Below are 40671 nucleotides of genomic sequence, written 5' to 3' on the forward strand. Positions count from 1 at the left end.
TAAAATTATGAATTTTTTTAAGAAAAATGAGACTAAATATGCTGCATGGGAATAATCAACTTTTAGACGCCAGGGTAATATGATAATCGCTATTTGACTAGAATTTTCAGAGGACTTTACTTCATAAATTAAACTGCCTCCGAATTGGACAAAACCTGAGAGCTTTAATTGAGCATTTTTTCCTTTTTCATCATCCTTATCGAGAAAAACTCTAAGGTCGATTGGAAATTCAGGACTACTGGATTGAAAATAAAGTGAAAATTGATTATTCGTGGTCAAATCACAAAATTTATTTAGCATACTCTTAATCTCATTAAAATCTTTTTGATCTTGAGCAGCAATGAAGTCCATGATAGAAAAATTATCACCAGAATTATTCCTCATATAGGTGATTACATCATCATTAGGCTCCTGATGGGAAGGCTCTTCAAGCATTTGCAAATCCTGAATGGGATAAAACGTTTGATTACCACGTTGGGCTTTAATGTAGTGACAACGGATGCCATGTAATCCACTTCTGATTATGACTGAATTGACTTCAGGAGAATGCATATCTTCTGCAGGAAATTGAAAATTAAATTCAGTCACGTTAAGAAATTCAGGATAAGCAACCTGGGTAATAATAAATGTAGACTGATCACCCTCTTTCACTTTTTCTTCAAATTGAATTAAGTTGTATTTATTTTGTAACAAGGTTAAACGTCTTCTTATTTCTGTTGCCTTAGGACCTAAGGTAGGTAAAGGCGACGTTCTTAAATCAGTAAACGCCCCATCTGCACTATCGCGACTAGTTGATTCGCCAACATTAAATCCACCCTCATTTAATTCCATAAGCTGATTGATTCGGTTTTTAACACCAGTAATTGTCGAAGTGCCTTCTTTATCAATCATGGAAATAAGTTCAAGAATTGATTTCATAAATTTTTACCTACCTTTTGTTTCGTTTTAAAAATTAAATTTGGCCGAATAATATCTAAACCATGTCAAAAATAAAGCCCTTGAACAAAATATACTCTTGCGCTCGTTCATATTACCTAATGAATAAGTAGAACATATAAGACTGGGTATCCTACTAAAAATCAGTTAATATGGAGCATTAAATAACAAATCCGTGTTCTCTGTATGGCTGATAAAGAAAAAACGACTCATTTTGGTTACTCCACTGTTTCCTGGGATGAAAAAGAGAAGAAAGTAGCTGAAGTTTTTCATTCAGTAGCCAAAAACTATGATGTGATGAATGACTTAATGTCTTTAGGTATTCATCACCTGTGGAAACGCTATACTGTAGCCTTAAGTCAAGTACATCCGGGGCAGTTTGTCTTGGACTTAGCTGGTGGAAGTGGTGATTTAACACGATTATTATGTAAAAAAGTTGGGGAAACAGGCCGAGTTGTTCTTGCTGATATTAATTCGGCCATGCTTCAGGTGGGACGAAATCGTTTATTGGACGAAGGGTTATACAAAAATATTGATTACGTGCAAGGTAATGCTCAATGCCTTCCTTTTGCTGATAATACGTTTCATTGCATTACTATGGGGTTTGGTTTAAGAAACGTCACGGATAAAGAAGAAGCACTTCGTTCAATGTATCGGGTATGCAAGCCCGGGGGAAAAGTGATGATTCTCGAATTTTCCACACCTACATTTCCTGGATTAAAACCTATTTATGACTGGTATTCGTTTAATATTTTACCTAAAATAGGAGGATTTATTGCGCAGGACAAATCCAGTTATCAATACCTTGCTGAATCCATACGTATGCATCCAAATCAAACCAAACTAAAAGAAATGATTGAGCATGCGGGATTTGAAGACTGCCACTATGACAATCTCAGCGGAGGCATAGTTGCCTTGCACATTGCCTATAAATATTGAGTGCATTATGTTAAAAAAATATTCCTTAAAAGCGCTTCAAATAGCCATTAATAAAGCCGCCAAACTGGATGAACAGACGCCAGTCAAGCTAAAAGCACTTGATGATAAAATCCTTGAGATGATAATAAGCCCTTTAAATGTTAATTTTTTCATTCTTTTTAAAGACGGCGAAATCATCCTGCTTGATCGCTGCGATAGAGATGCAGATACCGTAATTCATAGCAATCCTTTAGGTTTAATCCGTCTCAGTTTATTACCCGCATCAAAAGCTCGCTCATTGTTTAATGATAAAATCCGCATGACTGGAGACACGGAATTAGGGCAACACGTAAAAAAACTATTTGATGAGATGGATATTGATTGGGAAGGACATTTGGCCCACTTTACTGGTGATGTGGTCGCACATCAAATTGGTTCTTTTGTGCGAAAAGGAATGTCACTCAAGAAGAAACTTGATGAATCCATGCGCCAAAATGTGTCCGAATACCTCCAAGAAGAGTTACGCGTGATTCCCTCAAAATATGAATTGGAAGATTTTTTTGCCGAAGTCGATGAGTTATCCTTAAGTGTTGAGCGTCTACAGGCTCATGTAAATCAACTAATAAGCCGCCATGAAATCAATTAAGAAACTCATTCGCCTGATTCATATTAATTATATTCTGGCCAAAAACGGCCTGGATAATGTAGTCGTGTCATTAAGATTGTTTGCACCGTTGCGTTTCATTGTTTATTTAAATCCCTGGAATTGGTTTCGCAAGGAACGTTTAACACATGGCGAAGCGCTTCGTAAGTCGTTGGAAGAACTGGGGCCTATTTTCATCAAATTTGGGCAAGCACTCTCTACTCGTCCCGATATTTTGCCTCTGGATATCGCCCTTGAGCTCAGCAAATTGCAAGATAAAGTTCCTCCATTCGCCAGTGAACAAGCAATGGCGATTATTGAAAAAGCTTATGGCTTATCCCCCTATGAAGTCTTTGCGGAATTTGATCCCATACCTTTGGCATCAGCCTCTATGGCGCAAGTCCATGCAGCAACACTGAAAACGGGCGAAGACGTGATTGTTAAAGTGCTACGACCTAATATGCGACGCATTATTGAGCAAGATTTGAGTATTATGCATACTATTGCCAAATGGGCAGATCGCTATTGGCCAGAGATTAGACGCTTAAAACCTAAGGAAATTGTAACAGAATTTGAACACACCTTACTCGATGAGCTTGACTTATCAAGAGAAGCTGCAAATGCAGCTCAATTAAGACGAAACTTTGAGCACTCTCCCATTTTATACATCCCGGAAATATATTGGGATTATTCCCGCCCCAATGTGATGGTGCTGGAGCGTATCCATGGCATACCTGTATCAGACATCAAAAGCTTGCAGGCGCATGGAGTGGACATAAAAAAACTCGCCGAACGTGGTGTTGAAATTTTCTTTACCCAAGTATTTCGCGATTGTTTTTTTCATGCGGACATGCATCCAGGAAATATTTTTGTCTCTTACAAAAATCCCAAAGAGCCACAATACATCTGCATTGACTTTGGCATTATGGGTACTTTAAATGACAATGATAAGCGATATTTAGCTGAAAATCTCTTAGCCTTTTTCAATCGAGATTACCGACGTGTCGCCGAATTACATGTTGAATCAGGCTGGGTTGCCCGTAACACACGTGTTGAAGAATTTGAAAGCGGTATTCGTACTGTATGCGAGCCTATTTTTGAACGGCCTTTAAAGGATATTTCCTTTGCGCAAGTGGTGTTGCGTCTTTTTCAGGTTGCGAGACGCTTCCATATGGAAGTGCAACCACAGCTGGTTTTATTACAAAAAACCTTACTGGCCGTAGAAGGACTAGGGCGCCAACTTTATCCCGATCTGGATTTGTGGGCCACTGCGAAACCTTTTCTCGAAAAATGGGTAAAAGACCAAATAGGGCCTAAAGCGTTTTTCACCCAATTAAAACATAATCTTCCGTTTTTTGCAGAACAATTACCCCACATGCCAAAACTGCTCTTTGATTTTCTAGAGCTTAAAAAAGAAGAATTAATAATAAATAAAGAGCGTGCCAACGCGCAGCCAGAAAATGAAAAATCAGCAGTACAATGGAATAGCATTGCAATTGGCGCAGGGCTTTCTTTCCTTCTAGTTAGCCTCTTAGACTATTTGCATCTTATCCACCACAAGCAGCTCGCTCCTCTTGCTTTAACCGGAGCCATTTTGACCGGTCTGTTTGTGCTTATTAACCGTAACGCGAGGAACTAACATGGGACTAAGTGGCATCAGCCCTCTTTCTTTATTATTAATTCTAGTCATTATTATTGCTCTTTTTGGCACTTCCAAATTAAAAACCATAGGTACGGATCTTGGCGAAGCGATTCGAAATTTCCGCAAAGCATTGAATGAAGAACAAACCAGTGAGTCGCCAAAAGAGGATGATAAATCCTCATGAGCAGTGGCGAACTTCTTGTCATTTTTATTGTTGCCCTCATTGTCTTTGGACCCAAGAAACTTCCAATGCTGGCAACACACTTAGGATTATTAGTCAGAAAGTTTAATCAACTTAAAACGCAAGCTGCTGCACTCTGGCAACAACAACTTAATGCACTTCAATTGCAAGAAAATCAACGTAAAGCGAAAGAGGCGGATGAACAATATAAAAAGGAACAATCATCCTAGCTGCTTCAAACCCTAAATTTTAAGAAAAAACATCCCCTCTTATCAATTACAATAAGAGGGGATGCATTAGATATCCATAAAGAAAGACTAAAATTAACGTCTTTTCAAGCCAAAAAATCCAGTTCGGAGAATTCCAGTTTTACCTACTGCTGCAGCAGGAGCAGGAGCTTTAGTCAATGCAGCGGGAGCAGCAGTCTTACCTACAGTCACTTTACGCAGCACAGTAACTTTTCCACCAACAAAGTTATTTCCTCCGCCTCCAACAATACCTCGAAATCCCATCATATGATAGCGTTGCATTACGCCAACATTAGCAACACCTGTCGCCTTTGTAACCGCTGGAGCATTGACTACTTTATTAGCCGGAACCACAGTTGCAGGTGCCGTAACTCCTGTTGCAGAACTTACATTGGCTACTCCGCTCGTCGAACTTGTTGCAGAACCCACATTGGCTACTCCAGTCGCCGTTGCAGAACCTGTGTTAACTACTGGCCCAACTTGAGCTCCAACTGCTGTACCTGTTGTTGTTGCTGTCGGAATCGCTTTAGCTCCAACTGCTGTGCCTGTTGTTGTTGCTGTCGGAATCGCTTTAGCTCCAGCAGCTGTACCTGTTGTTGTTGCTGCCGGAATCGCTTTAGCTGCAGCAGCTGTACCTTTTGTTGCCGTCGGAGCTACTTTAGCAGCCGCAGTGGTTTTCGCTACGCTAGTAGCAGCATAACTTGGTAAAACAAATGCAAAAGAAAGAACACTTCCTAAGCATGCCCTGGATAATATTGAATACAACATGATGATTGATACCTCTGCAAAAAATGAAAACATCAGGTAATTAATTAATCACCTATAAAAAGTATAGTTATGCGAGGTTGCATTTCAATCTTATTGCATGAATTTTACACTATCTTTAGACTTAAACCCCTTGTCTGGTCTGGTATAGAGCTCTATCAGCCCCTTCCGAAAGGTTTTTCATTTAAATTGTGCTAACTAGAAAAATCCATTGCTTATCAGATAAAAAAATATTCCCTCTTATCGATGACACAATAAGAGGGAATATGATGAGGTATTCCAACTATATAAACTGGAACTAGCGTTTTCTAAAGTTTAACACCCCGCGTGTAACTGTTACCTTGCCTACAGCTGCAGCCTTAGGCGTTGCTTTACGAGGGATAAGAGCACCAAGACCCGTTGTTTTTCCCCCAACGATAGTTCTAAATCCTGCCATTTTATAGCGTGCCGCTACAGCAGCATTAACTTTTGTAGTTGATACTTTCGCCGGAGCTAAAGCTATTCCTTTTGTTTGAGCTGCTGATACTCCTGTAACTGCAAGAGCATAACTAGGTAAAACGAGCGCAAATGAAAGAGCCGTTCCTAGGCATACTTTGGATAATTTTGAAGACAACATAATGAACCTCTGCAACAAATGAAAACATCTTTAGTAAGTAACGAGTTACTTAATAAAAAGTATAGTTTTCAAAGCAACATTTTCAATCTTATTGTTCAAATTTTACGAAATTTTTATCATTTAAACCACGCGATAAAGCCCTACTACAAGACTATGTATTTAATACTTGTTAAGATGCTTATAACTCATCTTGCGCACCCAGCCGTCAATAGGCCATATGTCTCAGCTCCTGCATGGCAATTTGATTCGCTTTGACGATGAGTTTGTATTTGATAGCGAAGTGGTTCATTTTTGTTTTGAATTTTAATAGTTCAAGTTTGCAATAAGCGATGATAGCGGCAAACACATGATTGCATTGAGTTCGGGCGGTCTTTGTTGACGACTTTGCTAAGCTCGCGTTTTGCTTTACTGACTTGTGATACTCTTCAATTCGCCACCGTTTCTGGTAGACCTCATAAAGACGTTCGGCACTGCTGGTCATATCATTAGAAACGAGATAGAGAACACCTGTAGAACCATTTTCGTTTTTGAAAGTTTTCTTTAATAGCCTGACTGAGAATTCTAATCCTTTAAGCCAGACTGTATGAGCGATGTCCTCTTCTAAATCTAAGTCTTTGACTTTTGTATACCGACCGTTTTTGGCGTCATCTTTGGATAAAGCTAATGTGCGATTAGATTTAATCCCAATAATAAAAGACTTTTGGAGGTCATTATGGATGTAAGCCATATTGGCCTTCGAGCCAAACCAGTTATCTGCAAGCACAAACTCAAATAAAACTTTGTTGTTAACAGCAAGGTCTATTAGCCTACGAAACAATTCGTTTTTAGCTGTAGCTGATTTTCGGCGCTCTTTTTTGGTCTTAACATCACAAAAGACAATGTCTTTTTTTATGACCTCATAGCCAACGGGGACACTAAAGTCATCATAGCGAATCATACAGCTTAAAATATTAATGCCTTTTAAAACTTCGCCTTTAGCATGAGAGTAGTGCCAACAATTAACCTCATTCTCCTCTGTATATGGTTTTTCTTCTATAGAATCGTCTAGTAACAAGACACCACCAGTAGCAGTCTGGTACTCACGAACAATTGATTTGACATACTGCCATAGCTCTTTTGAACTCAATTCATTTTTACTGAGAAATCGGCTCACTTGATCATGGCTTATTGCTCCGTCTACCATATCAGACAATCCTGTTGCGGTTGCATATTTATTTTGGCTTATCAGGTAATCAGTATAAATATCAAGCATCTGCATAAGTTTCCTTCCTTAAAAATCAGATGCAGAGTGTACTTAATTTTTACTATCTAGCAAGGGTTGGTGCGTAAGGCGAGTTATTAATTTTACAGTATGTCCATAGCACTGAAATACACGAGCCCAGTAATTCGCTCCACGACAAGACTCCATTGCAATAGTACACAACGGTAAATTAGCGATATTGGCAGATAGTTTTTCACGCTCAATACGTTGCTTTAAAACCCGCTTGCCAGAACTATCAACACCGTGTAGTTGAAAAATATTCTTGGCTATGTCTACGCCTAATACGCTAATATTCATTGTTGAACCTCCCATTCAGTTTCAAATTATCCAATTCGAACTCTAAGCTGGTAACAAACGGTTGCCAACTCAGTGGGTGGGATGGTTAATTACATTAAAGCCTCCATAGCAACTCTCCTTTCTTTTATTATGAAATGGTTAAAACATTCTGGCGCTTATTGACGCCTATTTAAAGGGAGGGTTCATTCCATTGTTTACTTATCATAAAACTTTCCCAATGATTAAAAGTGTTTATTTTGCGCTTTATAGTCAAATTGATGTCAAGTTTTAGGATAGCCACTTAATCAAAAGTCCAATTTATCAAGACGTGGTTCAACCGATTTTAAGTTCTCGAGTGATTGCTTGAGCTCGTCAGTTCTAACTTTATCAAGATGGTCTATAGCCAACAAATCTAGCTTGATGTCATAGCGCCCCGCACCGGACTCATTTTTATACATTATTTGTGCTTTCTTGTTGTTTGTTTTATATATAGCAAAATCAACCCCGAGACCTTTCGAATCAGAAATAGCTAATGGAAACCAGGGCTCTTCTCTTTTGGGGTGAAAGACAATCTCATAAGTTAGCTCCCGTGGTAACGTATCTTCCTCAAACGTAGGCGTTGGATCAAACGAACGGTCATTCCGGCAATATTCATTAACCACATGGGCTGGAAGATCACGCTGTTCTTTACCAATGATTGTCCATGAGTCTTCCCCAGCCTTCCAAATATGCCGGGGAATACCTTGAATTTCACCATGTTTATTTATATCGTATGAATAATTATATACATCAATATAATTTTTTAATGCGGTTTTGAGTGGTGTAAAGTCAAAATGGTTTGAAATCTTAAACTTACCATGTTGCTTATAAGACAACCCAATCTTCTCGATATTCTCACAGCGCTTGAGCATCGCCGCTTTTGTCTCTGCGTTCATATATTTTTCTAGCATCCTGCACATGTGAGTATCCTTTGCCCAATAAGCGTATTCATATGCGCTGATGTTCTCGAAGGTTCTACCCGAATAATCAGTTACTGTGCCACGTGCTAGCAGCAACTCAGGGTGCATGCTCACTATCTTTTCGGCCATATCCTGTTTTCCTGTCGCTACATTCAGCAACAACTGAGCTGATAAATCGTCTAGCTTATCCGGTTTGAATAAGGTATGTGTACCTTTGTATATTCCCAAAAGGGCGCTCATATCCTTCTCTTTTTGGGGCTCCCCCTTCATAAAAGAGCGTATTTTATCAGAATAAGGCAGCAATAGAGGGAGTAGGTGAAGATGACCTTTTATCCATGCGACGTCAGCGGGATAAAGTTCAATTAATGGATCACTATTTTCATCATCTGTTTCTTGCCCGGTAATAAAATAATTTAGTCTATTGAATACCAACTCGTTGTTTGCAGTATTTTCTTTTTCACACAATAAACTAATCAGTATTTTTTTAGATGTTTTAAATGGTGGTATTGGTTTTTCTTGTTTTGTGAGCAAAAACTGCGCTATCTCTAAATTCCCCTCCATAGCAGCAAAAAATAGTGGTGTTGCGCCTGTTTCTAAAGGTGTGTTTAGATTGACGCCTAATTGGTCCAATGCTTTTAGTATTTTCAATTGTCCTTTACGAATCGCTTGAACGGAAAGGGGTAATCCCTCGCTTAAGGAGGTACCTAGATTAACTCCCAATTTACATAATACCTCAAGTCCTGCTATAAGACCCTTTTCCACGCAAAACCCAGCAGGTGTTAGGCCTTTTTCAGTAGGTGCATTCAGACAAGTAGAAATGTAGTTTTTTTTGTCTTCATCACGTTGCGTTTTCATGAGAAATTGAATTAATTTTTGATACTTAGGCGTAGTAATAATGTCGAAGAATACAAGACTTAATAATGAGGGGGTTTTGTTGTTTTCAATTCGACACATTGTCTTTAGTAGAGGTAGCGAAATAGAAGTATTGGTTTTTTCGAGGGAAGCGAGAAGATTGAGGAATATTGTTGTCAGGATACTCGGATTCCATTCTGCCAGCCATGCAAATAAATTTTCATTATTGCTATTAAATTGGTAACCACTAGAGTTGAATTCTTTTAGCGGAACCTCAAATAAATAATGTTCTACTTTTGGCGATTCTAATAGTTTTTTTAGAGCGCTAAAATCGCCACCAATATATAAATTAACTAACTTTTTAATATAATCAAACTCTTTGTCTTTTGTCGAGGAAGAAGCCGATGCTTTTTTCTTTGATGAGGCCTTGGGTTTCTTAGATTTTGTTGGGGGTTCGTTAGCGTTTTTTACACTGTCTTGAGGTTTCGTTTCAGGATTAGAAATAATGGGCGTTGTCATCTTAGGAGAATAAGGCTTAGCCAAATTGATTTGGTTTTCAATCTCCTGTGGATTTAGGCCAAGGTTAAATTCCATAATGCCTCGAGCTACCACTATATTTCCTTCTTGTAAATGGGGGGATACTTGGGCTTGCCATTTTGCTCGTTCTGCTTCAGGCGTTGCATGCACTCCAGGTTCTAAGGCATCGAATTGATTAAGCGGCAGTTCTCCCATTAGTTGGGTTGTGAGATTTTTCCAATGCTTTGGTTGTTCATCATAAAAAAAGACATGTTTTTGCGCACGAGTTATAGAAACATAGAGCGCATTTAACGCATTCCATTGATCCAGCGTCAGTTGGTCGGCTGGATTTTTTTTGGTAAGAGAGGATATTGCATTAACCTTAGAAACAGGATTCCAGAGTATTACCGTATCAAAATCAAGTCCAATGGCTTGTTCCGGACTTAAAATATTGTTGGTGCCTAGCTGTTCATTAATGAGCAAGCGTTCTTCTGAGGATACAGCGTGGAAAGCAATGACAGCGGTTCCTGCTAAAGCCCCAAGATATTTTATAGCGGGAAAACCCGCTGTGTTAAGCCAGCTTACGATTCCTTTTTCAAGACTTTTTGAGACAATGTCTTTGTAAACACGTCGTTGATTTCCGTTATCCATATCGTATTTCGTTTTCATTAAATGATTACCTACCTCGGTTACTTTACGAGGACAGCGCCAGGTATAAGTTAATAGTTGCTCGGTATAGTTTTTTCCATAATAGAGATATAACAACTCTTTGAGGCAATTATGAATGTAGGGTGATGAGAGTAGACATTGTTCGCTATCCAAAGAAGAAACAAAATGACGTTCCATTGCCAGAGGGATTAATGATTTTAATGCTATGGGTGGTAGATTTTGTGTTTCATCCAAGTAAATTGCAGTATAGGGCTGCGTGCGCTCTGGATTTAGAGGGGTAACAATGGGATCGAATAATTTGCTTTCCGCGAGATGAGCTTGCCATTGATCCAATAATTTAATTAATAATTCTTGTTTGGGTTTATTATCGAAATAATAGCATTGGCGTGCGCACAGTTTAAGGTATTTTTCTGCTCCTAAGGCAGCAATTAAACTGAGCTCGTAATGGATGATTTTGCTGGAGCCTTCAATCGGTTGTTTTTGTAGCCATTGGGCAAAGAAGGCCTCATGAACTGGAGTAGACTGTGGGTAGTGACTTTGTAGTAAATCGTGCCAGGTGCTGAAGGTGATTGTGTATTGGTTATTGGGTTTATCTGCTTGGTACAAGCCTTCGTGCAGGGTGACTAAATGTTTTGAGGAAGAGAGAAAAAGCACTGGCGCTGGGTTGACGCTGTTATCGTTTATATTGTTTACATAGCGCCACATGATGTTGTATAAAGTACTGGTTTTTCCTGCCCCAGGAGGACCTAACAGTACTAAAGGTGGTTTGTTTTGACGTGCTTTGTCTTGGCTTTCATCCAAAACAAGTGTTTTCCCTTTATAAGGTATGGTAGGTTTGAACGTAATTGGCTTCGATTCTATATTAACTGGCGATTCGTTGTCTTTTGGAGCAAGATCCATAGCAAGGTAACGCTTAGTAGTTTTAGAGGCCTCGAGCTGTTTTTTCAATTGAGCGTAATTGTGATCGTCCATCACCCCTAAAACAAGTAACGTGTTTTGTTCTTCATGAATCTGATAGGTAAAAATTAGACGAATTTTGTCGTTGATTTTTGCTCTATAAACCGCGTTTCCTTGATAGGCCATTCCCACCAGTTTTTTGATTTGTGGTGTATGTAATTTCCCAGATAAAATATCTTGAAGTAGTCGATTGTGGGTCTTAAGCTCTGATTCGCTAATGCGGTTATCATCAAAGAGAATTATGGGCATCACTAATTATCCTGGGCAGTCTTTTATGATTAAAAAACAATCACTTATGATTAAAAAAAACAATCATTGTATTGAAAATTCCGGCATCGTCAAGTTAACTTTTATGAATGTAGGGAAGAATGCTTGATAAATTTTAGGCGCAAAGAATCTGGGAAGCAGCTGATTGCCAAATGTCTTTAGCCCTGTGAAATTAGATTCGTTGATTTAGTGCGGAGTTGGTATAGCGCCCAACGGCGGCTGCGAAGATATTTCTGGTTTTTCCCATCAAAGCCAGGACGTTCTGAGCACCGGCTGGTGATTTAAAGCGGATGAGAGATTTTTCTTTTCTGCGTGTGGGCTGATGAGTATTTTCCACGCGATTATTTAATCCCTTATGCGACCGCTCGCCATAAGTAATAAATCTCTCCGTTGATGCGCGGCTGTTGCTCATCTAAATGCGATTTATCCGATAGCTTTGACTCTCGCTTCTTAATCACACTCTTAAAATGAGGGCCAAATTTGATGCACCATTGGCGTATCGTTTCATAGCTTACCTCAATCCCACGAGACAACAAACGCTCCGAAACATCTCGGTAGCTCTCATTAAACCAATGATAACTCCATACGCAAATACTGATTATCTCTACAGGATATCTATATCTTTTTGGGCTCTTTCGTAGCATCTGCGGCGACTCAATAAATAAATCTCAGTGTACCTCAAAAGTTAACTTGACGATGCCCTCGGCTATGTTAAAAAGGATAGTGTCTTTACCATAGACTTTTTTTACATAATTGATAAGCTTTTTAACGACACGTTTTTGGCTATATCAATACTTAATAAGCTAATATTCATTCATGAACCTCCCATCTAGTTTCAAAATTGTCAATTTGAATTCTAAGCTGGTAACAATTAATTGCCAACTCAGTGGATGGGGTGGTTCATTGCATTAAATGCCTTATCATCGCTTATTGCAAACTTGAACTATTAAAATTCAAAATAAAATTCAAAACAAAAATGAACCACTTCGCTATCAAATACAAACTCATCGTCAAAGCGAATCAAATTGCCATGCAGGAGCTGAGAAATATGGCCTATTGACAGCTGGGTGCGTAAGGTGAGTTATAATAGTTTTTACGGATTGTAATGTATCTTCAACCCGGGATAAAAAAAGATAAAATCTATAACCTTATAGAGATACACTCATGAACTTTCAAAAAGACTTATCTAAAGATGCTGCACTTAAATTCATTATCCTTACGGGTATTGTGAGTCTCTTTGCTGACATGACCTATGAAGGATCGCGCAGTATCACCGGGCCATATTTGGCATTATTAGGAGCCAATGCAGCTGTTGTTGGATTTGTATCAGGTTTTGGGGAACTGTTAGGTTATGTTCTACGTATGGTATCAGGTTATCTTGCTGATCGTACGCACAAGTATTGGACCATTACCATTTTTGGCTATACCTGTAACTTATTAGCAGTTCCTTTGTTAGCCATAGCCGGTCATTGGTGGATTGCCGCTGTTTTAATTATTACGGAACGTGTAGGTAAAGGGATTCGTACACCGGCTCGCGATGCCATGCTTGCCCATGCAGGACACCAAAAAGGACTGGGTTGGGCATTTGGCTTACATGAAGCATTGGATCAAACGGGTGCTATGTTAGGTCCCTTGATTATTGCTCTAGCACTTTATTTTAAAATGGGATATCAGTACTGTTTCGCCTTACTTCTAATCCCTGCATTATGTGCCTTAAGTACTTTATTGCTCGCACGATGGCTCTATCCGCGTCCTCAGGATCTGGAGGTACATCACGACACGCTTGAAGTGACTGGCATGAGTATGAACACCGCTTTTTGGCTGTACTTATCAGGGGCAGCACTTATAGCAGCAGGCTATGCCGATTTTCCCTTAATCGCATTTCACTTTCAAAAAACAGGTCTTTTATCCCCGCTGTGGATTCCAATTTCTTATGCCATAGCAAAAGGATTTAATATTATAAGTGCCCCATTACTTGGATCTCTTTATGATCGTCATGGTTTTATTATTTTAGTGATTGTTTCTTTTTTATCTTGTTTTTTTGCGCCTTTAGTCTTTTTTGGCAATTCCAGTGTAGCTTTAGCAGGAGTTATTTTATGGAGCATTGGTGTATGTGCTCATGAATCACTAATGCGTGCCATAGTTGGCGGTATGGTACCGAAAGAAAAACGAGGTTCAGCTTATGGAGTTTTCAATACCGGATTTGGTATTTTTTGGTTTTTAGGGAGTGTTGTAATGGGCGTACTTTACGACATTTCCATTTCAGCACTGGTTATCTTCTCCATTGCAACCCAACTACTGGCGTTTCCTTTCTTAGGTATGGTTATGAAAAAATTGAAAAAATGAATGCCTTTATTTTTGTGCAGCCAATTTTTTTAAATGTTCACCGGATAAACGAAACTGCAGTAAATCCGTTCGCGGAGTTGCTCCGATAAATTTGAAGAATTCGATGCCTTTTTTATTCCAGGTCACTGCATGTCCTTCCATGCGGCAACATTCTTTCTCAATTGCCAATTGAGCAAGATTCGACAACAATGCAGTTCCCAATCCATAGTTACGATAGAGTTCATCTACAAATAGCTCTTCGATATAAAGAATGGGCGACCCTTCTGAGGAAGAGTAGGAGAAAAAAAATAAGGCATAACCGGCCGGCTTTCTTTTATGTTCAGCCAGTAAGACATAAAAATACCTATTTCGCCCAAAACCGTGAGACTCAATTTTATCTAAAGTTAAATTGACCTCTTCCGGTTTTTTTCGTTCATGCTCAGCCAATTTTTTTACTAAAGAAAGGATTTCTTCTTTATCTTTTTTCTTAGCAATTCGAAAAGTAAATTCCATTTCGTACCTCCACAACCCAAAATCTTAATCAAACCGGTTTACAGGTTGATGACAATAAGGTGCTTTATGATGTTTGGCATAATAATCCTGATGGTATTCTTCTGCCGGCCAAAATGTTTGTACTGAAAAAAGACGCGTAGCAACTTGGTAGCCTCTTTTTTGCAGCATTTGAATTAAGGTTTCCGCTTCCTCTAATTGTTCTTGATTGTAATAAAATACAGCGCTTTGATATTGCTGGCCAATGTCAGGACCTTGCCCTGATTTTTGTGTGGGATCATGAATTTCAAAAAAACGTTTTAAAACCTGGTGGTAATCCGTTTTGGCTTTATCATAAATAACTCGCACTGCTTCATAATGTCCGGTATTGCCTTGGCACACTTGTTCATAGCTTGGTTCTGAGGTAACACCACCTGTATAGCCTGCCTCAACACGAAGAACTCCGGGGATTTGCTTTAAAAAATGATCAACCCCCCAGAAGCATCCACCAGCCATAATCGCTTCTTCAGTATCCAATACCAGGCTGTCTGCTACAAAATCAATGGAAGCTGAATTGACACAATGACGCAAATTCTTTTGCGTAAAATATTCTCCGGTAAAGACATGTCCTAAATGTGCGTCACAGCGTGAGCAGAGTATTTCCATACGTCTGCCATCGCGGTCAGGAATCTGTCTCACCGCATGGACAATATTATCATCAAAACTAGGCCAGCCGCACCCGGAACTGAATTGGCTTGACCCACGAAATAAGGCCAAACCACAGCGCCTGCACAAATAAGTACCGATTGTCATTACAAAATTGTAGGTGCCTGTATGAGGATATTCTGTGGCTTTATCACAGATTACCCTTTTTGCTAAAGGAGTTAAGCTGGCTGTTTTATCTAGATAATTGTCCATAACGCTACCTTTGTTGCCCTTGGCAAATTTTATCTGCTAGATACCCTACGGCTCCTGCATAATAGATGGAATTATTGTAATGCAAAATCATCTTATAATTAGGGAAGGTTAAGAATGTTGGGCCACCCAATGGTTGAACGATACTACCTTGCAGATTTTGATAAGGTAAAGGCTTGCCATCTTCTGTGCGCACCCCTAAAGAATTCCATTCACTCACCGGTTTCACAATGGTTTTACCCTCCATTGCCATATCAAATTTACGAGGCAATTTGACTTGGATTGCCCATGGCTCACCAGTTTGCCATCCGTTTTGCTTCATGTAGTTTGCAATTGAAGCGAATACGTCAGGTTTACTCCTCCAAATGTCTTTTCGACCATCACCATCGTAATCTACAGCGTATTTAACCCAGCTCGAAGGTAAAAATTGCGGTTGGCCTGAGGCTCCTGCCCACTCTCCCTTGAAATCAGCCAAGTCAACATGCCCTTCATTCAGAATCCGTAAGGCAATAAATAACTCTTTACGGAAAAAATCTTTTCGATTGGAGTCATAAGCAAGGGTCGCTAAGGCTTTCACTACGGGGAAATTCCCCATATATGTACCATAACTTGTTTCCATACCCCAAAATGAAACAATAAAGCAAGGATTGACCCCATATTGTTTGGCTACTGCTTCTAATACAGCCTGGTTCTTTTTATATTCCTTGCGTCCTATGGCAATTCTATAAGCATCGACGCGCGTGTTGCGGTATTTAATAAAAGTAAGCCGATGTTCTGGTTGCGAATGTAAAAGACCTTTAATTTGATGGCTTGGTTCATGGATCCCTGCAAAGGCTTCATCAAAAATGTCTGCTGAAATCCCTTTTTCTAACGCTTCCGCTCTGATACCTGCAACCCAATCATTCCAATTTTGTTGTGCAAAGGCAGCATGATGTATTAGAACACATGCGATAATCGCAAGTCCCCATTTTTTCATAGCCCTTCCCCCTGTTTTTTAAGTTATCTGATTGCCATCTTAATACTTAAGATAGACCATTTATCATAGCCTTGCTCCAATGTAGCCTGGGTGCAGCGCAGCGGAACCCGGGAAAACCTTTGATAGAAAACCCGGGTTCCGCTGCGCTGCACCCAGGCTACATAAAATCCAGGCCAGCAAAGTTAAGCGATTATACCGCGTGTATTACAATGCTTCCATAAATGCGGTTAAATCGGCCTTTTCATCTTGAGTTAACTGCAATTGCAAAACTATGTTAAAAAATTCAACTGTGTCTGCAAGAGTTAACAGACGACCATCATGTAAGTAAGGTGGCGAATCTTTGATTCCTCGTAAAGGGAATGTTTTTATCGGTCCATCGCCCACTGCTTTCACGCCATTAATCATCTGTGGTTGATAGAATCGTTCCGTCTGTAAATTATGCATAGTATTGTCTGTATAGTAAGGTGGTGTGTGACAGCTGGAGCATTTTGCCTTACCAAAGAATAATTCTTGTCCACGTAATTCTGCGGGACTTGCTTTGGCCTGGTCCAACTTACCTTCCCAAGTCAATTTAGGTGCCGGAGGAAAATCTAGAATTTCTTGGAATTCGGCCATGAAATGAACCTGGCTACCCCGTTCCAGAATATTGACGCCTTTTTTAGTCGCAATAACCGGATCACCATCAAAGTAGGCTGCTCGTTGTTCAAACTCAGTAAAGTCTTCAACTGTCTTTAATGCACGTTGAGAACCAAATAATCTTTGGATATTCACACCGCGTAAGGTTGGGGTATCGATACGATGGCGAAATTCTTGAGGTCTAACATCACCAGCCAAATGCGTTGCTTTGTTCGTATGCCCATTGGTATGACAATCAAAACACGCCACGCCACGACTTGGTTTTACTGTACGTCGATCTTCAGTTTGGTTGAATTGTTGTTGAGGAAATGGAGTAAGCAACAACCGCAATCCCTCGATTTGTTTCGGATTCAATATCCCATTAAATAATTCATAATAGTTTTCGAGCGTGACTACTTTACCTTGCGATACATCACCCAGATCAGGTCGGGTCGTCAGATAAATAGGAGAAGGATATGGAGGTAAAAAATGATCCGGAATATCAAAATCCAAATCAAAACGGGTCAAATCTCTATCTTCCTGTTTTTTAATTTCATCGATAACAAATTTGGGGAATAACATCCCTCCTTCGGGATGATTGGGATGAGGCAATGGTAAGAATCCCTGTGGGAATAGGCCTTTTTTCTTAATCTCCTCGGGACTCATTTTAGCCAGCTGCTCCCATGTAATCCCCTGAGGAAGCTTCACGCGCACACCCTCTTGGATGGGTTTTCCACCAGACATTTTCACCGTTTTCGAAGGATTATTGCTTAAGTCATAACGCTTTTTTAATAGTTCTTGCTGACGCTCATTAATCGCTTCTTTTGCACTACTCATGCGCTGCAAAATACTATTAAACGTCTCGTGAATCACCACAGGCAAATAACTTGAGGGAACTTGGTCATTATTTGAAGAGCTAGTTTGTTGCGAGGCAGAATCAGCAAAAGAAATAGAAAAAAGGCCCAATGTTAAGACCATCACGCCCCAAAATTTTTTTAACATGTGCAAGTCCATTTAATGATAAAAAGAGTTTTTCATCATAAGGTACTTATAAATTGCATGCAATAGAGCAATAAATTGGACATGTAACATGTGGCCTGGGTGCAGCGCAGCGGAACCCGGGAAATAAAATAGTACCGATCCCCGGGTTCCGCTGCGCTGCACCCAGGCTACAAACTAAGTGTAAACACATTTCATTAAATTTTAGTCTACTATTTGTATATAAGACAAACAAAACCCCTAGGTGTTATTATGTTTAAAGAAATGAGCAGTAGCACTACCATTTCATGGCCTGATAATCTTCATAAACTAGCTGAGCAATATAACTCGCTTGCAAGAAAATATGAAAATGCTCAAACGCCACAAAAAGCTGAAGCTTTTCTTGAGCAAATTAAAGAATTAGGACGTAACCTATTCAACAATATGCAAAAGTCAAAGGACGCTACAGAGTCTTATCGACTAAAACAAATAGTTGATGCAATAGGTACTGGACTTGACTCTATAAAAAAAGCACAGACAGAACCGGTCAAAGAAGAAGGGGGGGAAGATGAAGAATTATTTGATCAGGTAAGAGCTCGAAGCAGTGCAGTAGGTAGTGCATCAGATGTAGTTCATTCATTTAAGGATCGACTCGAACACAAATCTGATAACCCAAAAGATGATGAGGAGGAGCATCCTCATATGTAATCTCTTAAAAGTCCAACTGGTCTATTACTCGCTGCGTAGGGATACTACCGGCTCTAATTTTGCGGCGCGTCGTGCAGGATAAAAACCAAAGAAAATTCCAGTGGCCGCTGATACTAAAAATCCAGCTACTGGAGGAAGAAAATAGATTGAAAAATTCCAATCACTAAAATAGGCTAAAATGCGTGTAAAAATTAGCCCTAAAAGCACCCCAAGGATACCTCCCAATAAAGAAAGCATCACTGATTCGGCTAGGAATAGTGCCTGAATCTCACTATTTTTGGCACCAACGGCCTTACGAATACCAATTTCTTTTTTACGCTCACTAACTGAAACCAACATGACATTCATCACCCCAATGCCACCAACCAGAAGTGAAATGCCACCAATTACCGCAAGCAATAAAGTAAAAATATGTCCTTGATTTTCCATGCTGGCAATAATTTGTTTTGCACTACGTGGGAAAACACTCAATTTGGGAGCGATTGAACCAATAATTTGTTTTATTTCTTCAATCACCTCATCTATAGGACTATCAGGTTTCAACTCCATAACCACATTGTTCACCTTCGCATCCTTACTAACGAGACTAATTCCAGCCAATGGAATAATCGCCGCCTGATTGACATCTTCATTGAAAAAGCCATTTTCTTTCCAAGGCTCAGCCACACCAATAATCGTATACAAGGATTGTCCTATGCGTAATTGTTTGCCTATAGGATCATCAAAACTGATCTCTTGGATTTGTCGCGCTAAACCAGCTCCAATGACACAATAGTGTTCATAAGATTCAACAAAAGAAACAAAATGCCCGGCAGCTAATTTGATATGCACAATTTTTGCCAAATGCTCATTCGCACCGATGACAGCCCCTTGCATTTGTTTGCCTTGAAAACTCAAGGGTTGATATGCGGTACTATAGGGTGCCATATCAACTATATAGGGTATTCGCTCAGGCAATTGCTCCCATTGCGCGACAGAAATTGACTCCATACTTCCAGAAGATGATTTGTCCGTCGTTTTGGGATAAACCGCTACTGCCAATAAATCGGTACCTAATGCCTTGAATTGGGCTAATGCTTTTTCCGTAGCGAGTTGACCACTACTAATTAAAGCTACAACTGCAGCAGTACCCACTAAAATGCCTAAAACCGCTAAAAAAGAACGTAACTTAGCGGCGGTCAAATTCACTAGCGCTTGCTGACAATGTCTGGCAAAATTCATGATGCAGTCTCCGCCATCACAAAACCATCCACAAGCGTGATTTTTCGCTGGCACAATGCTGCAATCTGCTCATCATGGGTAATCATAATGATACTACGTCCCTGTGCATGCAAACTTAAAAATAAATTCATTACGTCATTGCCGGTACGTGAATCAAGAGCACCCGTAGGTTCGTCTGCCAAAATCACTTGCGGTTCCGTTACCAAAGCACGAGCGATGGCAACGCGTTGCTGTTGTCCACCAGATAATTGTGTGGGGCGGTGTTGTGCATACTGATGCATCCCGACGCGCTCAAGAGCAGCAAGTACCCGTTCCTTAATTTCAGCAGCACCAACGCCACGATAAATTAGTGGCAAGGCTACATTTTGCATAGCACTAAATCTGGGTAATAAATTGAATTGCTGGAAAACAAAACCGATGTTTTGATTTCGTAATTCCGCCAATTCATCATCACTCAATGCAGCAACATTACGATTTTTCAATAAATAGGTTCCAGAATCGGCTTTATCCAGAAGTCCCATAATATTCATCAAAGTCGATTTACCTGAACCAGAAGCTCCTACAATCGCAAGTAAATCTCCTTCATGCACTGTAAGTGAGACTTCTTTTAAAATCGTGGTGCTGATACCTTCAAGATGGTACGTCTTAATAAGATTGGAAAGCATCATTAATGGTGGCTGCGTCTTTTTTACACTGCTGGCATCCGGCGCTTTCAAAGCGGGATTTAAGGATTGTTTAAGAACACGCGCATCCTCTTCCAAATTATAACTCGAGGAATTGTTTTTATCACAATTTATAACGAGATCACTCATAAACCACCACATCACCTGCCTTTAAACCGGTCTCAACAACCACTGAATCCGCTTGCGCAGCACCCGTTGTAATCACTCGCTGTTCAATAACGCCTGGCTTAGTTTGCACGCGCACGACACTTTGGCCTTTTTCCCGTTTTATAGCAGCAATAGGGACAAGAAGCTGTTTGCCATTATCTACGCTTAATTCTATGGATGCACTCATACCCACTTTGATCCAATGTTGCTGTTCAGGAGTTAGATTTTTAACCTCAACTGCTGCTGTAAAAAAAGGTAAGCCATTGTTCGTTGATGCTTGTGCATTCACGCTAACCAATTGTCCCTTTAATTGATATTTACCAAATGCGACACCGCTTACAGTAGCATTCATGCCTGTTTGAATCTGGGTGATGTCAATTTCTGGGACATCAATTTCGATACGGATCCCAGATAAATCACCAATTAAGCCAATAACTTGGCCTGACTTTACTGTAGACCCTACAGTCACACGTGCACTTTTATCCTCTCCGGCTTTAGGCGGATACAGCAGTATTCCATCATCTGGTGATTTTAAACGAATCACATTGTGATTTGCTGTCAAAATGTTTTTTATCTTATCGAAATCAGCCAAACTTAAAGCCGATAAATTTTTTGGACTGTTTTCATCAAGTTTTTCCAGCATTTCCGTCAGTTTACGTGTGGATTGCATTAAAGTAACCCGACCGGTGTCCACATTTGATTTTTCACTCATGTAATTATTCTTGGACAATAGACCTGAATCCCATAAATCCTGAGTGCCAACAAATTTAGCCTTTGCTATGGTATAACTGTCTTTGGCTTTTAAGTATTCTGTCAATGTTTCATTAAATTGCCTTTGTAGCTCAGTGGAGTTCAGCGTTAAAATCATATCGCCCTTTTTAACCATCTGCCCATAATGAAAATTCATTGTTTCAACCACTGCTTCAATTGGACTGGCGATTGTATTTTCATGCAAAGGCTGAACGGTTCCAGTAAAATGCAGGGTCTTATGCATAGTCTGTTCTGCGACTTTGTACTGGTGTAAGGCAACCGGTTTTTTCTTTTCATGATGACCACATGAAGATAAAAGAAACCCGCTCAATAATAAAATTAGAAGTTTTGATTTGTTTAAATACCTATTCATCCACCATACCTTAATTTAATTTGCCAATGCTCCAGCGTTGTTCCCAATGTCTTTTGCAGATTTGATATCTGATTGAGATAGGCAATTTTTGCATTGATTAATCCAGATTGCGCTTGAATCAGCTGATTCTGTGTGTTGTTAACATCCAACGCACTCGATATACCTGCTTGTTGTTTTTTCTTCTCCAATGCATAGGATTGTTCCGCCAGTTTCACTTGTTTTAGTGCTAATTGATAACGTTTTGCCAAACTTCTTATGTTGTTAATGGTATTGGTTATATTCGTTATTAAAGCTCGTTTTGTGGCAAGTAAATTTAAGCGGTCTTTTTCCAAGCGGACTTTAGCGTTAATCAATTGACTGCGACGACCGATATCATGGAGGGGCACAGTTAGGGTTAAACGAGCAGCTTCCGTGATATTATTTCCATTGTAAATCCCATTTAAACCGCCATTAACACCAGTCACATCATTCACCACGCCACTTTGCACATTGCCTGACAGATCCAATTGCCATAGCTGCTGATTCTTTGCCACTTTATAAGCACGCTCATCAGCCCGTAATGTCATCTTTTGTGCTAAATAAATTGTATTATGATTTAAAGCCTGATCAATGGACTGCTGTAAATTAGGCACTGTGAGTTTGTCTAAAGCAACATCGCTGGGAACTGATATGTGCATTTCCGGATCAAGACCAATAGTTTGCAAAAGATCCTGCGATGCAGTTTGAAAATCATTTTCGGCTTGTTCCACCATTAAACTTAACGATTCGATTTGATACGATTGCTGAATGTTCCCTGTTGGTTCTAATTGACCCGCCTTTATTTTTTTTTCATTAATTTCATAAGATTTTTTAGCTTCTTTTAACTGCAACCGCTGATTCTGTAAATTATTCCCACTCAAAATGAGCATTCGGTAAGCCATAATGACTTGCGTGACCTGATCGGCAACTGACTGTTGTAAATTTAATTTGTTTAACCACTCATTGTCCTCAGCATCTAAAAGTGCTGCCTCGTTGACTGATTTCCCAAAACCGCGTAATAAAGGCTGGGTTAAGGAAAAATTCAATGTGGGATTATAATTATTATTTTCATTGACGTTATTATCTATTGATAAATTGGCTTCTGTCCCGAGCTTTGTTTTCAAATTAAACTCCGGACTGGCTAACAACGTATGGGTTGTATCGGTACCCACACCATTGAACCTGCTTTTTTGGAGCACTCCAGAAGCACCTAAAGCATATTGCAATTCAAACTGATTGTGGGCCAAACGTAATTGATAGCGTTGAACAATGCGATCCAGTTCGGCATTTTGAATATTGGGGTTGTAACGTAAGGCTAATAAAATCGCTTCTCTTATACTCAACTGATGTACTTTTTTATTACGGGCAGCCGGAGAAGTGGGTAGTTCTATCCAGTTATGCAACATAAATTCAGGATTCTTTATTGCGTTTTGCAGTCTCTCTTCTGCTTGTTTTACTTGTACATCGTCACTAACTGGGATCGACCAGGCATTAAACCCAAACAAGGAACAGAGTAAGAAAGATGTCATTACTCTCCATTGCCTACGTCCCGCCCCCACCGCCATTAAATTAAGGAATTTCCCTTCTCCCCATGGGAAGAAGGTGCCCTTTAGGGCGGATGAGGGTATTGATTGCGGCCAATGAACCCTCACCCCTACCTCTCTCCCACGAATGGGAGAGGGGATTTTTAACTTAACGGCTATGCAGGATGAAGCGATGAAGCACAATTTTTTTAGTAACATCATTTTTTATTCCAGACTGCAAATCGCTGCATATCCTGCAAGCGTAATGCAGTTAATTGGCCACCCCAAAGACATCCGGTATCTATTGCATGAATTTTGGGATTTGGACATTTTCCCATTAAAGCAGCCCAATGTCCGAAAACAATATCGACCTCAATTTCTTTACGATGCGGTACTTCATACCAAGGATAAAGATTTGCGGACGCCTGAGCAATAGTTCCTTTATAACCCAGCTCGAGCCGTCCTTGTGCATCACAAAAACGCATGCGCGTATAATAATTAGTAATTACCCGTAGTCTGTCATTGCCCTCGAGATCATCTGACCAAATATCGGGTTTATTGCCATACATATGCGATAAAAAATCGCGATAATGTTCGCCAGCAAGTACTTCTTCAAGTTCCTTAGCAAACTGCATCGCCTGCTGCAGATCCCACAAAGGACAAATTCCTGCATGACACATGACCACATGAAGCTCTGGGGAATAATACAAAATGGATTGCTTTCTTAACCAATGTCCCAGAGCTTCACCATCAGCAGCACGCATTACTCCCTGCAATGTATCATCATATCCTTTCCATGGTCTATCCCCAAAGAGTGAAGCTAACAGGTGTAGATCATGATTGCCAAGAGTCACCCGAGGTGTAACGGCTAAGGAACTCACGAAACGTAAGACAGCCAAAGATTCTGGACCTCGATTCACCAAATCGCCAACAAACCATAAACGATCTGTTTTGTCGTCAAAATCGATGAGCTCCAATAACCGTTGCAAGGGTTCATAACAACCTTGCACGTCACCAATTGCATAATCAGGCACCGTTTTTAGCTCCTGGCCTAAGCCCATGCCCTTCATTTTCAATGGCTTGCCATTTCCCTGTCGCATCCAATTTTTGCAATGAATTAACCAAACCGGTACTTTGTTGCTGGGTAAACTGGCTGCTAAATTGTGCTTTATGAATCAATTCCGTTGCAGACATAGATTCTACTTTTCCTGTGCTCATTTGCACTACCTTTACTGATTCCGGTAAGGCTAGGGCATACTTAGAAAATACAACTCCAGTTTCCATTTGGTTTTTTGTTTCAAATCGGCTGAGCACGCCACCATCAGCAGCACGATTATGTAAACCTAAGGATAAGAATCCATTTTGTGCCGCTTGCCAATTTTTATATTCAGGATGTTCGCGCACAAATAATTGAAACATTTCCGCACACATTAGCATACCTCCGGGTACCATAAATAATGGTGCTTTATTGATCATAATTCGGCCTTCATCTAAGGCTTTAATCATCCATTGAATAAACTCCATGCCTACTGCCTGTTCTTTTTCTAATAAGGTTTCAGGCTGACCACCAGAAAAAGTACCCGCACGGTAACGACCGCCGCTATGAGCCGCCGTACCTTTCACCATAAATTCAAGTAAATAACGTTGGATAGCAATCGCTTCTGCGCGAATTAAGATGGCACCTAAAGTTCCGGCCGAACGTTCATCCTCATTTAATAAGGCAAGCCATACAGCAAGAACGTCCGGATTAGACGCTAACCAGGCAAATCCACTTGCTGGCATTAGTGTTCTTGCCAACAATAAATTTAGACGACGTCGAAATTCAATTTCGGGTTCTTTTTCAAACTCATAAAAGTAATAAACCCCCGTGCTGCTCATATTCTCAAGTAAAGGATTCCATTCTTTTAAAAATTGACCATTCGCATCATAAAAACTAACACGATAATCAACAAATAACTTGCCTATACCTTGCAGAATAGCTGCGGAAAAAAGTGCATATTGCCAAAGTTTTTGTTCTTCAGATAATAATTCAGGCTGATCTTGTACCATGAACTCCTGAAAAAGACTTAGTGCTGCTTCTGTACGATTCAGCGCATGATCCACCAGCCCACCTTGCTGTGAATAATAACTGTTTGCCGTCTCAGGTAAATTTTGGCAATAGTTAACTAAGTTATTGACTAGAATGCCGCACAAACTGTCGTATCGTGCCGTTTCTAGGCCAGATAACATTCTCATCCTTTTAAGTAATATCTGTCTCTTGTCTTCTGACAAGATAAGATTCGCATTAACAATCCGTGTTAAATCTTTTAAAGATTTACCTTGCGAGGACAAGGAACCTTTACGCTGACGTTGACGGTGAAACAAGGCCATCTCCATAATAATTTAGTAACTCCAATTGAAAAATTATGTCCATGATGATTAATTTTACACTAATTGGAAATAAATTTCGCTAGTTGAACATATTCCGAAATGGAAATTTGTTCTGGTCTTTTACTTCCATCAATACCCAAAGTGCTCAATTGCTCAACCGTTATTATTCCCTTTAAATTGTTATTAAGCGTTTTTCGACGCATAGCAAATGCACTTGCCACCAGTCGCTCCAACTGCGCTACAGAAACTTTCTCAAAGGGAGATCTGCGATGGGGGATAAGACGAACCACCGCAGAATCTACTTTGGGCTGTGGATCAAATGCTTCTGGGGGGACATCAAACAAATGCTCCACGGCACAATGATATTGCAGCATCACCGTTAATCGGCCATAGGCTTTACTACCGGGTTGTGCTGCCATACGCTCTACTACTTCCTTTTGCAACATAAAATGCATGTCTTCTATATCTGATGTAAAACGTAATAAATGGATTAACAAAGGTGTGGAAATATTATAAGGTAAATTACCTACCACACGTAATTGGGGACCAAATTGGCTGTAATCAAGGGTTAATGCATCAGCGGCAACCAAATGCAATTTCCCCTGCGCAATAGGCAACCCAGCCAGATATTTTTGCAAGTCGGTATCGATTTCGACTGCAGTTAAATGATTTAAGCGACGCAACAATGGCTCAGTTAACGCACCCAAGCCCGGGCCAATTTCCAGCATATTATCTTCTGCTTGCGGATTAATTGCTCGTACAATGTCATCAATAATGTGCCGATTCTGTAGAAAATTCTGGCCAAACCGCTTGCGTGGGCTATGCCTCACCTTAGTTCATCCCATAAATAAAAAGCCAATTATAACGTGCATCCTCAATAAAAAGTAGCCTAGGTGTAGTAAAGCAGAATCCTGGTTTTCCATAACGAGTCCACGGTCGACTTTTAAATCCAAGCACGAAATTTATAGCATAAACTTCACAATTTGGTGTAAAATTCGCCCACTATGAACAAGGCTGGGATCATTATGGCGTATAGAAAAATGTTAAAATCCAAAATTCATCGTGCTTGTGTCACTGAAGCCGATTTGGACTATGAAGGAAGCATTACTATTTCTCCGGAGCTTCTTAAGGCAGCGAATATATTACCTTATGAAGCTGTCAATATATGGAACATTACTGCAGGTACTCGATTTGAGACTTATGCGATTACCGGTAAACCTGGCTCTACCGAAATCTGCGTTAATGGAGCAGCAGCACATCTGGTAACTCCTGGAGATTTGATCATTATCGCCTCTTTTACCCAAGTGATAGAAGAAGACTGTGCAAGCCTGGTTCCAACCGTGGTTTTTGTTGATCAGTTTAATCGTTTAAGGGAAATCAGACCCGAAAAAGTTGGTATTAAAAGCAAAGAACTTGCTGAAGCTTAAAAATAAGGGTGAACCCTCATCCGCCCTAACGGGCACCTTCTCCCCGGTGGGGAGAAGGGAAGTTTTCTTGACTAATTAAGAACCAAATCTTCTCTCCGACTGTGGGAGAAGGGAAATCCTTTAACTTAATAGCTGTAAGGGTGGTAGAATAACGCTCTAATTTTTACATAAAAAACTCATGCTAAATCATCTCTTAGAATTACGTCGTCGTGGATTACAGACCCTAATTTGGTTTGGCAGTTTATTTTTTATTTTCTTTTTTTGGGCAAATGATTTATTCCATACCTTAGTTAGTCCGCTACTGCATACACTTTCAGCCCAAGAAGGCTTAATTGCTACTCAAGTAACATCCCCTGTATTTACCCCACTCAAACTCGCTGCAGATGCGGCAATGTTGCTGAGTGCTCCAATTGCTTTATTTCAATTTTGGCGATTTATCAGTCCCGGTCTGTATCAAAGAGAACAAACAACACTTCGTATTGCATTAATCTTCAGTCTCTTACTTTTTCTTGCTGGGGTTTTGTTTTGTTTTTATCTGGTCCTGCCCTTTATGTTTCATTTTTTTGCACACGCTATGCCCAAAGGGGTGCGCTACATGCCTGATATGACCTATGCTTTGGATTTTATCACCAGAATGCTCTTGACCTTTGGATTTTGCTTTCAGGTGCCTTTGATTTGTTTTGTCTTGGTGCGTTTAAAAGTCATTGAGGTAATGACGCTCAAAAAAATCAGACCTTATGTCATTGTTGGCGCTTTTATTGTAGGCATGTTACTTACTCCCCCCGATGTTTTTTCTCAAATCATGCTCGCTGTACCGCTCTGTTTGCTTTATGAAACAGGGATTATTCTTGCAATTTATTTCATTTAACCCATTTTTTGCATTTATTTTAAACAAATTTAGTGATTAATTAATGGCCAGACGAGAATTTTGTTTTATAATGTGCCCCTATTTTAACCATTGGGATGTAAGATAAGATGATAGATAAACTTGAGTTAACCCGTCAATATCAAGAGAAACAAGAGCAAATTAGAGTACAAAGAGAAAAAATTGCTGCGCTGCAAAAAACCAAATTAGAAAAAGAAAAAAAAATAGAAGAGTATAACCAAAAAAATGCAACCATAATTACAACAGATATACCTCATACTCTTAAACAAGCCCAGCTACACGCCGGCCCATCAAAACAATTAGATACTAAAAATAAAGAACTTGTTTTAGCATATATCGCAGCTCAATTTACTATTATAAGTGATGCTGAAAAGCAATATAAGGATGAAGCACATCCCGAGAAAACACAAAAATTATTAGATTTTCTATATAAAGTTCAAGCACATCTTGATCTAGGTTATAAAGCATATGGCAGTAAAGTACTTGCAAAACTGGCAAATGAATCAGGTATCCTCAGCCACCAAGAGCCTGCAAATACAGGTTTTCAGTTGATGCTGGAAATTCTAGAGGAAGACAAATCAAATTATGTTCGCACTTGGGCAAGCACAGATTACGAAAACTTATCAAGAGTCGTCCCCAAAAAAATTGCAGACGCGGAATTCGCTCAAAGAGAAGATCAACGTTGTTTAGAGCCTCTCTCAGACGCCGCAAAAGCATTAGAAGAACTGAAAATCAAATTAAATTCCAATTACGATGAGCGAGATAAACTATCCACAGAAGTTACCCAACTTAGTGCGCAAATCAATGAAATAGATAGGGTTACAATTAAAGGACTTACAGATCAGGCAGCTGATATTAATCAACGAATTAAGGAAACAGAGCAAAGAGAACAACAAGAATTAGAAAGACAGCAACAGTTAAAAAAACGTGAAGAGCTTGCCACTGAATTTAAACAAATGCTTTTCGCTTATCAAAGTGATCGTAATCAGCATTATCATGCTAAGGATTTTTTCGATTCTAGAGATAAAGATAGTCGTGATAAATTCATTGATGATTTCGCTAATGATGAAAAGATGGGACTAAAGGCATATATAGATTCCGGAAACAGTGACATCTTGCTGCAGAAAATTACTACTAAAATGGATGAGTTTCAAGGCGTCAAAATGCAAGCTACTCTTAGTAGGATTGCACTTAAGCTGATGGAGGCAGATGCAAACCCTGAGAACGTAGAAAATCTTCCTGAAAAAGCGAAAGAGGTTCTTTTGGCTTTGCAACGCAAAAAAGGAAAATGTGAAGCATATGCTCTGAAAATGCAAGGCTTATATGAAAAGATTAAAGGGATAGAGATTTATGCAGCAACCTTACCTGAGCCTGAAAAAGGGACAATAAAAAAGCTTACTGAGGATCTTGCAAAAGATGTGGATCAATTTGTTTATCAAAACAAAGCCGAGATTCCAGGAAAAGAGGCGTATCAAAAATTTGAAATGAAAGTTAAAGCAAGATTACACAGTCAAGATGATGTCATGAGCGAACACAAATCTTGGCCTGCGCGTATAGCCAATTTCTTGTTTAGCGTGGTTACACTAGGTAAATTGATTGTTTCAAAAGTTAGGACTGGCAGAGCAACCCCTTTCTTTGATAAAACTGCAGCACAAAAAGAAATCGAAGCTCCTGTTGATGCAGCCTTAGAAGACATCCGCAGCCTATTCGAGAATAACTAAAATAAAGATAGTCTACCCATGTCATGTATCCCCGAGCAAACGGGGATACACCCATACTAATTTAGAAATAAATTCCCATTTTCGTGGGATGTTCCACCATACCAACAATACATTCTTGTGCAGCTAAAATTATTATAATAATAGAAAGAAGTCTTTTATATTTGTATTATTCAGCTTAATTTTTTTATTGCGATAAAATGAACATGTCCGATGAACTAAGACTGGCAGCACACTTACAAGCACAAGAATTATTTCGTCAAAATATTCCTTCTCGTTTTCATGAAATCAATCAACAATATGCTAAATCAGAACCTAAACTGAAAGAAGAGTTAAAAAAAATAGTCCTTAAAAAACTGAATAAAACTAAAAAATTAGCGCTTATTTTAGTCGACATACAAAATGACTTTGTACTTCAAGGTTTTGCCTTATATGCCCCTGGTGGGGAAAACACATTGTTTCGTAATATGGCATTACTTGATGCGCTTGTCGAACTGATTACAAATCACCCCGAGCTTTGTCGTCAAATCGAGATAATTACCACTCAAGATGCACATGTCTTCCAACGCGCTCCGGATAACCTCGATGCACAAATAATGATGCAAAGTTATGGGAAAATACATACGCAAAAATCTCTAAACATCGAACACAATGAATTGCAACAATTTAATCCAGAAAAGGGACAATATGGATTACATTGTCTTAACGGCACCATTGGTGCAGCTATTTCACAACCCATCGAGGAGCGCCTGAAGAGCTTGGAAGAAAAAATCCCAATCTACCGCTTTGCTAAAATCAATTTCTCTGCTCCTGAAGCAGGAATGAAACTTAAAAAGGGAATTGATTTAAGTAATCCCCGCTTTTTCAATGCAGCACATCATATTTATGATGAACCTGCTCTGTCTTTTCTCAATTTTTTCCAAAATCAAGCGTACAGCGAACTGATGATTACTGGAATTTGTGGAAATATATGCGTACAACAAGCAGCGGAAGGTTTAGTAAAGGCAGGAGAAAGAGTATGCGTACTTGATCCCTGTGTCCATTATCTGATTATTCCAGGCATGAATTCATATAATGAAGTATGGACAACAGTTCAGCACGCTTATTCTGCAAAAGGAATAAACTTGATTGAGCTAGACCAATTTCGCTCAAATCCTGAATAAACAAAAACTGATAATAGCCCAGAAAATCAAGCAAATAAGTGATTAATACCTACACGGAAACTTGATATGAACTATGAGGTAGTACTTACTGCATCAACAGTTTCCCATAACCTTCAAGCTTATTTTATTTCTACCGATATATTATTCAAGATGCTCAACAAAGAGGCTCGTATGAATAAAATTGCACGATTCAACATCGGGGATTTAGTGATTCATAGACACAGCCGCTACAGAGCGATTGTAGTGGATGTTGATCCTTTGTTTCAGGCTTCGGGACGTTATAATCCGCAAGCACATAAACGCGAATTTGCGACACGAAATCCTTGGTATCGCTTATTGGTTGATGACAGTAGCCAAATCACTTATGTGGAAGAATGCATGCTGATTGCGGACACAAGCCAAATGCCCATTAACAATCCGAATATCGGATTTTATTTAAAAGAAAATGGGGGACATTATAGTAATGCAAGTCCTTCACATTAGATGCAATTTGTAGTCGGGTGTATTGTAGTTTGGTAGCCTGGGTGCAGCGAAGCGGAACCCGGGATCAATAATGCTGTATTCCCGGGTTCCGCTTCGCTGCACCCAGGCTACGTGTATTACGTATTCCTTAAAATTAAAATTAATAGTGCAATAAAACCAATCAAAATAAGCGCCAAAACACCCATAGTAAAAAAACTTTTATTTAAATTTTCTTTACTAAATTGTTCAGGACTGCCTTTTATCGCGCGGTATAAAATGAAAAGAATCAATCCGGCACCAATAAGACCTAGAATTTGGTACAAAGTCTCCATAAAATACTTCCTTATTTTGCTTCAAAACTAAATGCATCTGAAAATAAATAAGCCGGTGAAACACCACTCTTTACTAATGCATCACGTGTGCTGTACACCATATCAAAAGGACCACTAATCACTATTTGCCATTCGCCGAGATCATGTGGATGCTTGGCAAGTACAAAAGAAGCAAGAGGCACGCTATTATCTTCTGATACCGAAGAAAAATAGTTAAAACGACTCACATGAGCTTGCCAACTCATTACCTTTTCATCCATGTATAAATCATTCTGCAAGCGCGCACCCCAAAATAATTCAAAAGGACGAGTATCTGATGTCGATAATAAGTGCTCAATCATAGCTTTTACTGGCGCAAACCCCGTTCCACCAGCGATAAACAATATAGGACGTTGAGGATGCAAATGCTCAATGGAGCACGTACCAAAAGGCACACGAATACGCACCGCCCCATACTCTTTAATATGAGCAAATAATCGCTGATTGTAGGGGTTATCTAAACTATGGCGTATATGAAGTTCATATTTATGTGATCCTAAGGGCGCATTAGCAATAGAATAGCTAAAAGCTTCTTCATTAAAAAGAATTTGTAAGTATTGTCCTGCTTGATAATCAACGTACTTCTCTGGTGTTAAAACCAAACGCATAATGGTGTCTGTCAACGGTGAAATATCTTCTACAAGTGCTTTGATTGTTTTTTCCTTCATTCATCTAACCCCAAAGAAGACCAATAACCATTGACCTTTTTTAAGATCTCTTCATCCATCACAATAGGCTCACCCCATTCTCTTTGTGTCTCTCCCGGCCATTTACTTGTTGCATCCATTCCTATTTTTGAGCCTAAACCCGAAACGGGTGAAGCAAAATCCAGATAATCAATTGGGGTATTTTCCATCATTACTGTATCTCGTGCAGGATCCATGCGTGTCGTCATTGCCCAAATCACATCCTGCCAATTGCGTGCATCAATGTCATCATCACAAACAATGACAAATTTGGTGTACATGAACTGTCTTAGAAATGACCACACTGCCATCATAATTCGTTTTGCATGTCCAGGATACTGCTTCTTCATTGTAACTACTGCTAAACGATAAGAGCATCCTTCCGGTGGTAAATAGAAATCAACAATCTCTGGAAACTGTTTCTGCAACAAAGGAATAAACACTTCATTTAATGCAACACCTAGAATAGCGGGCTCATCAGGTGGTCGACCCGTATAGGTGCTGTGATAAATGGGATCATCTCGGTGCGTCATGCGTTCTACAGTAAACACAGGGAAAGATTGTACTTCATTGTAATAACCGGTGTGATCTCCATAAGGTCCTTCAGGAGCCTCAACTCCAGGTTCTAAATAACCTTCCAAAATAATTTCTGCACTCGCCGGGACATGCAACTCATTTCCAATGCACTTTGTTAAACGGGTGCGTTGACCGCGCAATAATCCAGCAAAAGCATATTCAGACAAAGTATCGGGAACTGGTGTTACGGCCGCAAGTATTGTTGCAGGGTCGGCTCCAAGCGTCACAGCAATAGGAAAACGCTCGCCTGGATAGGCTTTTTGCCAAGCTTGATAATCCAACGCACCTCCGCGATGGGATAACCAACGCATAATCAATTGATTTTTGCTCAACAATTGCTGTCGGTATATTCCCATATTTTCACGGGTTTGATGAGGCCCTTTGGTAGTTACGAGCCCCCAGGTTATTAATGGAGCAGCATCTTTAGGCCAGCAGGTTTGAATGGGTAACAAAGTCAGATCGACCTCATCTTTTTCCCAAACCTGATTTTGACATTCTGCACCACTGACATATTTTGGTGCCATGTTTAATGCTTGCTTTAACAAAGGGAGCTTATTAAAAGCATCCTTAAATCCTTTGGGAGGATCAGGTTCCTTTAAAGCAGCCAATAATTTGCCGACTTCCCGCAATGCGCTAATGCTGTCTTCACCCATTCCCATGGCTACACGTTCAACGGTACCAAATAAATTGGTTAAAACAGGCATGCGGTGGTTTGGAGTATTGGTAAAAAGAAGCGCTGGGCCACCGGAACGCAATACGCGATCACTTACTGCCGTCATTTCAAGATAGGGTGATACAGGATAGGTGATGCGTTTCAATAAATCACGTGATTCGAGTTGTGCAATAAAATCTCTTAAATCAGAGTATTTCATTAATAAAATCCCCTAGAGTAGCCTGGGTGAAACGAAGTGAAACCCGGGGTTCGGCCCTTTGGGCCTTCACCCAGGCTACATTTTATACAGGTATTACTCTTGACGTTTCATTGCATCAAAGAATTCAGCATTGGTTTTATGATTCTTCATGCGTTCAAGTAAGAACTCAATTGCATCACATTCATCCATAGATTGCAGGATTTTGCGCAATATCCAAGTACGTTGTAGATCTTCTGGACTTAATAACAAATCTTCACGACGTGTACCTGAACGGTTGATATTAATTGCAGGGAAAACGCGACGCTCAGAAATATTACGACTCAAATGGATTTCCATATTACCGGTTCCTTTGAATTCTTCGTAAATCACTTCATCCATTTTAGAACCTGTGTCTACCAGTGCCGTAGCAATAATAGTTAAACTACCACCTTCTTCTATATTACGTGCAGCCCCATATAAACGCTTAGGTCTTTGCAACGCATTGGCATCAACCCCCCCAGTCAGTACTTTACCAGATGAAGGAATCACGGTGTTATAAGCTCGAGCCAGGCGAGTAATTGAGTCAAGCAAAATCACCACATCACGCTTGTGTTCAACCAAGCGTTTGGCTTTTTCAATAACCATTTCGGCAACTTGAACATGGCGGTTAGCAGGTTCATCAAAGGTACTGGCAACCACTTCACCTTTTACAGAGCGTTGCATTTCAGTTACTTCTTCAGGACGCTCATCGATTAATAGGACAATGAGGTAACATTCAGGATAATTTTTTTCTATAGAACGTGCGATGTTTTGCAGCATTAATGTTTTACCTGCTTTAGGTGGAGAAACAATCAAACCGCGTTGTCCTCGACCAAAAGGAGCACATAAATCAACAACTCGAGCCGTCAAATCTTCCGTACTGCCATTTCCTTGCTCCATAACCAAACGCTCTGTAGCGAATAAAGGAGTAAGGTTTTCAAATAAAATTTTTCGTTTGGCACTATCAGGTGAATCATAATTGATTTCATCAACTTTCAACAAAGCAAAATAACGTTCGCTGTCTTTGGGAGGACGAATTTTACCTGAAATCGTATCGCCAGAACGCAAACCAAAACGTCTGATTTGGCTGGGTGATACATAAATATCATCAGGGCCTGCCAAATAAGAGCCATCGGCAGAACGCAAGAAACCAAAACCATCAGTCAGGACTTCTAAAACCCCATCACCGTGGATGTCTTCACCTTTTAAGGCGTGCGCCTTAAGAATGGCAAAAATAATTTCTTGTTTGCGCATACGGGAAGGATTTTCGACACCAATCTCTTGTGCGATATTAAAGAGATCGGCAATAGGCAATTGCTTAAGTTCACTAAGATTCATACTTCTCACTTGATTGGTTGATTAATTTCGAATTGGGTATCCGGGAAAAATATTATTCAAGAATAGCAGCTAAGGATTCTGCTGCCTATGTGATATATTTATATTATATCACATATTGCAACAGGCTATCACAGCTTTACTAAAAGATACAACATTTTTTATTTAGAAAAATAAAAAATTAAACGTGGCTCTCAACAAAAGCACTTAATTGAGATTTTGAAAGCAAACCCATTTTAACTGCTTCTACCTGACCATTTTTAAATAAAATCAATGTAGGAATACTCATCACACCAAACTTTGCAGGAGTTTGTGGATGCTCATCAATATTAATTTTGGCAAAAGTTACTTGCTCACCATGAGTAGCAGCTACTTCTTCCAATATAGGTGTCAATGCACGACATGGACCACACCACTCAGCCCAAAAATCAACTAGAACAGGTTTATTTGCCTGGATTACATCCTGTTCAAAACTTGCATCGGATATCGTTTTAATAAGATCACTCATGAGTTAACCTCTGTTGTTTAAAATTAGTTAGTCGCCAAACTCAGTATCAAGGAATAGATGTATTTGGCATAGCATGAATGAAAAATCTTCGGAAATTATCTACTTCATCTTATAAAGGCTTTTCAAAAAGACTTTTCATTCGACCTGTACTCAAAATCCATTATGCTTCTAGATTTTCGCATTGAGAGAGACTGACTACAAGTACTATTATAGATCACCACCCACCGCTTGCAACACACTTAATGCAGTAATCGCAGCAGTTTCTGTGCGTAAAATCCTTGGCCCCATGGATAAAGGTTGAAACCCATGCTGACACGCCAATCGCACCTCAGGATCACTTAATCCTCCTTCGGGGCCAATAAGCAAAGCAATTGCAGAAGATCCAATCACATAATCGCGCCAACTCTTACTCTCACCAGGATGCAGGATCAATTTCAATCCAGCTTGAGACTCACGGATATAATCCTCAAAAGCAACAGGAGGATTTACTGGAGGAATTTGATTACGTCCTGATTGTTCACACGCTGCGATGACAATCGCCTGCCATTGATGAAGCTTTTTTGTCATTCGTTCCTTATCTAATTTGACAACGCAGCGCTCTGTAATAATAGGAGTGATACTGGCCACACCGAGTTCAACTGCTTTTTGCATGACAAATTCCATGCGCTCACCCTTGGAAACAGCTTGCGCCAAATGGATGGTCAATGGTGACTCACGACTTACCTTAGTTATCGAGCCGATAACAACAGAAACCTGCTTTTTTTTCACAGTGTCTATAGTTGCATCGAACTCGCGATCATCACCAGAAAATAAAGTGAGCTTCTCACCTACTTGCATACGCAAAACGACTCCAACATGCTGGCTGGCTTCGGGAGATAATTCTAAAAGTTGACCTGTATGGTAGTTTCCAGATTGATAAATACGTACTGCTCTCATGTGCTTACTGGTCTCTTACGGAGTAAAAGTAGCCTGGGTGCAGCGAAGCGGAACCCGGGATAGCATATTTTTCCATTCCCGGGTTCCGCTTCGCTGCACCCAGGCTACGTATATATTAATTGGCAACACTATAACAAAAATTACTTATTTTTGCCCTATGTGATAGAATTTTTTATTTTCACTAGGGTGTCTGTTGTCAACAGACCCTAAACGCAGTAAGGAAATTAAAAACCATGAGCAAAACACGCATAGAATCTGATAGCATGGGTGAAATCGCTGTCCCTGCCGACAAATATTGGGGCGCACAGACTGAACGATCATTACATCACTTTAATATAGGCAAAGACATTATGCCACGTGAAGTAACTCACGCCTTTGGTATCCTGAAAAAAGCAGCCGCATTGACCAATCTGGACTTGGGTAAGCTACCTAAAGATAAAGCGGATTTAATTGTTCAAGCTGCGGATGAAGTCAGCAAAGGGATGTTAGACGAGCATTTTCCTTTACATGTGTGGCAAACAGGAAGTGGTACTCAATCTAATATGAATGCCAATGAAGTTATTTCAAATCGCGCCATTGAGTTGGCTGGCGGAACCATGGGAAGTAAATCGCCTATCCACCCTAATGATCATGTGAATATGTCCCAATCTTCAAATGATACATTCCCAACAGCAATGCATATTGCTGCAGCGATTGCTTTTAATAAAAAATTAATCCCTGCAGTAAGAAATTTACGTGATGCCTTGGCTGTTAAAATGGCAGCATTCAAAGATATAGTCAAAATAGGCCGAACCCATTTACAAGATGCGGTGCCAATTACCTTAGGCCAGGAATTTTCTGGTTATGTTGCTCAGCTGGATGCCTGCCTCCAACGACTTGAAAATGTATTACCTGAGCTTTATGAATTAGCTGCAGGAGGCACTGCTGTAGGAACTGGTTTAAATACTCATCCGCAGTTTGCAACGAAAGTGGCCAAACACATTGCCCAAATTACCCAATTACCTTTTGTTACCGCAAATAATAAATTTGCTGCTCTGGCATCACACGAAGCGTTAGTTAATGCCCACAGTGCAATGAAAACATTGGCTTGTGCTTTAATGAAAATTGCAAATGATATTCGCTGGTTAGCTTCTGGCCCACGTTGCGGTATTGGTGAGTTAATTATCCCAGAAAATGAACCTGGATCTTCAATTATGCCTGGAAAAGTCAATCCCACTCAATGCGAAGCCATGACTATGGTTTGCGCGCAAGTACTCGGAAATGACTCAACTGTTGGTATCGCTGATAGTCAAGGCAACTTTGAATTGAATGTGTTTAAACCGGTAATCATCTTTAACGTACTTCATTCCCTCAATTTGTTGGCCGATACATGTCATTCATTCCAAGAGTTTTGTGCTGAAGGAATCGAAGCCAATCATAAAGTTATTGACTATTACTTACATCATTCTTTAATGCTCGTCACTGCACTCAACCAGCATATTGGCTATGACAAAGCAGCCAAAATTGCTAAAACTGCGCACCATGACGACTCCTCTTTGCAAGAAGCAGCAGTTAAACTTGGAATTTTAACAGCGGAACGCTTTGCGGAATTAGTAAAACCCGAAGAGATGATTGCTCCGCAATAATTCATTAGGGTCTGCTACGCCGGCTCAATTTAACGAATTGTTAGTAGACCCTAGAAAAATCTCTTGAAAATCGATGCCGATCTGTTGCATAGTTTGCCCCCCTGTTAATTTGAGGGTGTATTCTTTTAAAAAGAGAGAACATGCCGTAAACCAATTTAACTGATCCGAAGTAAAAATGGACTTTACTTCTAAGAGTAATGTAGGGACAGGAATTAATAAAAAACTTATAGGAAAATAAGGTTCAAGTATGAAACAAAAAACTTCAACTCATTTGGCTCATAAAGCAATAAATCGAGATCACAAAAATGCAAGAACATCTCATCAGGCAATCGAAAAAGCTGGTAAGAAAAAAATGAGCTTCTTTGGAAATCGTGCTTCCAGACAATCAGTAAGAGATGAAATGATTCAAGATGGACTGGATTTAATGCAATTAGAGACAGAAATGGATGAAGCGCGTAGGGAAAAAGAGGATGAAATAAACAACAGTATCCTTTTTAGTAGTCTGACAATGTAAGAGTTGGGCCATCAGGTCCAACTTATTCTAGGCACTCTTAAAATCGATATTTAAAACCTACTAATGTATCATAAAAATTATTTACTTCACCTGTAGGGAATTCCCAGCGTTGGTATCCAATTTGTAAATCAATAACGAAGCGGTGTGCTAATATTGGAAATTCATACAACAGATTGGCAAAATCATTCTTAATAATAATAAAATCAACTGTCGTCAAATTGGCCAAATCAGGACTATGGCCTATACCAACAGTCAAAGAAAGTGAATGATCCTCAGTAGTGAAAAAACGTTTGATAACCCCCGTCATTAACAATGATTTAACATTGGTCTGTGGCACAAAATAGTAGGGGGTAACACTCAATAAATAATTACCTACTGCATAATTTAGGCCGGCAATATAGGTCATAAAAAAAGTAGGCGCGATGTTAGAGTAGATTGCTCCACCCGTAAACTGGAGGGTATCCGTCAAATTAATGTTTGCCTGTCCTCCATAGGAATAATCAGAAAATAAATTGGGTTGATTCGCGTAGGTACCAATCAAGTTAAATGAAACATCTCGATTAAGTACCGGTGAAAAATCCAATTCATATTGGGGTGCGGTAAATCCTTGTCTCGCGGCAAAATTAATACGGCCACCAAATCGACCGTAGCTCGTATCTCGAGTGTAATAAAGTGAAGAATAATCCCAAATCTGATGAAAACCTGTCACATAGGAGTTATCTGTGGTAAAGCCGATTTCATTCACACCATATACATAGCGAGGAATAATTTGGTTTACATCGGATAAATATTGCTTCCCATATGCATTATTCGGATCCAAGGTGAGTATTTTTTTGTTAGTTGCAATCGCTGGAGCGTAGGCTGTAAGGTAAGTCTGGACATCACTTAACTTCATCAACAATAAAACACTGTTTGGATTTAGTCGTAATCCTTCTTTTATTACTCTAAGAGCCGTTAAATCCCGCCTCTTTGATAAGTAATAATTCGCCAAAAGAAGACGAGCATCTTCATCATTAGGATTTTTTTTCAGGCGCTCTTTATATATTTTTTTAGCTTCTTCACTGTCCTCTTGCACTTGGTTTGTTGTTTGAGCTAGTGCTTTCTTTAAACGAAGATCTTTGGGGTTAGTGGTGGTGCTTTTGTTTATTACGGAAGGAGTTAGAATTCCAGTCGGATTCACAGCAAAAATTTTATTGGACAATAAAAAAGAGCCTAAGCATAAAACAATCCCTGTGATTCTATATACCATTTTCATAAATTAAAGATCATTCCGTTGAAAGAAACAAAACTAGAAGTAAACTAACATCTACATAGAGGTTATTGCAAGTTTTTTAAGGAATTAAGCTAATGCTTCGACGCGGTAGCCCGGGTTAGGCACAAGCCATACCCCGGGGACAATTATCATTATTGAATTACGGGGATTTGAGGCGCAGCGTTGCGCTTAGGTCCTGGAGTTGCTTTTTGAGTGGGATCTTTTGAGGCATAAGTCTTTTGCGCTTTGGGTTGTTTTCCTGTTTGTTGCGCATTCTTAGCATTCATTTTTTCATAGTATTGCGCATTGGTCTGTTCAGAACGTTGCATATCCATGCACGCACATAGGCCTAAAGACAAAGCAATACCAAAACACCACTTCAGTGATTTTAAATTTATCATATTTAGCTCCCTGCTTTCTGTTATTCGAAAATTAAATATAAACAGGACTTACGAAAAACTCATTAAAACAGAAGGATTTTTTAGTTCATTGATAAGATAATTTTTTAAGAGGTTTTTTTTTATT

40 protein-coding genes and 1 pseudogene are annotated in these 40671 nt (G+C 39.7%); 15 read left to right on the forward strand and 26 right to left on the reverse strand.

All coding sequences use genetic code 11. The features are described from left to right. Positions 1–918: hypothetical protein (locus Lstg_RS12460; RefSeq protein ID WP_156413870.1), on the reverse strand; the 918-nt coding region annotated here is incomplete at its 3' end. Positions 919–1122: 204 nt separating this feature from the next. Between Lstg_RS12460 and ubiE the strand changes: the two genes are divergently transcribed. From ubiE to Lstg_RS12485, 5 genes are read left to right on the forward strand one after another with little or no spacing between them, the layout of a single operon-like run. Further along, entirely contained in the window at positions 1123–1875 is a 753-nt protein-coding gene (ubiE, locus tag Lstg_RS12465; RefSeq protein ID WP_058478016.1) for a bifunctional demethylmenaquinone methyltransferase/2-methoxy-6-polyprenyl-1,4-benzoquinol methylase UbiE, read from the forward strand. A gap of 7 nt (positions 1876–1882) precedes the next feature. Beyond that, entirely contained in the window at positions 1883–2500 is a 618-nt protein-coding gene (locus Lstg_RS12470; RefSeq protein WP_058478017.1) for a ubiquinone biosynthesis accessory factor UbiJ, read from the forward strand. Then, positions 2487–4136 (forward strand): ubiquinone biosynthesis regulatory protein kinase UbiB, encoded by a 1650-nt coding sequence (gene ubiB, locus Lstg_RS12475; RefSeq protein ID WP_058478018.1) that lies wholly within the window; start codon positions 2487–2489, stop codon positions 4134–4136. The genes Lstg_RS12470 and ubiB overlap by 14 nt, the downstream gene beginning before the upstream one ends. Position 4137: 1 nt before the next feature. Beyond that, positions 4138–4323, forward strand: a complete 186-nt coding sequence (gene tatA / locus Lstg_RS12480) for a twin-arginine translocase TatA/TatE family subunit (RefSeq protein WP_058478019.1) — start codon at positions 4138–4140, stop codon at positions 4321–4323. Beyond that, positions 4320–4550 (forward strand): Sec-independent protein translocase subunit TatA/TatB, encoded by a 231-nt coding sequence (locus Lstg_RS12485; protein WP_058478020.1) that lies wholly within the window; start codon positions 4320–4322, stop codon positions 4548–4550. The genes tatA and Lstg_RS12485 overlap by 4 nt, the downstream gene beginning before the upstream one ends. Positions 4551–4643: 93 nt before the next feature. On the opposite strand, the gene Lstg_RS12490 is transcribed toward Lstg_RS12485, so the two are convergent. The 6 genes from Lstg_RS12490 to Lstg_RS17725 form a co-directional block, all read right to left on the reverse strand. Beyond that, on the reverse strand, positions 4644–5336 hold the full coding sequence (locus Lstg_RS12490; protein ID WP_133129214.1) for a hypothetical protein: 693 nt from the start codon (positions 5334–5336) through the stop codon (positions 4644–4646). 295 nt (positions 5337–5631) lie between these two features. After that, positions 5632–5949, reverse strand: a complete 318-nt coding sequence (locus Lstg_RS12495) for a hypothetical protein (RefSeq protein WP_058478022.1) — start codon at positions 5947–5949, stop codon at positions 5632–5634. Positions 5950–6154: 205 nt separating this feature from the next. Beyond that, entirely contained in the window at positions 6155–7207 is a 1053-nt protein-coding gene (locus tag Lstg_RS12500) for an IS701 family transposase (RefSeq protein WP_058478023.1), read from the reverse strand. 36 nt (positions 7208–7243) lie between these two features. Then, entirely contained in the window at positions 7244–7507 is a 264-nt protein-coding gene (locus tag Lstg_RS12505; RefSeq protein WP_058478024.1) for an IS110 family transposase, read from the reverse strand. A 284-nt stretch (positions 7508–7791) separates the two neighbouring features. After that, complete coding sequence (locus tag Lstg_RS12510) at positions 7792–11688, reverse strand: ankyrin repeat domain-containing protein (RefSeq protein WP_058478025.1); 3897 nt, start codon at positions 11686–11688, stop codon at positions 7792–7794. A gap of 371 nt (positions 11689–12059) precedes the next feature. Further along, positions 12060–12350 (reverse strand): IS6 family transposase, encoded by a 291-nt coding sequence (locus tag Lstg_RS17725; protein WP_133129215.1) that lies wholly within the window; start codon positions 12348–12350, stop codon positions 12060–12062. Between the two features lie 275 nt (positions 12351–12625). Here Lstg_RS17725 and Lstg_RS18200 point away from each other — a divergent pair. Then, positions 12626–12766: pseudogene (locus Lstg_RS18200) on the forward strand (IS701 family transposase); the annotation flags it as partial. A 104-nt stretch (positions 12767–12870) separates the two neighbouring features. Then, positions 12871–14052 (forward strand): MFS transporter, encoded by a 1182-nt coding sequence (locus Lstg_RS12520; protein ID WP_058478027.1) that lies wholly within the window; start codon positions 12871–12873, stop codon positions 14050–14052. Positions 14053–14058: 6 nt separating this feature from the next. Here the strand turns inward: Lstg_RS12520 and Lstg_RS12525 are convergent, their stop codons facing one another. From Lstg_RS12525 to Lstg_RS12540, 4 genes are all read right to left on the reverse strand, one after another. Continuing rightward, on the reverse strand, positions 14059–14544 hold the full coding sequence (locus Lstg_RS12525) for a GNAT family N-acetyltransferase (RefSeq protein ID WP_058478028.1): 486 nt from the start codon (positions 14542–14544) through the stop codon (positions 14059–14061). A 24-nt stretch (positions 14545–14568) separates the two neighbouring features. Beyond that, the gene (locus Lstg_RS12530; protein WP_058478029.1) at positions 14569–15438 is read right to left on the reverse strand and encodes a bifunctional methionine sulfoxide reductase B/A protein; all 870 of its coding nucleotides are present in this window, start codon (positions 15436–15438) and stop codon (positions 14569–14571) included. Positions 15439–15442: 4 nt separating this feature from the next. Beyond that, positions 15443–16411 carry a lytic murein transglycosylase gene (locus tag Lstg_RS12535; RefSeq protein ID WP_058478030.1) on the reverse strand — a complete coding sequence of 323 codons (969 nt, stop codon included), beginning with the start codon at positions 16409–16411 and terminating at the stop codon, positions 15443–15445. A 204-nt stretch (positions 16412–16615) separates the two neighbouring features. Further along, positions 16616–18028 carry a hypothetical protein gene (locus tag Lstg_RS12540; protein WP_058478031.1) on the reverse strand — a complete coding sequence of 471 codons (1413 nt, stop codon included), beginning with the start codon at positions 18026–18028 and terminating at the stop codon, positions 16616–16618. A 249-nt stretch (positions 18029–18277) separates the two neighbouring features. Between Lstg_RS12540 and Lstg_RS12545 the strand changes: the two genes are divergently transcribed. Next, the gene (locus tag Lstg_RS12545; protein WP_058478032.1) at positions 18278–18712 is read left to right on the forward strand and encodes a hypothetical protein; all 435 of its coding nucleotides are present in this window, start codon (positions 18278–18280) and stop codon (positions 18710–18712) included. A gap of 24 nt (positions 18713–18736) precedes the next feature. Here the strand turns inward: Lstg_RS12545 and Lstg_RS12550 are convergent, their stop codons facing one another. From Lstg_RS12550 to rsmA, 7 genes are all read right to left on the reverse strand, one after another. Then, a complete protein-coding gene (locus Lstg_RS12550) occupies positions 18737–19933 on the reverse strand; it encodes an ABC transporter permease (RefSeq protein ID WP_058478033.1) in 1197 nt (398 codons plus the stop codon). Then, positions 19930–20601, reverse strand: a complete 672-nt coding sequence (locus tag Lstg_RS12555; RefSeq protein ID WP_058478050.1) for an ABC transporter ATP-binding protein — start codon at positions 20599–20601, stop codon at positions 19930–19932. Before Lstg_RS12555 ends, Lstg_RS12550 begins: the two co-directional genes overlap by 4 nt. Positions 20602–20737: 136 nt before the next feature. Further along, on the reverse strand, positions 20738–21886 hold the full coding sequence (locus tag Lstg_RS12560; RefSeq protein ID WP_058478034.1) for an efflux RND transporter periplasmic adaptor subunit: 1149 nt from the start codon (positions 21884–21886) through the stop codon (positions 20738–20740). Beyond that, positions 21883–23433, reverse strand: coding sequence for a TolC family protein (locus Lstg_RS12565; RefSeq protein WP_115324518.1), 1551 nt, complete (start codon positions 23431–23433; stop codon positions 21883–21885). Before Lstg_RS12565 ends, Lstg_RS12560 begins: the two co-directional genes overlap by 4 nt. Positions 23434–23645: 212 nt before the next feature. Further along, complete coding sequence (locus Lstg_RS12570; protein ID WP_058478035.1) at positions 23646–24461, reverse strand: symmetrical bis(5'-nucleosyl)-tetraphosphatase; 816 nt, start codon at positions 24459–24461, stop codon at positions 23646–23648. Continuing rightward, positions 24454–25803: a conjugal transfer nickase/helicase domain-containing protein gene (locus tag Lstg_RS12575; protein ID WP_058478036.1), complete on the reverse strand. Its 1350-nt coding sequence runs from the start codon at positions 25801–25803 to the stop codon at positions 24454–24456. Before Lstg_RS12575 ends, Lstg_RS12570 begins: the two co-directional genes overlap by 8 nt. Positions 25804–25856: 53 nt before the next feature. Beyond that, complete coding sequence (rsmA, locus tag Lstg_RS12580) at positions 25857–26627, reverse strand: 16S rRNA (adenine(1518)-N(6)/adenine(1519)-N(6))-dimethyltransferase RsmA (protein WP_058478037.1); 771 nt, start codon at positions 26625–26627, stop codon at positions 25857–25859. A 195-nt stretch (positions 26628–26822) separates the two neighbouring features. Between rsmA and panD the strand changes: the two genes are divergently transcribed. The 5 genes from panD (at position 26823) to hspQ (ending at position 31474) form a co-directional block, all read left to right on the forward strand. After that, a complete protein-coding gene (panD, locus tag Lstg_RS12585) occupies positions 26823–27224 on the forward strand; it encodes an aspartate 1-decarboxylase (protein WP_058478038.1) in 402 nt (133 codons plus the stop codon). A 178-nt stretch (positions 27225–27402) separates the two neighbouring features. After that, on the forward strand, positions 27403–28092 hold the full coding sequence (gene tatC / locus Lstg_RS12590) for a twin-arginine translocase subunit TatC (protein WP_058478039.1): 690 nt from the start codon (positions 27403–27405) through the stop codon (positions 28090–28092). A gap of 107 nt (positions 28093–28199) precedes the next feature. Then, positions 28200–29831, forward strand: coding sequence for a hypothetical protein (locus Lstg_RS12595; protein WP_058478040.1), 1632 nt, complete (start codon positions 28200–28202; stop codon positions 29829–29831). A 197-nt stretch (positions 29832–30028) separates the two neighbouring features. After that, positions 30029–30991, forward strand: a complete 963-nt coding sequence (locus tag Lstg_RS12600) for a cysteine hydrolase family protein (RefSeq protein ID WP_058478041.1) — start codon at positions 30029–30031, stop codon at positions 30989–30991. Positions 30992–31162: 171 nt separating this feature from the next. Beyond that, positions 31163–31474 (forward strand): heat shock protein HspQ, encoded by a 312-nt coding sequence (hspQ, locus tag Lstg_RS12605; RefSeq protein ID WP_058478052.1) that lies wholly within the window; start codon positions 31163–31165, stop codon positions 31472–31474. A 116-nt stretch (positions 31475–31590) separates the two neighbouring features. On the opposite strand, the gene Lstg_RS12610 is transcribed toward hspQ, so the two are convergent. The 6 genes from Lstg_RS12610 to Lstg_RS12635 form a co-directional block, all read right to left on the reverse strand. Continuing rightward, the gene (locus Lstg_RS12610) at positions 31591–31785 is read right to left on the reverse strand and encodes a hypothetical protein (protein WP_058478042.1); all 195 of its coding nucleotides are present in this window, start codon (positions 31783–31785) and stop codon (positions 31591–31593) included. A gap of 11 nt (positions 31786–31796) precedes the next feature. After that, positions 31797–32492, reverse strand: a complete 696-nt coding sequence (locus tag Lstg_RS12615; protein ID WP_058478043.1) for an NAD(P)H-flavin reductase — start codon at positions 32490–32492, stop codon at positions 31797–31799. After that, entirely contained in the window at positions 32489–33958 is a 1470-nt protein-coding gene (gene ubiD / locus Lstg_RS12620) for a 4-hydroxy-3-polyprenylbenzoate decarboxylase (protein ID WP_058478044.1), read from the reverse strand. The genes Lstg_RS12615 and ubiD overlap by 4 nt, the downstream gene beginning before the upstream one ends. A 93-nt stretch (positions 33959–34051) precedes the next feature. Beyond that, positions 34052–35314: a transcription termination factor Rho gene (gene rho / locus Lstg_RS12625; RefSeq protein WP_019232746.1), complete on the reverse strand. Its 1263-nt coding sequence runs from the start codon at positions 35312–35314 to the stop codon at positions 34052–34054. A 178-nt stretch (positions 35315–35492) separates the two neighbouring features. After that, on the reverse strand, positions 35493–35819 hold the full coding sequence (gene trxA / locus Lstg_RS12630) for a thioredoxin (protein WP_058478045.1): 327 nt from the start codon (positions 35817–35819) through the stop codon (positions 35493–35495). A 207-nt stretch (positions 35820–36026) separates the two neighbouring features. Then, positions 36027–36755, reverse strand: a complete 729-nt coding sequence (locus Lstg_RS12635; RefSeq protein WP_058478046.1) for a 16S rRNA (uracil(1498)-N(3))-methyltransferase — start codon at positions 36753–36755, stop codon at positions 36027–36029. A gap of 233 nt (positions 36756–36988) precedes the next feature. On the opposite strand from Lstg_RS12635, the gene fumC reads away from it, so the two are divergent. Continuing rightward, a complete protein-coding gene (fumC, locus tag Lstg_RS12640; RefSeq protein ID WP_058478047.1) occupies positions 36989–38380 on the forward strand; it encodes a class II fumarate hydratase in 1392 nt (463 codons plus the stop codon). Between the two features lie 247 nt (positions 38381–38627). After that, complete coding sequence (locus tag Lstg_RS12645; protein WP_065235615.1) at positions 38628–38894, forward strand: hypothetical protein; 267 nt, start codon at positions 38628–38630, stop codon at positions 38892–38894. Positions 38895–38931: 37 nt separating this feature from the next. Here the strand turns inward: Lstg_RS12645 and Lstg_RS12650 are convergent, their stop codons facing one another. Beyond that, positions 38932–40149, reverse strand: coding sequence for a YaiO family outer membrane beta-barrel protein (locus Lstg_RS12650; protein WP_058478048.1), 1218 nt, complete (start codon positions 40147–40149; stop codon positions 38932–38934). A 149-nt stretch (positions 40150–40298) separates the two neighbouring features. Further along, on the reverse strand, positions 40299–40547 hold the full coding sequence (locus Lstg_RS12655) for a hypothetical protein (protein WP_058478049.1): 249 nt from the start codon (positions 40545–40547) through the stop codon (positions 40299–40301). Between the last annotated feature and the right edge of the window lie 124 nt (positions 40548–40671).

The sequence above is a fragment of the Legionella steigerwaltii genome, assembly GCF_001468065.1.
GTDB classification, from domain to species: domain Bacteria; phylum Pseudomonadota; class Gammaproteobacteria; order Legionellales; family Legionellaceae; genus Legionella; species Legionella steigerwaltii.

Bases quoted from the DNA above. Each gene is read 5' to 3' on its own strand.
- ubiE (WP_058478016.1), top strand. From the start codon at position 1,123: ATGGCTGATAAAGAAAAAACGACTCATTTTGGTTACTCCACTGTTTCC.
- Lstg_RS12470 (WP_058478017.1), top strand. From the start codon at position 1,883: ATGTTAAAAAAATATTCCTTAAAAGCGCTTCAAATAGCCATTAATAAA.
- ubiB (WP_058478018.1), top strand. From the start codon at position 2,487: ATGAAATCAATTAAGAAACTCATTCGCCTGATTCATATTAATTATATT.
- tatA (WP_058478019.1), top strand. From the start codon at position 4,138: ATGGGACTAAGTGGCATCAGCCCTCTTTCTTTATTATTAATTCTAGTC.
- Lstg_RS12485 (WP_058478020.1), top strand. From the start codon at position 4,320: ATGAGCAGTGGCGAACTTCTTGTCATTTTTATTGTTGCCCTCATTGTC.
- Lstg_RS12490 (WP_133129214.1), bottom strand. From the start codon at position 5,336: ATGTTGTATTCAATATTATCCAGGGCATGCTTAGGAAGTGTTCTTTCT.
- Lstg_RS12495 (WP_058478022.1), bottom strand. From the start codon at position 5,949: ATGTTGTCTTCAAAATTATCCAAAGTATGCCTAGGAACGGCTCTTTCA.
- Lstg_RS12500 (WP_058478023.1), bottom strand. From the start codon at position 7,207: ATGCAGATGCTTGATATTTATACTGATTACCTGATAAGCCAAAATAAA.
- Lstg_RS12505 (WP_058478024.1), bottom strand. From the start codon at position 7,507: ATGAATATTAGCGTATTAGGCGTAGACATAGCCAAGAATATTTTTCAA.
- Lstg_RS12510 (WP_058478025.1), bottom strand. From the start codon at position 11,688: ATGCCCATAATTCTCTTTGATGATAACCGCATTAGCGAATCAGAGCTT.
- Lstg_RS17725 (WP_133129215.1), bottom strand. From the start codon at position 12,350: ATGCTACGAAAGAGCCCAAAAAGATATAGATATCCTGTAGAGATAATC.
- Lstg_RS12520 (WP_058478027.1), top strand. From the start codon at position 12,871: ATGAACTTTCAAAAAGACTTATCTAAAGATGCTGCACTTAAATTCATT.
- Lstg_RS12525 (WP_058478028.1), bottom strand. From the start codon at position 14,544: ATGGAATTTACTTTTCGAATTGCTAAGAAAAAAGATAAAGAAGAAATC.
- Lstg_RS12530 (WP_058478029.1), bottom strand. From the start codon at position 15,438: ATGGACAATTATCTAGATAAAACAGCCAGCTTAACTCCTTTAGCAAAA.
- Lstg_RS12535 (WP_058478030.1), bottom strand. From the start codon at position 16,411: ATGAAAAAATGGGGACTTGCGATTATCGCATGTGTTCTAATACATCAT.
- Lstg_RS12540 (WP_058478031.1), bottom strand. From the start codon at position 18,028: ATGTTAAAAAAATTTTGGGGCGTGATGGTCTTAACATTGGGCCTTTTT.
- Lstg_RS12545 (WP_058478032.1), top strand. From the start codon at position 18,278: ATGTTTAAAGAAATGAGCAGTAGCACTACCATTTCATGGCCTGATAAT.
- Lstg_RS12550 (WP_058478033.1), bottom strand. From the start codon at position 19,933: ATGAATTTTGCCAGACATTGTCAGCAAGCGCTAGTGAATTTGACCGCC.
- Lstg_RS12555 (WP_058478050.1), bottom strand. From the start codon at position 20,601: ATGATGCTTTCCAATCTTATTAAGACGTACCATCTTGAAGGTATCAGC.
- Lstg_RS12560 (WP_058478034.1), bottom strand. From the start codon at position 21,886: ATGAATAGGTATTTAAACAAATCAAAACTTCTAATTTTATTATTGAGC.
- Lstg_RS12565 (WP_115324518.1), bottom strand. From the start codon at position 23,433: ATGACATCTTTCTTACTCTGTTCCTTGTTTGGGTTTAATGCCTGGTCG.
- Lstg_RS12575 (WP_058478036.1), bottom strand. From the start codon at position 25,803: ATGGAGATGGCCTTGTTTCACCGTCAACGTCAGCGTAAAGGTTCCTTG.
- panD (WP_058478038.1), top strand. From the start codon at position 26,823: ATGGCGTATAGAAAAATGTTAAAATCCAAAATTCATCGTGCTTGTGTC.
- tatC (WP_058478039.1), top strand. From the start codon at position 27,403: ATGCTAAATCATCTCTTAGAATTACGTCGTCGTGGATTACAGACCCTA.
- Lstg_RS12595 (WP_058478040.1), top strand. From the start codon at position 28,200: ATGATAGATAAACTTGAGTTAACCCGTCAATATCAAGAGAAACAAGAG.
- Lstg_RS12600 (WP_058478041.1), top strand. From the start codon at position 30,029: ATGAACATGTCCGATGAACTAAGACTGGCAGCACACTTACAAGCACAA.
- hspQ (WP_058478052.1), top strand. From the start codon at position 31,163: ATGAATAAAATTGCACGATTCAACATCGGGGATTTAGTGATTCATAGA.
- Lstg_RS12610 (WP_058478042.1), bottom strand. From the start codon at position 31,785: ATGGAGACTTTGTACCAAATTCTAGGTCTTATTGGTGCCGGATTGATT.
- Lstg_RS12615 (WP_058478043.1), bottom strand. From the start codon at position 32,492: ATGAAGGAAAAAACAATCAAAGCACTTGTAGAAGATATTTCACCGTTG.
- ubiD (WP_058478044.1), bottom strand. From the start codon at position 33,958: ATGAAATACTCTGATTTAAGAGATTTTATTGCACAACTCGAATCACGT.
- rho (WP_019232746.1), bottom strand. From the start codon at position 35,314: ATGAATCTTAGTGAACTTAAGCAATTGCCTATTGCCGATCTCTTTAAT.
- trxA (WP_058478045.1), bottom strand. From the start codon at position 35,819: ATGAGTGATCTTATTAAAACGATATCCGATGCAAGTTTTGAACAGGAT.
- Lstg_RS12635 (WP_058478046.1), bottom strand. From the start codon at position 36,755: ATGAGAGCAGTACGTATTTATCAATCTGGAAACTACCATACAGGTCAA.
- fumC (WP_058478047.1), top strand. From the start codon at position 36,989: ATGAGCAAAACACGCATAGAATCTGATAGCATGGGTGAAATCGCTGTC.
- Lstg_RS12645 (WP_065235615.1), top strand. From the start codon at position 38,628: ATGAAACAAAAAACTTCAACTCATTTGGCTCATAAAGCAATAAATCGA.
- Lstg_RS12650 (WP_058478048.1), bottom strand. From the start codon at position 40,149: ATGAAAATGGTATATAGAATCACAGGGATTGTTTTATGCTTAGGCTCT.
- Lstg_RS12655 (WP_058478049.1), bottom strand. From the start codon at position 40,547: ATGATAAATTTAAAATCACTGAAGTGGTGTTTTGGTATTGCTTTGTCT.